49 protein-coding genes and 2 rRNA genes are annotated in these 57,671 nt (G+C 49.7%); 28 read left to right on the top strand and 23 right to left on the bottom strand.

The genetic code is table 11. The features are described from left to right. Nucleotides 1-140: 140 nt before the first annotated feature. Entirely contained in the window at nucleotides 141-1,427 is a 1,287-nt protein-coding gene (locus J7619_RS28315; protein WP_291207222.1) for a hypothetical protein, read from the top strand. A 60-nt stretch (nucleotides 1,428-1,487) separates the two neighbouring features. On the opposite strand, the gene J7619_RS28310 is transcribed toward J7619_RS28315, so the two are convergent. The 7 genes from J7619_RS28310 to J7619_RS28280 form a co-directional block, all read right to left on the bottom strand. Then, entirely contained in the window at nucleotides 1,488-2,330 is an 843-nt protein-coding gene (locus tag J7619_RS28310; RefSeq protein ID WP_291207219.1) for a glycerophosphodiester phosphodiesterase family protein, read from the bottom strand. Between the two features lie 21 nt (nucleotides 2,331-2,351). After that, the gene (locus J7619_RS28305; RefSeq protein ID WP_291207216.1) at nucleotides 2,352-4,130 is read right to left on the bottom strand and encodes a metallophosphoesterase family protein; all 1,779 of its coding nucleotides are present in this window, start codon (nucleotides 4,128-4,130) and stop codon (nucleotides 2,352-2,354) included. A gap of 48 nt (nucleotides 4,131-4,178) precedes the next feature. Beyond that, nucleotides 4,179-5,528: a PhoPQ-activated pathogenicity-related family protein gene (locus J7619_RS28300; RefSeq protein ID WP_291207213.1), complete on the bottom strand. Its 1,350-nt coding sequence runs from the start codon at nucleotides 5,526-5,528 to the stop codon at nucleotides 4,179-4,181. Nucleotides 5,529-5,558: 30 nt separating this feature from the next. After that, a complete protein-coding gene (locus tag J7619_RS28295) occupies nucleotides 5,559-6,848 on the bottom strand; it encodes a hypothetical protein (RefSeq protein ID WP_291207210.1) in 1,290 nt (429 codons plus the stop codon). 94 nt (nucleotides 6,849-6,942) lie between these two features. Beyond that, nucleotides 6,943-8,586 (bottom strand): SusD/RagB family nutrient-binding outer membrane lipoprotein, encoded by a 1,644-nt coding sequence (locus tag J7619_RS28290; protein ID WP_291207208.1) that lies wholly within the window; start codon nucleotides 8,584-8,586, stop codon nucleotides 6,943-6,945. Between the two features lie 37 nt (nucleotides 8,587-8,623). Continuing rightward, on the bottom strand, nucleotides 8,624-12,016 hold the full coding sequence (locus J7619_RS28285; protein WP_291207205.1) for a SusC/RagA family TonB-linked outer membrane protein: 3,393 nt from the start codon (nucleotides 12,014-12,016) through the stop codon (nucleotides 8,624-8,626). A 296-nt stretch (nucleotides 12,017-12,312) separates the two neighbouring features. After that, nucleotides 12,313-12,510, bottom strand: coding sequence for a hypothetical protein (locus J7619_RS28280; RefSeq protein ID WP_291207202.1), 198 nt, complete (start codon nucleotides 12,508-12,510; stop codon nucleotides 12,313-12,315). A 248-nt stretch (nucleotides 12,511-12,758) separates the two neighbouring features. Here J7619_RS28280 and J7619_RS28275 point away from each other — a divergent pair, with 248 nt between their 5' ends. The 4 genes from J7619_RS28275 to rfbD all read left to right on the top strand — a co-directional run bounded on the left by J7619_RS28275 (nucleotide 12,759) and on the right by rfbD (nucleotide 16,513). Continuing rightward, nucleotides 12,759-14,183, top strand: coding sequence for a BamA/TamA family outer membrane protein (locus J7619_RS28275; RefSeq protein WP_291207200.1), 1,425 nt, complete (start codon nucleotides 12,759-12,761; stop codon nucleotides 14,181-14,183). A gap of 116 nt (nucleotides 14,184-14,299) precedes the next feature. Beyond that, nucleotides 14,300-14,896 carry a hypothetical protein gene (locus tag J7619_RS28270; RefSeq protein ID WP_291207197.1) on the top strand — a complete coding sequence of 199 codons (597 nt, stop codon included), beginning with the start codon at nucleotides 14,300-14,302 and terminating at the stop codon, nucleotides 14,894-14,896. 5 nt (nucleotides 14,897-14,901) lie between these two features. Continuing rightward, on the top strand, nucleotides 14,902-15,609 hold the full coding sequence (locus J7619_RS28265; protein WP_291207194.1) for a peptidylprolyl isomerase: 708 nt from the start codon (nucleotides 14,902-14,904) through the stop codon (nucleotides 15,607-15,609). Between the two features lies 1 nt (nucleotide 15,610). Beyond that, nucleotides 15,611-16,513, top strand: coding sequence for a dTDP-4-dehydrorhamnose reductase (rfbD, locus tag J7619_RS28260; RefSeq protein WP_291207191.1), 903 nt, complete (start codon nucleotides 15,611-15,613; stop codon nucleotides 16,511-16,513). 83 nt (nucleotides 16,514-16,596) lie between these two features. Here the strand turns inward: rfbD and J7619_RS28255 are convergent, their stop codons facing one another. The 5 genes from J7619_RS28255 to J7619_RS28235 form a co-directional block, all read right to left on the bottom strand. Beyond that, entirely contained in the window at nucleotides 16,597-17,142 is a 546-nt protein-coding gene (locus tag J7619_RS28255) for a Uma2 family endonuclease (RefSeq protein ID WP_291207189.1), read from the bottom strand. 184 nt (nucleotides 17,143-17,326) lie between these two features. Then, nucleotides 17,327-18,976, bottom strand: a complete 1,650-nt coding sequence (gene glgP, locus J7619_RS28250; RefSeq protein WP_291207187.1) for an alpha-glucan family phosphorylase — start codon at nucleotides 18,974-18,976, stop codon at nucleotides 17,327-17,329. 85 nt (nucleotides 18,977-19,061) lie between these two features. Continuing rightward, entirely contained in the window at nucleotides 19,062-19,757 is a 696-nt protein-coding gene (locus J7619_RS28245; protein WP_291207185.1) for a hypothetical protein, read from the bottom strand. Between the two features lie 95 nt (nucleotides 19,758-19,852). After that, complete coding sequence (locus J7619_RS28240) at nucleotides 19,853-20,422, bottom strand: hypothetical protein (RefSeq protein ID WP_291207183.1); 570 nt, start codon at nucleotides 20,420-20,422, stop codon at nucleotides 19,853-19,855. 201 nt (nucleotides 20,423-20,623) lie between these two features. Next, nucleotides 20,624-21,388: a DUF1080 domain-containing protein gene (locus J7619_RS28235; RefSeq protein WP_291207180.1), complete on the bottom strand. Its 765-nt coding sequence runs from the start codon at nucleotides 21,386-21,388 to the stop codon at nucleotides 20,624-20,626. A 193-nt stretch (nucleotides 21,389-21,581) separates the two neighbouring features. Here J7619_RS28235 and J7619_RS28230 point away from each other — a divergent pair, with 193 nt between their 5' ends. The 3 genes from J7619_RS28230 to J7619_RS28220 all read left to right on the top strand — a co-directional run bounded on the left by J7619_RS28230 (nucleotide 21,582) and on the right by J7619_RS28220 (nucleotide 28,165). Next, nucleotides 21,582-23,429: a family 16 glycoside hydrolase gene (locus J7619_RS28230; protein WP_291207177.1), complete on the top strand. Its 1,848-nt coding sequence runs from the start codon at nucleotides 21,582-21,584 to the stop codon at nucleotides 23,427-23,429. A 28-nt stretch (nucleotides 23,430-23,457) separates the two neighbouring features. After that, on the top strand, nucleotides 23,458-25,401 hold the full coding sequence (locus J7619_RS28225) for a c-type cytochrome (protein WP_291207174.1): 1,944 nt from the start codon (nucleotides 23,458-23,460) through the stop codon (nucleotides 25,399-25,401). A 199-nt stretch (nucleotides 25,402-25,600) separates the two neighbouring features. Further along, on the top strand, nucleotides 25,601-28,165 hold the full coding sequence (locus J7619_RS28220; protein WP_291207172.1) for a hybrid sensor histidine kinase/response regulator: 2,565 nt from the start codon (nucleotides 25,601-25,603) through the stop codon (nucleotides 28,163-28,165). Here J7619_RS28220 and J7619_RS28215 read toward each other — a convergent pair. Together J7619_RS28215 and J7619_RS28210 are read right to left on the bottom strand one after the other, a co-directional pair. Next, nucleotides 28,153-29,526 carry a sigma-54 dependent transcriptional regulator gene (locus J7619_RS28215; RefSeq protein WP_291207169.1) on the bottom strand — a complete coding sequence of 458 codons (1,374 nt, stop codon included), beginning with the start codon at nucleotides 29,524-29,526 and terminating at the stop codon, nucleotides 28,153-28,155. The two genes, J7619_RS28220 and J7619_RS28215, sit on opposite strands and share 13 nt — an antisense overlap. 140 nt (nucleotides 29,527-29,666) lie before the next feature. Beyond that, on the bottom strand, nucleotides 29,667-29,969 hold the full coding sequence (locus J7619_RS28210; RefSeq protein ID WP_291207166.1) for a hypothetical protein: 303 nt from the start codon (nucleotides 29,967-29,969) through the stop codon (nucleotides 29,667-29,669). A gap of 600 nt (nucleotides 29,970-30,569) precedes the next feature. On the opposite strand from J7619_RS28210, the gene J7619_RS28205 reads away from it, so the two are divergent. The 13 genes from J7619_RS28205 to cysM all read left to right on the top strand — a co-directional run bounded on the left by J7619_RS28205 (nucleotide 30,570) and on the right by cysM (nucleotide 43,695). After that, nucleotides 30,570-31,295 carry a ferritin-like domain-containing protein gene (locus J7619_RS28205; protein ID WP_291207163.1) on the top strand — a complete coding sequence of 242 codons (726 nt, stop codon included), beginning with the start codon at nucleotides 30,570-30,572 and terminating at the stop codon, nucleotides 31,293-31,295. A gap of 27 nt (nucleotides 31,296-31,322) precedes the next feature. Continuing rightward, a complete protein-coding gene (locus J7619_RS28200; protein WP_291207160.1) occupies nucleotides 31,323-32,114 on the top strand; it encodes a ferritin-like domain-containing protein in 792 nt (263 codons plus the stop codon). A 224-nt stretch (nucleotides 32,115-32,338) separates the two neighbouring features. After that, complete coding sequence (locus J7619_RS28195; RefSeq protein WP_291207157.1) at nucleotides 32,339-33,571, top strand: sulfite oxidase; 1,233 nt, start codon at nucleotides 32,339-32,341, stop codon at nucleotides 33,569-33,571. 35 nt (nucleotides 33,572-33,606) lie between these two features. After that, the gene (locus J7619_RS28190) at nucleotides 33,607-33,999 is read left to right on the top strand and encodes a hypothetical protein (protein ID WP_291207154.1); all 393 of its coding nucleotides are present in this window, start codon (nucleotides 33,607-33,609) and stop codon (nucleotides 33,997-33,999) included. Between the two features lie 48 nt (nucleotides 34,000-34,047). Then, on the top strand, nucleotides 34,048-34,617 hold the full coding sequence (locus J7619_RS28185; RefSeq protein WP_291207151.1) for a thermonuclease family protein: 570 nt from the start codon (nucleotides 34,048-34,050) through the stop codon (nucleotides 34,615-34,617). A 6-nt stretch (nucleotides 34,618-34,623) separates the two neighbouring features. Beyond that, nucleotides 34,624-35,316 (top strand): hypothetical protein, encoded by a 693-nt coding sequence (locus tag J7619_RS28180; protein WP_291207148.1) that lies wholly within the window; start codon nucleotides 34,624-34,626, stop codon nucleotides 35,314-35,316. Nucleotides 35,317-35,413: 97 nt separating this feature from the next. After that, the gene (locus J7619_RS28175) at nucleotides 35,414-36,658 is read left to right on the top strand and encodes a hypothetical protein (protein WP_291207145.1); all 1,245 of its coding nucleotides are present in this window, start codon (nucleotides 35,414-35,416) and stop codon (nucleotides 36,656-36,658) included. 80 nt (nucleotides 36,659-36,738) lie between these two features. After that, entirely contained in the window at nucleotides 36,739-38,130 is a 1,392-nt protein-coding gene (locus J7619_RS28170; protein WP_291207142.1) for a hypothetical protein, read from the top strand. 32 nt (nucleotides 38,131-38,162) lie between these two features. Continuing rightward, complete coding sequence (locus tag J7619_RS28165; RefSeq protein WP_291207139.1) at nucleotides 38,163-38,672, top strand: GNAT family N-acetyltransferase; 510 nt, start codon at nucleotides 38,163-38,165, stop codon at nucleotides 38,670-38,672. Nucleotides 38,673-38,806: 134 nt separating this feature from the next. Further along, complete coding sequence (locus J7619_RS28160; protein ID WP_291207136.1) at nucleotides 38,807-40,525, top strand: AMP-binding protein; 1,719 nt, start codon at nucleotides 38,807-38,809, stop codon at nucleotides 40,523-40,525. 67 nt (nucleotides 40,526-40,592) lie between these two features. Beyond that, nucleotides 40,593-41,324 (top strand): alpha/beta fold hydrolase, encoded by a 732-nt coding sequence (locus tag J7619_RS28155; RefSeq protein ID WP_291207133.1) that lies wholly within the window; start codon nucleotides 40,593-40,595, stop codon nucleotides 41,322-41,324. A gap of 85 nt (nucleotides 41,325-41,409) precedes the next feature. Further along, nucleotides 41,410-42,621, top strand: coding sequence for a S9 family peptidase (locus J7619_RS28150; RefSeq protein ID WP_291207130.1), 1,212 nt, complete (start codon nucleotides 41,410-41,412; stop codon nucleotides 42,619-42,621). 201 nt (nucleotides 42,622-42,822) lie between these two features. After that, nucleotides 42,823-43,695, top strand: coding sequence for a cysteine synthase CysM (gene cysM, locus J7619_RS28145; RefSeq protein ID WP_291207127.1), 873 nt, complete (start codon nucleotides 42,823-42,825; stop codon nucleotides 43,693-43,695). Between the two features lie 90 nt (nucleotides 43,696-43,785). Here the strand turns inward: cysM and J7619_RS28140 are convergent, their stop codons facing one another. Next, on the bottom strand, nucleotides 43,786-44,205 hold the full coding sequence (locus J7619_RS28140; protein WP_291207124.1) for a cytochrome B: 420 nt from the start codon (nucleotides 44,203-44,205) through the stop codon (nucleotides 43,786-43,788). Nucleotides 44,206-44,273: 68 nt separating this feature from the next. Here J7619_RS28140 and J7619_RS28135 point away from each other — a divergent pair, with 68 nt between their 5' ends. The 3 genes from J7619_RS28135 to J7619_RS28125 all read left to right on the top strand — a co-directional run bounded on the left by J7619_RS28135 (nucleotide 44,274) and on the right by J7619_RS28125 (nucleotide 45,696). Further along, on the top strand, nucleotides 44,274-44,576 hold the full coding sequence (locus J7619_RS28135; protein ID WP_291207120.1) for a DUF4286 family protein: 303 nt from the start codon (nucleotides 44,274-44,276) through the stop codon (nucleotides 44,574-44,576). A gap of 230 nt (nucleotides 44,577-44,806) precedes the next feature. Then, nucleotides 44,807-45,184 (top strand): ribosome hibernation-promoting factor, HPF/YfiA family, encoded by a 378-nt coding sequence (hpf, locus tag J7619_RS28130; RefSeq protein WP_090374549.1) that lies wholly within the window; start codon nucleotides 44,807-44,809, stop codon nucleotides 45,182-45,184. 98 nt (nucleotides 45,185-45,282) lie between these two features. Further along, on the top strand, nucleotides 45,283-45,696 hold the full coding sequence (locus J7619_RS28125; protein ID WP_291207115.1) for a MaoC family dehydratase: 414 nt from the start codon (nucleotides 45,283-45,285) through the stop codon (nucleotides 45,694-45,696). Nucleotides 45,697-45,756: 60 nt separating this feature from the next. On the opposite strand, the gene J7619_RS28120 is transcribed toward J7619_RS28125, so the two are convergent. Continuing rightward, entirely contained in the window at nucleotides 45,757-45,936 is a 180-nt protein-coding gene (locus J7619_RS28120) for a histone H1 (RefSeq protein WP_291207112.1), read from the bottom strand. A 260-nt stretch (nucleotides 45,937-46,196) separates the two neighbouring features. Further along, complete coding sequence (locus J7619_RS28115; protein ID WP_291207109.1) at nucleotides 46,197-47,468, bottom strand: aminotransferase class I/II-fold pyridoxal phosphate-dependent enzyme; 1,272 nt, start codon at nucleotides 47,466-47,468, stop codon at nucleotides 46,197-46,199. 176 nt (nucleotides 47,469-47,644) lie between these two features. On the opposite strand from J7619_RS28115, the gene accC reads away from it, so the two are divergent. The 3 genes from accC to J7619_RS28100 all read left to right on the top strand — a co-directional run bounded on the left by accC (nucleotide 47,645) and on the right by J7619_RS28100 (nucleotide 51,233). Continuing rightward, the gene (gene accC / locus J7619_RS28110; RefSeq protein WP_291207106.1) at nucleotides 47,645-49,150 is read left to right on the top strand and encodes an acetyl-CoA carboxylase biotin carboxylase subunit; all 1,506 of its coding nucleotides are present in this window, start codon (nucleotides 47,645-47,647) and stop codon (nucleotides 49,148-49,150) included. Between the two features lie 265 nt (nucleotides 49,151-49,415). Beyond that, nucleotides 49,416-50,465: a tRNA preQ1(34) S-adenosylmethionine ribosyltransferase-isomerase QueA gene (gene queA / locus J7619_RS28105; RefSeq protein WP_223399810.1), complete on the top strand. Its 1,050-nt coding sequence runs from the start codon at nucleotides 49,416-49,418 to the stop codon at nucleotides 50,463-50,465. Between the two features lie 87 nt (nucleotides 50,466-50,552). Then, entirely contained in the window at nucleotides 50,553-51,233 is a 681-nt protein-coding gene (locus J7619_RS28100; protein ID WP_291207100.1) for a 2-C-methyl-D-erythritol 4-phosphate cytidylyltransferase, read from the top strand. Here J7619_RS28100 and J7619_RS28095 read toward each other — a convergent pair. From J7619_RS28095 to J7619_RS28080, 4 genes are all read right to left on the bottom strand, one after another. Further along, entirely contained in the window at nucleotides 51,217-52,524 is a 1,308-nt protein-coding gene (locus tag J7619_RS28095) for a hypothetical protein (RefSeq protein ID WP_291207098.1), read from the bottom strand. The genes J7619_RS28100 and J7619_RS28095 overlap by 17 nt on opposite strands. A gap of 3 nt (nucleotides 52,525-52,527) precedes the next feature. Continuing rightward, nucleotides 52,528-53,670, bottom strand: a complete 1,143-nt coding sequence (locus tag J7619_RS28090) for an acyltransferase family protein (RefSeq protein ID WP_291207095.1) — start codon at nucleotides 53,668-53,670, stop codon at nucleotides 52,528-52,530. 65 nt (nucleotides 53,671-53,735) lie between these two features. Then, complete coding sequence (locus J7619_RS28085) at nucleotides 53,736-54,509, bottom strand: glucosamine-6-phosphate deaminase (RefSeq protein ID WP_291207092.1); 774 nt, start codon at nucleotides 54,507-54,509, stop codon at nucleotides 53,736-53,738. Between the two features lie 6 nt (nucleotides 54,510-54,515). Further along, nucleotides 54,516-55,919: a Gfo/Idh/MocA family protein gene (locus J7619_RS28080; protein ID WP_291207089.1), complete on the bottom strand. Its 1,404-nt coding sequence runs from the start codon at nucleotides 55,917-55,919 to the stop codon at nucleotides 54,516-54,518. A gap of 151 nt (nucleotides 55,920-56,070) precedes the next feature. Between J7619_RS28080 and J7619_RS28075 the strand changes: the two genes are divergently transcribed. Then, nucleotides 56,071-57,105 carry a LacI family DNA-binding transcriptional regulator gene (locus J7619_RS28075; RefSeq protein ID WP_291207086.1) on the top strand — a complete coding sequence of 345 codons (1,035 nt, stop codon included), beginning with the start codon at nucleotides 56,071-56,073 and terminating at the stop codon, nucleotides 57,103-57,105. A 61-nt stretch (nucleotides 57,106-57,166) separates the two neighbouring features. Here J7619_RS28075 and rrf read toward each other — a convergent pair. Both rrf and J7619_RS28065 read right to left on the bottom strand, forming a co-directional pair. Further along, nucleotides 57,167-57,278 (bottom strand): 5S ribosomal RNA (rrf, locus tag J7619_RS28070). A gap of 293 nt (nucleotides 57,279-57,571) precedes the next feature. Next, nucleotides 57,572-57,671: ribosomal RNA gene (locus J7619_RS28065) — 23S ribosomal RNA — on the bottom strand; the annotation flags it as partial.

The raw sequence follows: 57,671 nt of genomic DNA, 5'->3' as shown, positions 1-57,671 counted from the left end.
AAATGTGTCGTGCCAGTTTTTACCGGGAATACTATACCAAAAGCGAATCGGGCTATTTCCTCCTGATCCAGGAGCGGGTTATAGTCTTTTTGGGCGTCAATCCAGTATTTATCCCACAAACCCTTAGTCGCATTCCGTTCATGAATAACAGACAATTACTTTATGCCCTGCTTGTTGCGGGGATTTCACTGGGCACCGCCTGGGCCATCCGCGGCCAGTTTGGGCACGAACAAGGCGCCGCATGGGCTGGCGGCATCGTCGGATTGAGCATTGTTCTCATCGCCAAAAGAAAAGATTGGTATGCCAAAGCATTTCAATTGGCACTGGCGTCGGCCGCTGGCTGGGGCATCGGGGGTATTATCAGCTACGGTAAAGTGGTCGGCTTTGCACGTGGGCTCGAATTCGGGAATGTTTACTATGGATTCCTCATGCTCGGGATTATCGGCGGGCTGTTCGGCCTCATCGGTGGCGGGTTATTCGGGCTTACGCTTGCGTCCTCCCGTGAGAAACCCGTGCAATGGCCTCAGCTAATCACTGAAATGACTGCCGGCGCTATCCTGTTCTATTATCTGCTGATCGAACAACTCGGCTGGCTCATGACCCCTCCGCGCTCGGAAGCATGGGCGGCGTGCTTCGGCATGACTGTGGCGTTGTTCTGGTATATGATCCGCCACAAACAGCATTCAGCCATGAGGCTGGCCGTTTTCGCCGGGCTGGGCGGTGGATTCGGATTCGCATTCGGCAACTTTCTGCAAGTACTGGGAAGTGCTTCCGGCATTCACTTCAATTTCTGGAATGTAATGGAATATTCGATCGGCTTTTTCGGCGGGGCGGGAATGGCATACGGTACGTTTACGTCCGAATGGGAAACCACCGATACGCAGGCATCCCGCTGGCATGTGCTCGCACCGATCGTCATCCTGACACTCGTCATTCCATTCCTCGTCTGGGATCAATCGTTTAGAACGGAGAGATTGGTTGAAACGATCCGGAGTTTCGATCCGCTTGCCGATGCTGCCGGCATTACCACTTATGTCCAATGGCTAGCGTTATTGCTCGTTCTCGCTTTTGCAATCTATACAGTATTCAAATACTATATTCAGATAAAAACGCCGTTCTGGGAGCTCCAATACGAAGACGTTCAGCGATTCTTCTTTTTGAACCTCGGCCTGTACACGATTTACAGCATCCTTATCACCTGCGCATTCATGAGCCTGTACCGCATCGAGCAATACCTTTACATCTTGAACGTAGCTGTTCTGGGCCTTCTCGTCAAAAAAACACAGGTATCTTTCTCTAACCGCGGACTGAACATCAGCCGCTGGGCGGTCAACTTTATATTCATCGTAGCCATTTTTGCCATTCTCACGGCCGTTGCCATCAGCACACACGGCGAGTTGAATGGGGCCAACAGGCGATTTGAATAGGTTTTACCCGAGATCATCAAAAAAGCCATTCCAAATACAACGGAATGGCTTTTTTGATGATTAGCGATGCAGGCCCAGTTCCCGCAATCCGCGGATGACCTTCTCCGGCTCGTCGGTTTGGATGATGTTGGCGCCTTGGCTGGTGAGACTTTTCAGCGTTTCGCTGGTGTTTCCTTTCCTGATTTCTACGTCCGGCTCACCCAATGCATTGATCCAAACCCTGGCGCCTTTGTCCCTGATCAGACTGGTTACGTCGGGCGTGTAGAAATCCGAATCGATGTGAATTACTTCCGGTTTGAAGCGGGTTAATGCCGAATCAGCCATTGCCTTCGACTCGGCCCGTGGCATGAGCATGAACTTTTTAGAAGCCGCATCCACCTTGGAGAGAATTTCATAGTCACTATCGAAGAAGAACACGAAATCCTCGCCACCGACTTTTTTCACCACTTCGATTACTTTGTCGATTCGATCGGTTTTAAGATCCAGATCGACCAGAATGCGGCCTTTCGCTATGCGTAGTGCCTCTTCCAGCGTCGGAATCGTTTCTTCCGTGATTTTGCCATTGGAACGAAGCCGCAGCTTCCGCAGCTCTTCGAAGGTTTGTGTTTCAAGATCGCCCTTGCCGGTTGTGGTACGGTCAACTTTGCCGTCGTGCATGAGCATCGGAATACCATCCTTGCTCACCTTCACATCAATTTCTATAATATCAACGCCCAATCGGATTGCGTCTCTGATCGCGGGCAACGAATTTTCAGGTTTTTCATGATGCACCGCCCGGTGCGACGCTACCAGCACGTTTTTAGAAGTCGGGTTCAAAAACTCCTTCCTGATCGGCCCAACTTGCGCGTGGGTTTTAAAAACAACAGAAAATAATAGAATAGCGGGTAATGTAATGCGGGTCATTATAATTGAAATTGTTGAATACTACTTCGTAATCGTCAGCTCGTCCTTTAACTCACCCTCCGGATTGTAACACTTATAATGCAGCGTGTTCCCCTTGATCGACACATGCTGATAAAGCGGACCGTCTTTGTACCTCACCACGGCATAATCCTCCTTCGGCCAACGTTCCTGCTTGCCGGGAATGCTGATAGACATCAGGTAAATGGTACCCTTCGCCGGAGTCGCCATTTCTTTGTCATTAAACATCGGCTTCGTGCGCAGGTAGTAATGCATATGCCCGCTCATGACCATGTCCACGTGGTATTTGTCAAAAAGCGTACACCATTCCCGCTTGATCTCGTCATAAGGTTCTTCAAAATTGTAGGGCGGGAAATGGAACATCGCAAACTTCCATTTCGCTTTCGAGTTCCGGAGCTGATTTTCAACCCAGGCGGTCTGCTGTGGTACCGAAAGCGTAGCATCGATCATCAGGAACAATGCGTCCTGGTAATTGAAAGCATAAGTCATTTCCGTAGGCTGACCGGCAGGACCGTTTTCCGGTAAACTGAACATCTCCTTGTACATCCATGCGCCAAGGCCGTCCTGGCTATCGTGGTTACCGGGGACGGGCATCAGCGGCCGCGTGCTGAACGTCGGGCCGGCATGCGCCCAGAGCTGGTCCCAGTCATCGCGGTGCAGGCCGGTTGTTACCAGGTCACCGGCAATGGAGAAAAATGCCGTTTCAGGATGTCGTTTAATGGATTTTTGCGCCATATCGCCCCAGATAGGCGAATAGTGCGTGTCGCCGAACCAGATGAATGAAAAATCTTTCACACGGTCGGAGGCAGTCTGGAAAGATGCAGGCACCGACCATTGCGATTGCCCGGTACCGATCGAATAATGGTACAAAGAACCGGGACTTAGCCCTTTGAGCTGCGCCGTAAACCGGTTCACAAACCGGTCGTTCTGCAACAGCCTGTCTTCCATGTTAAATGCCGAAGCATCGGTAAAAAGCGTATCGGTAGTCCCGGGTTTCCAGTACTTCACTTTGCTCCGAAGCACTTTGGGACTTGTCCGGTATTGGATGTTCGCCGTGGTGACAGGATCACCGCTCCACGTCATTACTACCTGATCGGGCTTTTCAGACGAGGGTGTGGAGGTTCTCCGGAATGCATTCACCAGATGCGCCTCTCGTGCGCGGCCCCGAACGGTCGTGAAGAGCGTCTGCCCTTTCAGTTCATCGGGGACTTCGGTCAATACGAGGCCATCCCAGTCGTGATAGGTAAACGCCCCTTTCTGCATCGTAGCTAATGCATATTGCGCTGGTACTACATTGGAAACCGTGAGCTTTTCTGCTTTATCAAGTGGCGCCACACTGATAAAATACACCGGCCGGTCTTTATCAAAACCATTGATACCAAGCCCTATTTGCCCTTTTTCAAAATCCTTTTGCCAGACTTCGTAGGTGTACTCGTCGTTTTTGACGAGCATTTGCGTTTTCTTAAAACCACTCTTTTGCAGCCAGAACGGTGGCACGGCCTGCGCGGTGTTCCGCATCAGCGACACTCTCACCGGCACATTCACCTCGAAATTCCAGAAACGCGTCGCCAGCGTTTCCTTGTCGCGGTCGCTGAGTATGCTCAGGATATAGCTATCCGAAATCGTATCGAGTTGCGCAGGCGTGAGGGTTTCGTAAAACCGGGTCACGGTGCGGTCGATCACCTCCTTCACCGTCCGCTCGGGCTGTTCTCCGGCTAGCACGAAAGACATCCAAACCGGGCATAGCAATGCCCACCAGCGCAATCTTTTGTTTTTGATCATGGCTATTTCAAGTTTCCCGTCGGGTATAGATACACCTATTTCAGGGATTTACAGAACCGACTTATTATCCGTCAAAAACACCCTTGTACTCTCCGTGTACATGTCGCCTTGTGGCGTTTTGTATTTCAAATCCACATAAAATGCCCGGAAACCACTGGCCGGTAACTCGGCGGTTACCTTCACATTGGATTTCTGGCTGATTTTCAAACTTTGGGCAGTCCAGGTATCGTTCCGCAAATCCTGGTCCGGCGAGTTTGCCGACCACAGGATCACGTCCACCAACGCATCCGGCGTGGTCTTAATGTCCAGGTTTACCTTCCGGTTGGCAACCGACTGGCTCCATTTGCATTCCGTATAAGGCCGTTTGTTAATTGTTGCGCCGAAGAACGCGCTCAAAGCTTCCATCGCCTGCTTGCCATCGCCCAGGTCATGGCCCGCGTTGGGCACATAATGCAGCATATTTTTACCGGGAATCTTGTCGAGATAGTTTTTGATGTTATCCACCACCCAATACTCGTCATTCGTTCCCATGAAGATCATCTTCGGCATGGTCAGTTTGGCGCGATACGAATAGGGATCGATCATGGCCGTTATGGCCTGCCCGTCGGGCGAGCCGGTCGACTGCGGAATACCCAGTTTCACGTAGTCCTCAATCTGAACGCTGTAATCGCCCCATGATTTGATCTGATAATCAAGGCTTACCGGCATATTCAGCACATCGATCACCATCGGTGCGATCGCCTCCACGCGTTTGTCGCTCGCACCCGTGAGCCAGGTCGTCCATCCACGTTTCGAAGCACCCGTTACCACGAAACTATTAACCGTATGTTTCAATTGTTGCTGCGAAAACTGCTGCACTGCATCCATGGCTTTCACTGCGCTTTTAACCATCGGAAAGAGCAACGGCCAGGTATAGTCCTTGTCCTTTTTGAAGTTGTGCAATGTATAGGAAATCAACGCATCCTCGGTAAGGTCTCCGAAAAATGGCTGGTTAGGCGTCTGCTTCAACAGCGCCACAATGGCCTGGTTGGTGGTAGCCACCGCACCGAGCGACCCGTACATTTTTTCATCCTTTTTGCTGTTCCAATTAGGCAGCTCGTTCGCATTGGAACCGCCCGTGATAAAGAGCAGCGCATCGTCGTGCCGGTTTTCTTTGGGAACGATCAGCGTCAGCTGGTGCGTCCAGGTAAACTCCCGCCATTTTTGAGAGGTCAGCAGGATCTGGTAAAATGTCAGATCGTCGCGTTTGAATGTCTCCTTCAACTCCCATTTGAAGGTTTTGTCGCCATTGCCGAGGTAGCTCTCCAATGCGTTTTCCGGGGTTACTTTTTGGGCGTTCGCAAAAACGATCGCTACGAGGGTCAGCAATATGGACCTAACGGCTATTTTCAAAAACATGGTCACTCCTGTTTGGGGTTAAAATTCGGTTTACTTGCCCGGCACAGGCGCAGTCTGCGTCGGCGTGGGGCTGTCTTTTACTAATTTCAATGCCTGCTCGATATAAATCTCTCCGGTCATTTCACCCAGGCTTGTCCGGCTTACATAGTCGTACCGTTTAAAGCTGTTGAAATCGACCTTCGTGAGCATATAACCGAAAGCGTCATTCGTCAATCCGAAAAGGAACGGCTGTTTGGTGTTCATATGCCTTTTGACATAGTAGCCAATGTTGGGCAATGCCTCGCCGGGAACTGTGAGTACCTGAGCCGTACCGATATTGAGCAGGTTGAGCTGCGTCACAATGCGGTTATCACCGGCCATTTCATTTTTAACAGGGGATTTTTGAAGGATAAAACGCATGATCTCCGAATCCACCGGAAAGTCAATCCTGCGGGAAACGCAATAAACGTCAGGGTTTTCCTGTACCGCCGCATCTTTCACAATTCGCATCGCCTCATCGGCCAGCAGCTCGCCTATCCTTTTACATTCATTCCAGTCGTTGGCTTCCTTTCCGTTTTCGATACGGTTATCGGCGGTTACCATTCCACCTTGCGCACCGTTCATAAAAATGGCGGTCCCTCCGCCCTGCGCCTCGATGCGATCGTAGAGCGGCCCGCAAAGGTCCGGGCTCAGAATGCCCCTCCCCGATCCGATCACTTCCGGATGGATTGCATAATTCACGAGGGTAGCAATGGGTTTGCCCTTGTTAGCTCCCGAAGTGGCTACCGCCTGGATCACCCCGCAACGGGGATCGTAGAGTTGGTCGGCGTAATAATTATACGCGATCTTGCCTTTGGCATCGGCTACCGCGATCTTCAATGAGGCATCTTCCAGTTTTCCGACCGCTTCGTTCACAGCATCGGCGATCTGCTGCACACAACGGTCGAGATAGGCCATATCGGCGAACGACTCCCCTTTTTCATTGGGGAAACCGTAAGCATCGGGCCCGCTATGCGTGTGTGTGGCGCCTATGAGCACATTCTCGGGCGTGATGCCTTTGATCAGCTTTCGCGACTTATTACCCAATGCAGCCGGCCAACCCAGGTTATCCACATTCACAATAGCAATCCTGACCGCTCCCTTTTCCATAACAAATGCTCGCGCATACAGGTCGCCATTCTTCTGCGTCGCTTTCTTGGGCGTACCGATACCTCCTGAAACAGGCAAAAGCGGATCGGGCGTTATCACCCGCACAGCCGCAGCGGCCCTGAAATGTTGCCCTAGTGTTATTTGGCTTACACACAGGCATAAAATGCAAATGAGAATGGCCCTGGCTTTCATTTTTGGAAGGGGTTTTACCTATTAAAACTAAACCGGAACTGAGGGATGGCCCCGACAGTCCCGGTTTTAAATACTCACCTTAAAACAAATATGACTACCACGGCTTACCGGTTCCCTGGATAAGCCATTGTTTAGACCACGGGCTGTTGCCGTTGTCGGCCTGCGAATAGCTGGTAATTTCCAGCTTGCTCACCGCAGCTTCTGCATTCGTTTTATTGATGCGCAATTCATCCTGCATGTAATAGAAGCGTACAGGCAACACCTCCCGTTTGGCGGCCGGGCCGGCTTTCAACGCGGGCAGGCCGGTGCGGCGGAAGTCAAACCAGGCTTCGGTAGCGGCAGTCCAGCTAGCGATCCATTTCTGCTCAATAATCTGTTTCAATGTATTATCGAAAGCCACGCCCGGTGTGGCAATGTAAGCATCATACTTATCGCCTACCGTCCAGGTTGCCATGGATGCTTTCACTCCTGCCTCGTAACGGTCTTTCGCCACACCGGCAGCCCAGCCTTTCAATGCGGCCTCGGCGAGGATGAAGTTTACTTCCGCAGCCGAAATGAGCCGTGCACGCAACAATGGGCCTTTTGCAGCTTTGTAAATGTTGTTCAGGAATGATACGTGCGGGTTGAACGACGTTTGCCCGGGTGTTGGATTCAGGTTATAAGCCGATGGCAATGCCGAAACACTTGGCGGTAAACCCACATATTCCGGATCGGTGTCAATTTGCGTTTTACCTACCTTGTCCGGCGAAAGAATCCGCTTGCCGTCCACGATCTTGTCCGTTCCGACGGGCGCTGTCGGGTCTACCACGAGCGGAACCTCCACTTTGTTGGCCCAGATACCGAGGCGCGGATCTTTCAGCGTCTGCAATCTTTCCACCAGTGTGGCACACATTTTAATGCGGCGGTAGTTGCTTCCGCTCGCATCGCTTACGGTGTTGGCCGGCCACGAATCCGCTTCACTGTTTCCGGGAAAGCCCATGGTAGCATCGTCGGCATTGGAAGTGATGATCGGATAATTGGCCGCATTGGCCACGATTTTCTCGATACCTGCTTTGGCAATGTCAGGTTGTTTGGCCGAAATCCGCATATAATAGCGGAGCAAAAGCGAATTGGCCATCTTGCGCCATTTAGCAGGGTCCCCGCCGTAAAAGACATCTACGTTGTCGACGATACCCACATATTCGGCTTTCGGTTTGGAAAGCAGCGTATTGGCTTTTTCGAGGTCGGCAATAATCCCGGCATATATCTTGTCCTGGCTGTCGAACGACGGTAGAATGTCCGCCGTTGTACCAGCCTCGCCTTTCAATGCGGTGGTGTAAGGCGCGTCGCCCCACAGGTCGGTAATCAGTCCGAACATGAACGACTTCATGACCAGCGACACGCCCTGATGGAACTCGAAATTTGTTTCCACTGAGCGTTTATATACGAGGTCGTTGTTGCGCAGCACATCGTAATAGCCATTCCAGCTTTGGTCGCCACCCCAGTCGTAATCGTTATGCCCGCTCGACCATGCGTCTTTCTGGGTGTGCTGTACCACGCCGGCAATGTCCTGATAACCCAGGTTTACATACAACTTGGCGGCCTCCGTCAATACCGTTGGCAGCACCAGGTTCGGGTTTACCGACTCGGGCGTAACGCCGTTCGGGTTTTCATTGAGCTCCGTCAGGTCCTTACAAGAGAAGACCATGCATGCCAGCAGCAGCGGTATGATGACGAACTTGTTATGAAGTTTTTTCATGAGTTTATTTAAATTAAATAGACTAGATGACTCTTTATCAGAAAGTTAAACCAATCTTGAAACCGATCGGCATCACCCATGGCGTCACATTGTAACGCTCGATACCCTGCTTGAACTGGGTACCCGCCTGCGCTCCCGATTCTTGCTGGAACGCCTGCTCAGGATCGATACCAATTTTAGCCTTCGTCCAAAGAATGATATTGCGGCTGTAAATGGAGACATTGGCATTTTGCAAACCCAAACGTTTCACAAAAGTGGCCGGCAGGTCATAACCTAATGATACCTCACGCAGCTTGATAAACGAAGCATCGAATGTAGCGGCGCGTGTGAAATCCCACGGATAGTTGTCGCCGTACGGGATGTATTTCGTGCCCGGTCCGCCGAGGTTTTCGGTGTAACCAGTGATTTCTCCGGCCTCATTGTATTGCGCAATCACACCAGGGTTGAACACCGCGTAATCGTAAGTATTGCCGCCATATTCAAACGGGAAGCCGCCGTATTCCTTGGTAGGGCCACCGACAATGTTAAATTTATTACCTTGAATAACCACCTTGTTATTGTCAATCAGATAATTACGCAGCTGATCTCCCGTCATACCGTTCGGATTGATCAGATTGTCGAGGAACCGTTGCGATTTCAGGTCCGATTCGCCGTAGCGGTAGGTTTGCGATACAAAATCGCCGCCGTGGCGCCAGTCGAACGACATATTAAGGGTGAAACCTTTGTAAGACAGCGAGGTCTGCAGGCCCATGATAAAGTCGGGGTTAAAGTTGCCGATCTTGTTGCGGGTTTTGGTTGCCGCAACCGATTGCCAGGAACCGTTTTCATCCAGAATAGGATAACCATAATACTGCGAGTTCTTATCCTTTACGGTCACGATTTCGGCGTCATAAATATCCCCGATCTTGTCACCCACGTACGTCCACGCGCCACCTTTCGCGTCGGTCCAGAGTGTGTAGGAATCGAGCCCTGCCACCAGCGACTTGATCGTCGTCCGGTTTCGCGACCAGTTGGCATTAATGTCCCAGCGCCAGCCGTTTTTGTCGATCGGTGTTCCGCCCAATGTCAGTTCCAGCCCTTTGCTGACGAGCAAGCCCGCATTGATATTCATGGTTGTGGAACCACTTGCGCCGGAGATTTTGGTCGGAATGATCTGGTTACGGTTTTCAACCTGGTAGTAGGTAGCGGCCAGTCGGACGCGGTTATGATAAAGGTTCAGGTCGAGACCGTATTCGTAAGAAGTAGCGATCTCCGGTTTCAGGTCAGGAAGCAGGATTTGTCCGGGCTTGGATAGACGGGTAATGCCATCCCAGGCGCCTGCATTGCTCAAAGTAGCGAGCAAGCTGTATGGGTTGGTATCGTTACCTACCTGTGCCCAGCCGCCTCTCAGTTTGAACAAACTGATCTGGTTGGCCATCGGGAACATTTCGTTCAGCAATACGCTCAAAGACGCAGATGGATAGAAGTACGAGCGATTGGCCTTAGGCAAGGTACTCGACCAGTCGTTGCGCGCAGTCAAGTCCAGGTAAACCATATCTTTGAAACCGAGGTTCATCAAACCATAAGCACTGAATACCGCTTTCTCGTACAAATAGTTGCCGTAATTGAGGTTAGCCGGGGCGATATTTCCTAAGGTGTAAAGTCCCGGAATAACCAGGCCGGTACCATTCTTGCTGGCCGAAGTCAGGTCGGTATTTTTCTGATAACGCGTGTTCCCCCCGCCGGAAACCGACACACTCAATGCATTGATATCACGTTTGTAGGTCAGGAGGAAGTCGGCATTACGCTCGAACCGAGACAGGTTAATTACCCCGAAACCTCCACGACTATCATTGGTATAGCTGTTTCCAATCTTGGTCTGGCGTTCTTCCCGGTAGGTATCGAGTGCGTAGCGTCCCATTAAACTCAAATGCGGTGTGATCTGCCAGTCGGCCTTCACGTTTCCGAAAACCCTGTCACGGACGAAGCTGTTGTTGACCTCATAGGCCAGGAACCACGGGTTGTTATAAGCACCAGGGCCTTGCGACAATTGCTGCAATCCTTCCTGGCCCGGCACCCAGTAATTGCGCAGGTCTCGGATATCGATGTGCGGCGATACGGCGTAAGCCCATTGCAAGGGATTGGTTCCGCGGTTGGTCGCGGGCCGGTTATTTGAATTGTTGCGGCTCAAATCGATGTTCGTGCTTACCGTCAGTTTCTTGCTTAACCGTACCGTGGAATTCACGCTGAGTGAGTTGCGGAACAAATCGGAGTTCGGGATGATACCACGGTTCGACATGTTTGAATACGATAACCGGTAAGTAACCAAATCGTTACTGTTGGAAAGTGATACCCCGTTGGTTGTCGTGATGCCCGTACGCACGAAGTTCTTCACATTATCAGGGTGTGAAATCAGCTCGGTCGGGATAGGCTTGCCGTTGGCATCTTTCGGGCTGTTCCATTGTATCGCCTTGTAGCCTTTGTCCAGTTCAGGTCCCACGCCACCGGCAGAACCTTCGTCTATTTGCAGCACACCGCCCGGATAAGGGTTATTGTCGGGCGTAAAAGGAAGGATACCTGTTGCAAATTTGTGGTGCATGTTCAGGTATCTGTAAGGTTTGTCAAAAACGGTGCTGGAATTGACCGAAACCGTCATTTTCTTGGCTTTACTGCCACTTTTTGTGGTGATGAGCACCACCCCGTGGCCAGCACGCGATCCGTAGAGTGCCGCGGCGTTGGGGCCTTTCAGGATTGAGACGCTTTCCACGTCATCTGGGTTGATGCTCGAAATCGCATTGCCGTAGTCGACCTTGTTGTCCTTACCTACTTCACTGATGTTGTTCAGGGTGTTGGCGATAGGCACACCATCCACTACAAAAAGCGGCTGGTTGTCGTTGCTCAGTGAGGTAGCGCCGCGAATGATCATGCTCACCGACGAACCCGTTCCGCCTGTGGAGCTGATCGTCACCCCCGGAACCTTGCCCGAAAGGGAGTTCAGGACGTTCTCCTGTGCCACCCGGCTGATATCCTTGCCCTGGACTTCCGCAACCGCATACCCGAGCGAGCGCTTCTCGCGCGAGAGGCCCAATGCAGTAACAACGGTTTCCCCCAGGGTTTCCACACCTTCTGCCAGATCGACGTTGATAACCGATTGATTTCCCACAACAATCTCCTGGGTTTCATGCCCGATGTAGGAAAATACCAGAACGGCTTTGGAAGGGTCAGCAACATTGATCGAGTAGTTACCGGTAGCATCCGTAGAGGTACCGACCTGGCTCCCTTTCACTACGATACTGACGCCAGGGAGCGCCGCGCCGTCTATTTTTGAAGTAACTTTTCCCTTGACCGTCTTATCGAGATTTCTCGCCGCGAATGTCGGACTAAAGAGCAAAACGGCCACGAAAATGCTGAGGAGCAACCTTCGCAGGCTAGCAGTAGAATTTGGATCCATAGTTTTTGTGTTTAAGGTGACGGGTACTGTTCATGATACTGATAAATAGAGCTTTATGTTAAAAAAATGGAACACGACAGACTTATATAATCCGTGTCAGCGGTATTAATAACATGGTATCAGGTGAGCAGGAGATCACCTTCCGCGAGGGTTGCTCACGGACGAAAACTGCTTGAAATCCTGCTCACATTACTAGGGATGGTGTCGTTTGGGCTATTCTAACGGATCTGACTTTTTTAATTTCTGAACAAACTATTGATAGAGGAGAGTGAGTATTTGTAAAATCTGTAATCTGCTTATGATTCCTTCGGCCCGGCCTCGCCGTTCGGCCGGTTTTCCTTCAACAAACGGTTGAAATAAATTTCGAGGGCGTCGGAATACGTTTTACCTCCTTCGTCATCGGAAATCCCTGCGAGCACCTCCGCCAGTTCCTCCTCGGATATCTTATTGCTGATAAGCTTGTTAATCAAAATTTCAGCCCGGGAGAATGACATGGTGTTAGTTAGTTTTGGTATGTGACAAGGATACTTGCAAAGCTTCCTAACAGACTATTGCCATAGCGCGGTTTTTTCTCCCCGCACATCTTCTTTTTTGCGAAGTCCGGCAAAAAACAGAAAGCCACCGAAAGCCCTGATTTCCGTCAACAGATTGTTACCATTCTTCATGAACCCCTATTTTTGTTAAAATTTTATCATATTAACAGAAAGTATCGTTTCTATACCGAAACTCGGAACCGTGAAGAATGAACCCTAAGAAGTGCTGTCAGGAGATTTACTTTCTGCTTTTTACCCTGCTCTTTTCCCATTTCGCCTCCGGCCAGACGGTCGTTGCCGATAGTTCCGGCCACGTAGTTGTGGGCGACATTACGGTGGAAGGGAACCATCGCACCCGTACGGGCATCATCATGCGCGAAATAGCGATCCAAAGGGGCGATTCGCTTACGACCGAAGCGCTACGCGAAAAACTCGAAATTGACCGCAGGAAGGTGATTAACACCAACCTGTTCATTACCGTCGACCTGCTGACAAAACCTAATCCCGACTCGGTTCATACCGATATCCGCATTGTGGTGAAGGAACGCTGGTATTTTATCGTACTCCCGGTTTTCCAGCTTGCCGACCGGAATTTCAATGAATGGTGGTACGAACGCAAGCGGGATCTTTCCAGAACGACTTACGGCGTATACCTCAGCTACGGTAACGTGACGGGCCGGGCCGATAAACTCCGTTTTCTGGCCGAGTTCGGCTTCATCCCCAAGTTCGAACTTGCCTATACGTTGCCTTATATCGATAAAGCGCAAAAGACGGGGATTACCATTGGAACTTCGTATTCTATCAATAAAAATACCGCATTCAGAACCTGGCGTGACAAGCTCCAATACCTGAGCAGCGAGGAAATCAACCGGGAACGGTTCTATACCTATGTGAGCCTGACGCGACGGAACAAGTACTACACGTTCCATTCGGTGGACCTCCGGTGGAGCTACCTGACAATCTCCGACACAATTGCGAAGCTTAACCCCAACTACCTCCTGAATGGGGACAAACGGCAACGTTATTTCCAATTGACCTACACATACAGCTACGACAGGCGCGACAATGCGCAGTATGCATTGCAAGGCCAGACAGCCGGGTTGCAGATTTCCAAAACCGGGCTCTTGCCTTCCGATGACGTCAATACACTGTATCTCTACGGTTCTTACCGCAAATTCATCCCGCTTGGTAAGAAATGGTTTTTTAACACCAATGTGCGGGGACGGATATCGTTTCCGAAGCGCCAGCCTTACACCCAGACCGTGGGCCTGGGCTACCGCAACGACCTCGTGCGCGGGTATGAGCTGTACGTGATCGACGGGCAGGATTACGCATTGATCAAGAATGAGCTGAAATACAGGCTCTTCTCAATACAAAAGCATTTTTCATTTATACCCGTAAGGCAGTTCAATACCATTCCCCTTGCGGCGTATATCAATACTTTTGCCGATGCCGGCTATGTCAAAAACAGCTATCCGGAGTTCAGTAATACCAAATTGGGCAATTCGACGCTGTACGGTGCCGGGGCAGGACTGGACGTGGTGACATTCTATAATATCGTCGCGCGCTTCAACGTAACGTTGAACGGTTTGGGCGAACGCCGGTTCTTTTTTAACCTTGCAAGAGAGTTTTAACCGGATTTCGGGAAGTAGTAAATATGTATAAATTGCAATTGACAGGCAATCGAACTAGTTACAAGGCACGATAATTTCTCAACTTTATTTAACCGCATGACACAACCTCTACGATTATGAATATGCTGAAAAACGGAATCGCATTGCTCGCGATAGCATTACTCGCTTCGGCCTGCGACACTAAAACAAACGAAAAAACCGAGGCGGCGGCAGACTCGGTAACCCTGCACGAACCTGCTCCCGCTGACCTGAACAGTGACCAGTCGGCACTGTTGAAAACAATCCTCGGCCCAGCCGAACAAAATCCGGCCGGTGTAGTTCTGAGGGGCATTGCTTTCGGTGATGCCATTGCCAAAGTGAAAGCCACCGAAACATTCGAGATGTTTGAAGAAACACCGGACCACCTGGGATATACCTCGGAAACGGCTCAGCTGGAAACGATCGACGTGCAGTATTTTCTGACACCGGAAAAAAAAGTGAATAAAATCACGATCGACGTTTACCTGAACAGTCCGGAAGCCACCAAACAGCTCTGGAATGCCAGTAAACAATATTTTAGTGAGGCCTATTCCGCCCCGAAAGAAGAAACCAAAAAGATCACCTGGAATAACAAGACGATCCGGGTGGACATGGAAGATGTATCGGAAGGGAAAGATTATGGCTTGAAATTTCAATTCTTCCCGGCCGATAAAAACGTTCTGGCCGCCAAATAACACCTATGAAAAACAAAAGATCGATTCTCCTGGGCGCGTTGTGCCTCCTTGCATTGAATGTTTGTGCGCAAAAGTCTTCTAAAAAAGACGAGGTAGTTACCATCGCTACCAACAAGGGTACGATGCGCTTCATTCTTTTCGACGAAACGCCGAAGCACAAGGCCAACTTCATCAAGCTCGCCAAGGACAAATTCTACAACGGACTCCTTTTCCACCGCGTCATCGATGATTTCATGATCCAGGGTGGTGATCCCAATTCCCGCAATGCGAAGCCCGACGAAATGCTGGGACGCGGTGACAACGGGTACAAGGTTCCCGCGGAGTTCAATGGAAAGCTGTTTCACCAAAAGGGCGCATTGGCAGCCGCACGCGACAATAACCCCGAAAAAGAATCCAGCGGATGCCAGTTTTATATTGTGGAAGGCCGGAAATGGAGCAAGGCCGACCTTGAAAAACAATCGGCACGCGCCGCCCGCAAGCTGACGGACGCCCAAAAGAAAGTATATGAAACCATTGGCGGCACTCCACACCTGGACGGCGCATATACCGTTTTCGGACAGCTGATCGACGGCATGGATGTAATAGATAAGATCGCTTCGGTAGACAAAGATGAGCGCGACCGCCCCGAGAAGGACATTTCGATGAAAGTGTCTGTCAAAAAGATGAAAAAGAAGAAGATTACCCGCAAATACGGCTGGAAATACGAAGCTTAAATTGGAAAAGAAGAAAATCCTGATCACCGGCTCCAACGGGTTGCTGGGTCAAAAACTGGTGGAGTTGCTGGTTTCAAAAGCACACATTGAAACGGTTGCCACAGCCCTGGGCGAAAACCGGTTGCCATTCACCAAGGGCTACCGCTATGTTGAAATGGACATTACCAACCCGGAAGCGGTTGATCAGGTGCTGGATGCCGAGCGTCCCAACGTAATTATCCACACCGCTGCGATGACGAACGTGGACCAATGCGAAGCGGAGAAGGATGCCTGTTGGAAACTGAATGTCACCGCAACTGAAACACTGGTTGCAGCCTGTGCCAGGTACCAGATTTTCCTCGAACACGTCTCCACCGACTTTATTTTCGACGGCACTTCGGGGCCATACCGGGAAGAAGACATCCCGAATCCGATCAGTTTTTATGGATGGAGCAAGTACGCGGCTGAAAAGGCCGTCAAATCCTCCGACATCGAGTGGGCCATTGCGCGTACCGTGCTCGTGTACGGGATCGCGCACGATATGAGCCGTAGCAACATCATACTTTGGGTAAAGAAGTCATTGGAGGAAGGCAAGGCCATCAAAGTGGTAACCGACCAGTTCCGCACGCCTACGCTGGCCGAAGACCTGGCATTGGGCTGCTTCCTCATCGCGGACCAGGAAGCGAAAGGCATTTACCACATTTCCGGCAAAGATTTCCTGACACCCTATCAAATGGCGCTGGCCGTCGCCGACTATTTCGGGCTGGACGCTTCGCTGATCTCTCCTACCGACGCGTCGACTTTCACACAGCCTGCTCGCAGACCGCCGCGTACAGGTTTCAATCTAACAAAATCAAGAAATGTACTGGGCTACGAACCGCATTCGTTTCGGGAAGGGATTGAGATTTTGGCCGGGCAGATTTAGATTTTTAATGCCACGAATGTTCACGAAAATTGTATTCGTGAACATTCGTGGCATTCGTGGCATTCGTGGCATTCGTGGCATTTTCATTTTTCTATTTCAGCCAGATTCAATACAAAACCAGGAAAAAGTGGTGCCCCTGAAAGTTGAATATCAAGACTTGAATATTCGACAATAGCCCGTTCGGGTTCATAAACATATACTTTCTTCCCGTACCGGTCTATCAACCACGCAAGACGACAGCCATTTGCCAAATACTCCTGCATTTTGTTTTGCAGGTAAATAAGGCTATCGGATTTCGAACGTATTTCAATTACAAAATCGGGACAAAATGGAGCGAATCGCTCTTGTTCCTCTCTTGATAGCGCATCCCATTTCTCGCGGTTTACCCATGCAACGTCCGGTGAACGAACGGCACCATTGGGAAGTGTAAAGCCAGCTGATGGCCCGAATACTTTCCCGGGGATTTTATTTTCCCGCAACCATGAACTGAAAATACCAAGAATGTCGGCATTGAAACTATCTGAAAAACTTCCGGCAGGAGACATAAGTATAATGTTGCCTTCGCTGTCCCGTTCAAAGCTGAGCGTATCGTTCATCTGGCAAAAACGAAAAAACTCGTCCTCGCTCATGATATCCCCAACAATGAATGTAACAGGCGTGTCCATAACTTAACGATGTCTTGGAAGTCTTTCAATAATGTAAATCAAATATAACCATTTCGCCGCGAAGGCCGCATGGCAACCGACAGCCAATTTTCATGGGATAGACCTATAAGGACTAACTGCCGGTCGCTGCTTTCTTGCGGGGTCTATTTTAATTATACAGCAACTCATAGTACTCCCTCGCCATCCGGTCGGAATTGAACGGTTGGGAAACCTCATTCATGCTGTTCAAAATCATCTTTTGCCACTTTTTCGGCGCATTATAGTACGCAGGAATTACCTTCTGTTCCAAAGTGTCCATCAGGTTATCGCAATCCTGCTTATTAATGTCCTCTCCCTGGGCTACCGGCAACAGAAACGCATTATGCCCGTCCTTCGCAAATTCACAGATCCAGCCATCAAAAGTGGATAGGTTCAACGCGGCGTTCATTGCTGCCGTCATACCGCTGGTACCGGAGGCCTCCCGCGTCACGACGGGCGTGTTGAGCCAGACATCGGCGCCGTCTTTGAGCAACTTGGACAATGCCAGCTCATAGCCGGTCAGAACGGCCATATTGGGGAACAAATGGCTTAAATAGAAGAGATGGTTAAAAGTCGCAATCGCTCCTTCATCTTTTGGATAAGGTTTCCCCGCCCATATCACCTGCACCGGCTGCTTCGTATTCTCCATGATCTTTTTGAACCTTTCCAGATTCCAGACCAGCATATCCGGCCGTTTGTAGGCTGCAAACCGCCGCGCCCACACGATCGTAAGCACATCAGGGTCGAACAATTTCCCGCTCTGGTCGGCCACCGTCTTGAACAATGTCCTTTTCAATTCCTTCTTACGCGCAACGATCGCATCGATATCCTTTCCGAGCCTTGCCTTTTCCAATACCGGGTCGACCCAGTAAGTATTGTTCTGCGCATTAGTAATGTGGCCGATCGGCGCGATTTTGGGATGTGATTTCCACATTTTCCGCGATACTTCCCCATGCAATTTCGAAACGCCGTTCGCTTTGTGGCTCAGGCGCAATGCGGCCAATGAGTGGTTGAACACGCCATCCCCTATGCCGCTGATCTTCCGAACCGTTTCGAGGTCGACACCGGAGAAAAAACCCAGCTGATCCAGAAAATGAATATCGTGTTTCTCATTCCCCGCCTCTTCCGGCGTATGCGTCGTAAAAACGACCCGTTTCTGGACCTCAGCGGCTTTTTTATACTTTTTGTACAAATGAAAAAGAGCTGAAACCGCGTGTGCTTCGTTCAAATGATATACTTCCGGCTCGTATTGCAGGGCTTCGAGCAGCCGAGCGCCCCCGATACCCAGCACCATGCATTGCGCTACTTTATAGGTGACATCAGAATCGTACAACGAATAGCTGATGGCCCTCGTCGACTCGTCGTTGCCGTCGGTGTCGGTCGTAAGCAGGAATAATGGCGCCGAGCCGAATGTTTCCGGGTCGAGGTAATAGGCCGCAACCCAAACATTTTTCCCCATCATGGGTATCTGAAAACGGATTTGGGTATCCACCAGATACGAGTACATTTTCTCTGTAAACTCCGGCTCCATACTGCCGTCTTTCTTGCGGCCCTGGTCATAGTAGCCATATTTCCACAGCATTCCAATGCCGATCAGGTTCTGTTTGAGCGCATATACGCTACGCATATGCGAGCCCGCGAGGAAGCCCAGGCCCCCTGAGTAAATTTTTAAAGCCTGATCGACAGCGAATTCCATCGAAAAATAGGCAACCGATTTTTTGTATTGATTATCCGTCGCAAACGGGTGACGGTAAGGAAGAGCAAAAGTTTGTTGTGACATCGGAAGCGATTTTGGTAAAACAAATGCATTGCATAAAAAACCCGGCCTATCGAAAAGGGCCGGGTCCAATTATTTTTTCAGGAGCTTATTTGCCGAAGAGCCGCGCCCAGAATCCCTTCGCTTTTGTTTTCGTCTCGACGACCCTTTCCGAGGCCTCCTCCTTTAACCCCGCTATTTCCTCCGTCGCTTTCGCTTTCAGTTCGGCAGCCTTGGTCTGCGCTTCGGCCAGTTTCTCGGAAGCGGCCTCCTTCGCATCTGCAAACGCCTCGGTGGCGTCTTCCTTAATGTCCTCATACTTGTCTGCTGCGGCCACCTTAATATCCTCGAACTTCTCCGCGGCCACCTCCTTAATGTCTTCAAACTTATCTGTTGCAGCCTCTTTCAGATCTTCAAATTTCTCTGCTGCTGCTTCCGTCAGGCTGGCGAGTTTCGCTGCAAAGCCGGATTGCACTTCCTCCGCTTTTTCCACAACCTCCTCTTTTACAGCCTCTGCCTTAGCCGCAGCCTCCTCTTTCACTTCTTCCACTGCCTCCCCGGCAGCCGCTGCTTTGGTTTCCGCCTGCGCTTTCAGGTCGTCGATCGTTTCGTAAACTTCGGTCTTAATGCCATCCGCGGCTTCCTCCGCCTTCGTTTCCACGGCCGCTGTCGCCTCATTTTTCACTTCCTGCACGTCTTCCACAATTGCATCTTTGGCATCGGCGGCAGTGGTTTTGAGTTCTTCAACTTTATCTTCCAGTGATTTTTTTGCATCTTCTGGTGTAGGTTCGGTATTCTCGGCCATGGGAAATGAGGTTTTAAAGTAAGAACAGTTGATACGATGAATGCGTAAGCTACAAAGGAGTTATCAAGGTTGCAAGCAATGCACGCAGCTTTATGCTAGGTTAACCTTCTAACCATCAAATTTTTAACCAACTCATAAAACGGCTCCGGCAGCAAGGTACGCCAGTTATTGAGATGTAAAGTACCACCGAAATTGATATAATAATCGAGCCGGTACTTCTTCCATTGCTCTTCCACATGCTCGCGGAAATTGATGGCGGCAATCCAGCCGTCCTCCACGTCGTCGAACCATTCTGCATAATAGTCGTCGTCATTGCCTCCGTGGAAATCCAGCACATTTTCGCCCATCAATATAAACTGGTTGATACCCTGGTTCACAAGCGGATCAATAACCTGCCTTTTAAAAAACATGATGTCGTTATGCAGCGCATCGTTCCATTCCCCGAACATTTCGATGATCACAAAGCGCTTATTGTAATCTGCAAACAGGATCTTAACATATAGCGTCTCCGACCCGATATCATCCCACAACGGGTGGATATAGTAGCCGTAGATCGCATTTTCGTAATAATCCAGGTTATAAGTGCGGCCAAAAAAGGGCGAACGCTCATCGTGGCTGGCCACATAATGCTTCTCCCAATTATAATAAGGCTCTAATTCCTGCATAGCAACGATTTTGGAGTGACATTGAAAACGAATATAAATGAAAACAGAAAAGCCTTAACTGATGTTACCAATCATTTAAGGCTTAAAATTAATGCCGGGGAATTTCGGCCAACGTGGCGATCAAATAAGCCAGCGGATTATGAATGGAAACGGGCTGCCTCAAATGAAGCAGCCCGTTTCGGTATCATATGTTTCACAATTTTACAACTCGCGGATCCAGATATTACGGAAGCTGGTCGTGTTGTTGTGGTCCTGCAATTTGATAGGGCCCTTTCCGTGCGGCTCGATCGTCGGCTGGCCGATGTAAGGGGTCGTTCCCTGGATCATGGTGTGGTTTTGCACCAATACACCATTGTGGATCACGGTAATGTATGGCGGATGCGTCATATGGCCGTCTTTGTTGAAATGCGGCTGAGTGTAGATCACATCGTAGGTCTGCCACTCGCCCGGGCCTACTGCTGCATTTACCAATGGCATGGTTTGCTTGTAGATCGAACCCGCCTGACCGTTGGAATAGGTCGGGTTGTTATAGCTGTCGAGGACCTGCAATTCGTAGACTCCTTGCATGAAAATACCGCTGTTACCACGGCCTTGTCCATTTCCGTCCACTTTCGCGGGGGTTCTCCACTCGATGTGCAGCTGGTAATCGCCGAATGTCTGTTTGGTTTGAATGTCGCCTGATTTAGGAGCAACGGTCATTGCGCCGTCGGCTACTGTCCATGGGGCAGCTGATTTACCGTCTTTTCCTGAAACCCACTGATCGAGGTTCTTACCATCGAACAGGACGATCGCATCGGACGGGGCTGTGAAGCCTGAAACCGCCGAAGAACCTTTACCGGGCGTTACCACACGGGGAACGGGATTCCACAATTCGCTGGACTCAGGAGTTTGCTTCGCAGGCTGCAATTGCGCGTGTGCGGCAAAGGCAGCAGCCATGCTGAACGCGGTAAGCATCAATTTTTTCATTTGAAAGGTAACAGTTTTAGTCTAAAAAGTCTTTGAAATAGTATCAAAACACAACATTAAGGAAAAAGCAACAACAAAAAGGATTCTCATCTATAGAAATGTAATTTTCCCGATTCTTATCACGTAATTTGCAGGGCTAAAGGCATTCGTAGCCTGGATTGCTAATCTAAAACCGACTAAGCTTACTGCAAGTATGTCTAAAACCAACCGTTCACTTTTTCAATTAATCGCCTCTGGGGTAGCGGCATTCGCCATGCACACCGCCTGCGCCCAGCAGCCCATTCCTCTCAACGACCTCAGTGCTTTCACGACCAAATCCAGTGACTGGAAGATCGTCGGCAATGCATCGGCCGACCTCACCAAGGAAAACGCGCTGGTTACCAGCCCGGGTAAAGGTGTGCTCGCTTGCCTCCACGAAAAAGGCAAGTACGGCAGCGACTATGAACTGATTTCCAACTTCAAACACGGCGATCTCGACATTGAACTGGATTTCATGATGAGCAAAGGTTCCAACTCGGGAATCTACCTCCAAGGTAACTATGAAGTACAGCTTTTCGATAGCTGGGGTAAAAAAGGCGCTAAATACAACGACTGCGGTGGTATTTACGAGCGCTGGAACGACTCCAAGCCCGAAGGCGAAAAAGGCTACGAAGGATATGCACCGCGTTTCAACGTGGCGAAAGCGCCGGGTTTGTGGCAGCATATCAAAATCTCTTACCAGGCTCCCCGTTTCGACGCCAGCGGCAAGAAAATCGCCAATGCGGTATTCCTTTCAGTGGTGTTGAATGGCATTACGATCCACGAAAACGTGGAAGTAAGCGGTCCTACCCGCGGTTCACTCACAGCTGAGGACGTGCCAATGGGCCCGATCCGCATCCAGGGCGACCACGGTTCACTGGCGATCCGCAATATTGTCGTTAACAATTTTGACAAAAAACCTGCGACCCTTTCCGAGCTGACTTACAAAACCTATTATGGCGGTTTGTCGGAAACAGAAGACCTTGCAAAACTTACGCCTGCTGAAACCGGCAAATCGGAATCGCTCAACTGGGAGATTCTGAAAGAGAACAACAACTACTCTTTCGTTTACAACGGCCGTTTCAATGCAGCCAGCGAAGGCGAATACACTTTCCGTTTGCAAGCTTCGGGTAATGCCTACCTGAAAATCGACGGCAAAGATGTAATCAAGCCGGAGTGGAAACCGAACAACGAATTCCGTGTAGCCAATGTAAACCTCACAGCCGGCGACCACAAGCTCGAATTTTTCAATAACAAAAGAGATGGTTGGATGCGCCCCGTACTGGGCCTTTGGGTAAGCGGACCCGGTTTCCGTGAAATCGCGCTGCATTCGAAAAGCTCGGCTATGGGCGGCGGTTCTACCGACCCGATCCTGATCCAGGCATCAACCACTACCATTACCCGCTCTTTCATGGATTTCCGCAAGGACGAAAAAGCGAAAAGAACCCGCGTAGTTCACGCAGTTTCGGTAGGTAGCCCCACAAGCCTGCATTATACTTACGACCTCGACAAAGGTGCGGTCCTGCAAGTTTGGCGTGGCGAATTCCTCGATGCTACCCCTATGTGGCACGATCGCGGCGACGGGTCTTCACGCCCCCGCGGCAGCGTGACGTTGCTGGGCGACGACATGTTCCTGGGCAAATCAGGTAAATCTAAATGGGAGGCGGACACAACCGGCAGCGGATACCGTCCAAAAGGTTACGTATTGGACGACTCGGATGTACCTACGTTCCAGTACCAGGCATTCGGATCATCGATCACCGATTACGTTTCCGTCGTAAACAACCAGTATTTCGAGCGCATTGTAAAGGTGAATAACCCTGCAAAAGATCTCGTAGCACGCCTCGCAGATGGTGCTTCCATTGAAAAAATCTCGGAAGGACTTTACGCTGTAGACGACAAATCGTATTACATCCAGCTGGCCGACAAAAAATTGAAACCAGAAATCAGAGGAGCAGCAGGGCAGCAGGAACTCATCGTACCTGTTACCAATGGCGAAGTGAAGTACTCGATCCTGTTCTGATTTTAACCTTATTATTCCTGATTTGACAATGAAAAAACTTGCTCATATAGCATTTGCTCTTTTGGCCTCCCTGTCTACGCTGAAAGCGCAGGAGTCCCCGAAAGAAGAAGATTTTTACAAGATCGTTACCCCACCGATCCCGGAAGGCATTATCCTCGAAGTGGGTGGTTTGACGACCATGCCAAACGGCTCACTGGCGATTTCGACGCGCCGTGGTGAAGTTTGGATCGTGGATAACCCTACCAGCCGCGTACCTTACTTCCGGAAGTTCGCGACCGGTTTGCACGAAATCCTGGGTCTGGCTTACAAAGAAGGTGCATTGTACTGCGCACAACGCGGCGAATTGACCAAGCTCGTTGATAAAAACGGCGACGGCAAGGCTGATGTTTATGAAACCGTTTACGCATGGCCATTGTCAGGTCACTACCACGAATACTCGTTCGGTCCTAAACTGGCTCCGGACGGCAGCTTCTTCGTGAGTGGTAACGTAGCGTTCGGTGACGAAGAGTGGTGGAGAGGCGAAAGCCGCGTACCAGGCCGTGGCTGGATCTTCCACATTACCAACGACGGCAAATACGAACCATGGGCAACCGGCGTGCGCTCTCCTGCGGGTATCAGTATGCTGAACGGCGAGCTGTTCTACACTGATAACCAAGGCGACTGGATGGGTACCGGAGGTATTTTCCAGGTTAAAAAAGGCGGCTTTATGGGCCACCCGGCAGGTTTGAAATGGGCTGGATTGCCTAACTCACCTGTGAAACTGACTGAAAAGCAATTCTTCGCGGAGCGCGACAACCGCCAGCACCGCAACGAGCAGGGCCGTGCGATCAAGCCTGAAAATACATTGGGAGAAGAACCACAGTTCTTGTACCAACTGAAACAAAAATATGACATGGTGCAGCTTCCCGCTGTATGGTTGCCTTACGGTGTACACGGTGTGTCTACCGCTGAATTGATCCTCGACGATACCAAAGGAAACTTCGGACCATTTACCGGTCAGGTTTTTGTGGGTGACCAGGGACAAAGCAATATCATGCGTATCGTCCTCGAAAAAGTAAAAGGAGAATATCAGGGCGCCAGCATCGGTTTCCGCAGCGGATTCCAGTCAGGTGTATTGCGTATGGCATTCGACAAAGACGGATCGATGTTCGTGGGCGAAACCAACCGTGGCTGGGGATCGGCAGGCGATGCCAACCAGGGCTTGCAGCGCCTGGTTTGGAACGGCAAAATGCCTTTCGAAATGTATACCGTGAAAGCGCAGCCGGACGGTTTTGAGATCGAATTCACGATGCCGGTTGACCGTAAATCGGCGGAAGACCTGGATTCTTACAAAGTGAGCAGCTACCTCTACAAGCACTACCCTGTTTACGGCAGCCCGCAGATCAACCTGGAAGATGTAAAAATCGCTGGTGTGAAAGTATCCGACGACAACAAGAAAGTACGTATCGTACTCGAAGGAATGCGTCAATATTATGTACACAAAATTTCGCTGGACGGCGTTCGCTCGGCTTCAAACAGCTGGTCGCTCGTACACCCGGATGCGTATTACACGCTGAACAACATCCCCGACGGCGAAAGATTGAAAGTATCAGACCTGAAAACTACCCGCTCGGGTAAAGCACAGGCATCTGTTTCGGCTGAACCGGCGAAAGAACACGTTTCTCCGGACGGCAAAGGCAAAGCTACTCCCGCAAAAGCCGGAGCAGCAAAAGCCCCAACCTGGGAAGAAGTGAAGCCATTGCTCGCCAAAAACACTTGCCTTGCATGCCACGCCCCTGATAAAAAGGTAGTAGGACCTTCTTACGCCGACGTTGCAAAACGCAAATACAGCAACGAGAAGATCGTAGAACTGATTTACGCGCCGAAGCCTGAAAACTGGCCTGATTACGCCACGCCGATGGCGCCAATGCCTCAGGTTTCCAAGGCAGACGCTGCTAAAATCGCGGCTTGGATCAATTCACTTGCGAAATAATTGTAATACACCCGGCCCCGCCGGAATTATAGTCCAAAAGGCTGCTTTCAGATCGGAAGCAGCCTTTTTAGTTGAAGATCAGCGCATTCAGAAACCATTTTAATGCATTATCTTCACATAACGAACCAGACTAATGCAGTACAAATCGCACGTTTTACGGTTGAAAATGCGTTAGTTGTTATTGAATGTGTCCAAAACTATGTTTACTCTGCGTGGCCCGTCTTTCTTGAAATCGGTAAAAGGAAAAGTCGTTTTGGGCTTTTTCATTGCCTCCCTCGCCCTGGCTGCATCCTGGGTAACCAGCAAACTGGCATTCGATAATATGCTCACCACGCTGGATACGCTCTCCACCCCGGATGACAAGATGCGGCTGGTGAATAAGATATTCCAGGATATTCTCACACTCGATCACCTTCAGAACGAACGGAAACTGAAAGGAGAAGAGCTCAATGACGAGGTACTTGCCCAATCGGTAGAGTTGATTGCTACACTCGACACCCTCAGCAACATGAGCCTGGAAGACGAAATGCAGATCATCCGGATCGATTCAATGAAGAAGATCCTTAAAGAACGAGAGAAAATATATGGTGACTACGTAAAAGTCCGCTCCAAACTCGTAAGTAATAAAGCGCTGGAAGACGAGGTAAAATCAATTTCCGGGCTGATTACGACCAAGACAGTCAAACCCGACAGTACGGTAGTCAAGACTGAAAAACGGACCACTACCACCACTGTTTACACCGAAGTACCCGATACCAGCCAGAAAGCCAGTACTAAAAAAGGTTTCCTGAGCAGGGTATTCCGCGGAAATAAAAAGAACCAGGTGTCGGCAAAAGGGCCAACGAAGCTGGTGCAGAAACAGGAGGTAAATGTCCAGGTCGACACGATTCGCGTCGCTAAAAAAGATAGCACGATCGAAAAAGTAGGTGAGGCTGTCCATGCCATCGAGAAATCGCAGAAAAAACGGGCAGTAACGTTTGTAGACCGCGAGCAGGAGCTCGCAACAGCGGGTAACTCACTGGTCAAACAACTGCTGGGTGTGATGCAGGACGTTCAGCGGGATGTAATGAAGGATTCCAATACCAAGAATGCCCTGGCAAAAGGTATGGTGGAAGGAAGTGTCGACCGCCTCGAATGGATTATGCTGGGCTTTCTTTTCCTGACGGCGGTAATGGCCTATTTCATTTTTACCGACATTACCAAAAGCAACGACTACCGTCAGCAACTCGAAGAAGCCAAAGAAGAAGCCGAATACCACAGCATGGCCAAACAGCGGTTCCTGGCTAATATGAGCCATGAAATCCGCACCCCCCTGCAATCGATCATCGGCTATGCCGAAGCATTGAAAAACGAGGAGAAACCACGGAAACAAGACCTGGAAACATTGCATTCGGCCTCAGAACATTTGCTGTACCTTGTTAACGAGGTGCTCGATTACAGCCGCATTATTTCTGACCGGTTTACATTCGAGGACAGGGTGTTTTCCATCAACCCCCTCCTGAACGAGGTAATACAGGTGCTCAGGCCGAATGCGATATCCAAGGGTTTGGTATTGCGGCTCGAAAATGCCCTGAAACCAAATTTGTACCTGCATGGAGATCCTTTCCGATTGCGGCAGGTTCTGTACAATTTGCTGACTAATGCTATAAAATTCACCGAGAACGGCGAGGTTGTCCTCAAAGTGGCGGGTCACGAAAGCGGTAATCTCGCCAAAATCGAATTCCAGATCTCGGATACGGGTATCGGCTTGTCGAAAGAGCAGACCGAACGCATTTTTAACCAGTTCGAGCAGGCCGACCCTTCCATCCAGCGCCGATATGGCGGAACGGGGCTCGGTCTCAGCATTGTGAAGGCATTGGTAGAAGGGATGTCGGGCAGCATCCATGTCACCAGTAAACCGGGAGAAGGCACGACTTTTTTTGTCACCACCAGTATGAAAAAGGCAGACACACTGGAATTGGCAGAAGAAACGCCGGAACGAAGCTATCGGATCAATGGCAAAGTCTGGCTGGTGGATGACGACGCCTTTATTCTCAAATGGTGTTCTTCGGTACTCGAAATGAATGGCATTCAGCATGCAGCATTTTCCTCGGCTGAGGAGGTACTGAGCCGGCCGTGGAATGATCAGGTGAAGTTCGTGCTCACGGACATGCGTATGTCGGGCATGAACGGGGCGGAGCTCGTGAAGCGCCTGCGCAAATCGGCGCCGGAGGATGTCAAGTTCTTTGTCCTCACGGCACAGGCTTTGCCCGAGGAACGGAAAAAGCTAATCAGCATGGGCTTCGATGGTTACCTGATGAAGCCATTCCATTCAAGGGACCTGCTGGAACTGCTGGAATCGTCCTCGGCACCGGAAACAGACGTTCTGGCCACAGTACCAGCCGAAATCAAGCAGAATGATGATCACACCGCTCATAACCTGGATTTTGACTTCTCCATGCTTACCGAAATGACTTTCGGCGACGAAAGCCTGTTGCGCGAAATCCTCGACCAGTTTGTAAAAGATTCCCGCGCCGACATCGACTCGCTCCGGCAGCATATTGCCGCCAACGAGCCTGATCATGCTCAAGAACTGATGCACCGTATGGCCGGCCGCACCGGGCAGATCGGTGCCCGTGATTTGTCGGCGAGATTCAGGAATCTGGAAATCGCCTTGCGCGAAAACGCAGCAGAAGTGTCGGAAAAAGAAATGACGCAGGTCGTCAACGACGCTGCGTCAGTAATTGAGCAAGTGGAGGAAAAAGCACTTTCCTACTCGATATGATATTTTTCGATCTTGTAATACAAAGTCTTGCGGTCGATGTTCAGTAACTTGGCCGCTTTACTTTTGTTATAGCGCACTTCCTGCAACACCTTTTCGATCATTTCCTTCTCGTGCGTTTCCTGTAATGCCTTCAGGTCGGAACCCGGTGCAGGTTTCTGCTGGTCTTCCATAGCCGTGATCATTTCCGACGGTAACGCACTGAGCGTCGCCACCTCTTCTTTGGACAAAAGCACCAGGCGCTTGATCACATTATTCAGCTCGCGCAGGTTACCCGGCCAGTCGTATTTCTGGAAAACATCCATGACCTCTTTTGAAAGTTCTCTCACATTGCGTTCGAGCTCGTCATTGGCCTTATCTACAAAATGCTGTACAAAAATCGGCAGGTCCTCGCCACGCTTACGCAATGCAGGCACTTCTATTTTGAATTCATTCAACCGGTGGTAAAGGTCTTCACGGAAATCCCCGGCAGCTGCGCTGGAAATAAGGTCTTCGTTTGTCGCTGCAATGAGGCGCACATCCACTTTTACCTGCTGGGTACTGCCAATCGGAACGATAATCCGCTCCTGCAATGCCCGGAGCAATTTGATCTGCACGTCGTAACTCAGGTTACCGATCTCATCCAGAAATAGCGTGCCGCCATCCGCTGCTTCGAACTGGCCTATCTTGTCCTGCAATGCACCGGTGAATGCGCCTTTTTTATGCCCGAAAAGCTCACTGGCCGCCAGGTCTTTCGATAACGAACCGCAGTCGATCGCTACAAATGGGCCATCGGCGCGCTTGCTGAGGCGGTGAATCGACTTCGCCACGTGCTCCTTACCGGTACCGCTCTCGCCCTGGATAATTACCGACATATCGGTTGGTGCCACCAGGCGCACATATTCGAAAAGTTGTTTGGCAACCTTGCTTTTGCCTTCGATATAGTCGAGCGATTGTTTCTCCGCTTTCGAATTACTTTTCGCTTTCGGCGCAGTCTTCACGCTCGTCACCTCTCCCTTATTCAGCGCTTCCCGGAGTACCATAAGCAATTCTTCCGGATTAACCGGTTTTGTAATGTAGTCGAAAGCCCCGATTTGCATGGCGGTAACCGCGGTCCTCACATCATGAAAACTGGTCATGATAAATGCCGGGGTGCGGTTGCCCTCGCTTCTGAGCGTTTTGAGAAAATCTACGGAGTTACCATCCGGCAGACGGTAATCGAGCATCAGCACTTCAAACGGGCCATCGGGATTGTTCTTCCCGAGCGCTTCCCTCGCCTCTTTTATGTTTGTACAAACTTTTACCTGATGACCATGCTTGCCGAGAAAATTGGTGAGCAACTTTGAAAATGTAGAATCGTCTTCAACGAGGAGCAGATGAGCCATGGGTGATACTATTTCTAAGAAAAATAAATACTATTAAACGAGTGGGTATTATGTAAAAGTACAAAAAACAAACACCAAAAAGCCGGAGAAGTCTCCGGCTTTTCATTATGAGCCTGTCAGACGCCGGGAACGGCCTTTTACTAGTCGACCTTCTTCCCGTACTTGTCCAGATTAAGTGTAGATGTTTCTTCTGCTCGTTTGATATTTACTTCGTAATACTGTGAATTGTCGTCCCGTGTGACCAGGTAAGCACTGCTTACCTTCCATTCTGCATAGGAGCCGGACAAGGTACTTTTTACAGCTTCCGGAAGATCCTCCGGCCGCACTGCAACCTTGCTATGTTCGGCAATAACGGCCACGTCTGCCGGAGATTGCGTGGATGCGTCAACATCCGGGGTAACTGCTGCTAGGAAGAGGGCGAGTACTATCGGGGTTATTCGCATGATGGATCGGGCATTTAATTTTTAATATAAACTGAAAGAGATATTCGTGCCAATGAAAATATGCTACAAAAAAAGTTGATAATCAGATATTAACCAATTTTAATTCACAACTGTGTAACCGGGCGGGACGGGAGCAGCACCTCAGGTTGTGGAATTTCGCATCAGTTATGTGAAATTTAGTAACCACTTTGTCCATATACCCGTATGTTATTACCTAAACTAAAAAAAATTCAAATTTTTTTAACCAATATTGTTTAGTTAGGAACATATTCCATTATATTTGCGTAGAAATTGTTTATCTGTAAAAAGTAGCACAACTACTACACACCACCAGAGACTTAACGCTATACATTCATATATTGAATTATATCTCAGGCATTATTTACTCAACGTTATTTAAGAATACCATCGGTTAGTCTGAAAGCATCGAGAGTCCCCATCCGGGACTCTTTTTGCGTTTTAAAGCCCTGCCCATTTTCTCTTTACTCCTTCTTCCCCTGTCTCCTTTTTTCCAATACCTGATCTAAAGCAATCCAGCCCGCGTAGGTCTGTCAAAACTCTTTCGACACACGGAGAGTAGCTCAATAACCTTTTATTGCTATGAACAAACACACAAAGACGAAGAACAGCCACGGCAGGGAGGGAAAGGAAATCACCACGATTGTCAACAGGCGTCTCTTTTTGCGCTCGGCCGGACTGGCCACATCATTGGGAACGATAGTGATCGCCGCGGGATGTAATGACGATGATGAAGATCCGATGATTCCCGGCACAGGCGACACTGTTGACCTGGGATCAGGTGACATGGGTGTACTCAACTATGCATACGCTCTGGAACAACTCGAAGCTGCGTTTTACACACAAGTGATGCAGACACCTTACAACGGTATTACCGACGCTGAGAAAGCCATCCTCACCGACATCCGCGACCATGAGATCGTTCACCGCGAATTCTTTAAAGCCGCGTTGGGCGACAAAGCAATCAAAGGGCTTACTCCTAACTTCTCTGCCATCGACTTCACTAAAAGGGAGGCAGTCCTTGGCGCGGCCAAATTATTCGAAGACACCGGCGTCGCCGCATACAACGGTGCCGGAAAATTGATTAAAGATCCGAATTACCTTTTGCTTGCTGGAAAGATCGTTTCCGTGGAAGCTCGTCACGCAGCCGTTATCCGTGACCTGATTAATCCGAAATCCGCTGATTTTGCCGGTGATGACATCATCGACGCCAACGGAATGGACAGGGCCATCGCGCCGGCCGACATTCTTGCGGCTGTTAAGGGTTACGTAAAGGACACCCTCACCGGTACCAGCGTAGGCAAGTAATCATTCACACTAACAGGATCAGACACAATGGATATTTTCAAAATCATAGATCAATTTCAGCAAATTGACGGCGACGCCGTCGGGAGACTGGAATACGCCTCACGCCGCCACTTTATGCACAAAGCAGGAAGCAAGCTGGCCTCAGCGGCGATCCCTACCGCATTTGCAGCAATCGTCAACAAGGCTTTTGCGCAGTCGGCCGCTGCTGTGGATGTGCTCAATTACGCACTGACGCTCGAATACCTCGAAGACGAGTTCTACAAAGCGGGTAACGCAGCTGCGAACCTCATTCCGGCATCTGATAAAGCCATTTTCACGCAAATCGGTAAGCACGAAACGCAACACGTAGCGTTCCTGGTGAAAGCATTGGGAAGCAAAGCCATTGCGAAACCTACCTTCGATTTCCAGTATGGTGGCGCATTCAGCGATGTATTTACCAATTACAAAACATTCGTAACTGTTTCCAGCGCGCTCGAAGATACGGGTGTACGCGCATACAAGGGCCAGGCCGGCGTATTGATAGCCGATCCGCAGATACTCGAATACGCGTTGCAGGTACATTCGATAGAAGCTCGCCACGCGGCAGTGGCTAGACGGCTTGCTGCGACATTGCTGGGTAATACCGCGATGAAAGGCTGGATCACAGGCAAGGAAGGTGCCGTAGCAGCCATCTACGCCGGTGAAGATAATATGACGCAGGGAGGTGTAAATCTCAAAGGGCTTGCATCCAAGAGCGACGCCGCCATTACCGAGGCCTTCGATGAGCCGTTGACCAAAGAAGCAGTGCTCGCAATTGCGGGACCATTCATCAAAAAATAATTTACCGATTAACGTAAACTTTCCCTGTTGGGCATATACATGCACTTTTCAATGAGCGATGCTCAAAGTGCCGCGCTACACACTATTATGAATCAGGAGGTTACCATCACAGGCAACCTCTTTTTTATTAAGAAATGGCCCAAATTGGCCCGAAATAATGGTTTAAGCCGTCCGGTTTATGTAAATTTGGAAATAATGTTTTACAAGTTTTCCTGAACCAGTTGATGAATTCCGAATTAAACAGAAGAGATTTTCTCAGAAAAGGAAGCCTCACAGCATTGGCTACTGCAATGGGCAGCCAGATCGTTTTTGCAAACCGGATGCCAGCAGGGTACCGTCCCATTTTCCTGGATGAGAAGGATGCGTTGAAAGGTAAAAGTGCGGAAATGATCGTACAGGGCGACAAACCCTGGAACGTGGAAACCCCGGTGCATTTGCTCGACGACCGCGTGACACCCGTTGAGAACATGTTCATCCGCAACAACGGTCTTGTGCCTGAGAAAATAGATGTTGCCAACTGGACGCTGACGATCGACGGGGAGTCGGTGAAAGCGCCTAAAACTTACACATTGGCCGACCTTAAAAAGAAATTCAAGCAATACTCCTATCAATTGGTGCTGGAATGCGGCGGAAACGGCCGCTCGGGCTATCAGCCGCAGGCGTCTGGTAACCAGTGGGGCCAGGGTGCGGTGCATTGCGCGCAATGGACCGGCGTGCGGCTGAAAGACATTCTGAACGATGTAGGCATCAAAAGCGATGCCGTATATATAGGTTACCACGGCAAGGACCTTCACCTGAGCCGCGATCCTAAAAAAGAATCCATATCGCGCGGTGTGCCCATTGCAAAAGCCATGGAGGACGAGACACTCATTGCGTGGCAAATGAATGGAAAGGACATTCCTGAGTTCCATGGCTACCCGCTCCGACTCGTAATCGGCGGCTGGCCTGCTTCCGTTTCGGGGAAATGGCTGAGCGGCATTTCGGTGCGGAACAAAGTACACGACGGTCCCAAAATGGAAGGCCATAGCTACAAACTGCCCCGCAACCCGGTAGCACCGGGAACCGATATTCCGGCAACCGACGAATATTACAAAATCATCGAATCCATGCCGGTGAAATCATTGATCACGTATCCCAAAACAGGTGCGATGATCGACCCGGGGAAAGAGCTCGCACTACGCGGCCACGCGTGGGCGGGAGACCATTCCGTTAAGAAGGTAGAGGTTTCGATCGATTTCGGGGCTACCTGGAAAGAATGTAAACTCGAAGCACCGGTGAACCGGCTGGCGTGGCAACATTGGAACACTCATATCAAATTTCCGACCAACGGATACTACGAAGTATGGGTGAAAGCCACCGACGAAACGGGCGTGGCGCAACCCATGCTGGCACCTGCCTGGAACCCGGGCGGGTATCTGAACAATGCTTGCGAAAGAATCGCCGTCAAAGTTGGGTAATGTACCACAATGCTTTCGGGCAAATACGATAGTTTATGAAAATCCTTTTGATTGCCATGCTCGGTGCAGGTATTGTTTTTCAAACCTTGCCCGAAATGCCGGCCAAATATACCAATACCGATACGGCACTCGCCGATACCACCAAAAAAGACCCGGAAACGGGCCTTATCGTCGATGAAAACCTGTATATGGTGAAAGCGCAATGTACCAATTGCCATTCCACCAAGCTGATCATCGCCAACCGCTTTACGCGCGACGGCTGGAAGCAAAAAATCCGCTGGATGCAGGCCAACCACAACCTCTGGGAGCTTGGCGACGCTGAAAAACCGGTTCTCGATTATCTGGAAAAAAATTATTCGCCAACTGCCTCAGTGGCAAGGCGGGCGCCATTGAAAGACATCAAGTGGTACAAACTGGATCAAAACTGATCGGAAACAATACCTATCTTTGACTTTCAAACTTTATGAATATTCCGCGTGCCTGATTTCCGTTTCCTGATTTCCCGATTTGCATTTTCCAGCCTGCTGTTCCTTGTTCTCACTAGTGCTCCGACCATGCTCGCCTCGTGCGCGCTGACCTCGGAAGAAAACCGGCAATTCAGCAATAACAATGATTTACCCAATCCGCTCAAAGCCGAAGTGATCGGCATCCAGGATGGTGACACGATCGAGCTGAAATACATTTATTCAGGGAAAAAGTCAGGACGCAGGATGGGCAAAAATGTGCGGATACGTTTTCTGCATATCAACTGCCCGGAGCGTAATATGCCTTTTTATAACAATGCGAAGCAGTTTACAAGTGAGAAATGCTTCCGGAAGGTGGTTAGTATCCGCCACAAAGGCGAGTTTGATAAATACGGCCGCCTGCTGGGTGAGGTAGTACTGCCCGACGGTAAAGTTTTGAACAAGGAATTAGTCAAAAAAGGACTGGCCGTGCATTTCAAAAAGTATTCGCACGATCAGGAATATGCCAAACTTGAAATAGCTGCTAACAAGCAGAAAATAGGCATCTGGACTCAGCCCGGAATGGAACTGGGACATTTGTAATAACACATGGAACATTCACCGGTAGCACTTTTTCAGATCCTTTACCAGCATGAAACTTTGTTTCAACTGGAAGATCGCGCGCTGCCCGAACGCCCGGCATCTGCCACGGTTGCGGCACAACCCGAGCCACCCGTACCTGAGCCCGCGAACATACAAGCGCCCGTATCCACATTACCTGCGACGCCGGCCGTACAACCACCCAGCTCGTCGCAACCAACAACGCCAGCGGTACCAACCAATGCACCTGCATTGCCTCAAACACCGGCAGTGACGGCCCCACCGCCTGTAAATGTGCCTGCTCCGGCGCCCGCCACTGCATTCCCCGCATTGAAACACAAAGTACTTGTCCTCACCGACGAGCCGAAACAGCGGGAAATGCTGATGTCGGAAGCCTTGTTCCTCGATAATATCCTCAAAGCCGTCGGCCATTCGTTGGAAACCAGCGATGTCGTGAATTTCAGTTTCATGCCCGGGCAGGACGCGCGTACGGTACTTTCGGGTAAAAAGACCAACTTCTTTATTTCATTCGGCGTACCGCTGATCAAGCTCCATCTCGACCTGTTGCTCGTACCTTATACGCCTAAAAATCTGGAAGGTATCTGGTTCCTGCTCGTCGATCCACTGGTGGTGATCGAAGCCGACCGGAATCTTAAGAAAAAACTCTGGCAAGCGTTACAGAAGATGTTTGAAATGTCCTAATTCCCAGTCGCTTACCTTTTTTAATAGCCGGTCATCACAATATAATAGTGAATTTGTTTGTTTTCATGGATAATCGCAGGCTAACCCATGAAAAACTATGGCCAAACTGACTGAATTAATTGCCGGCTGGTTTCGTCCGAGAGAGTCCGACGAAAACGAATTTTATGATGATGAGCCTGTTCAGGCGAACGACACCCCTACCCAATCAGTGGAACAAAATCCGATCACTCAGACACCCGTTGCCGGCACCCGGCAACCATTAACAGCTGCTGTGCCACAGTATCAAGCTCCCGCGCCTCCGCCGGTAGCACCTCAGCCGGTAGCACCTCAGCAAGCAGTGCCGCAGATGCAAGCACCTTTACCCGCTGCACCGCAACCGGCACTCCCGCAATGGCAACCCGAAGCACAGGAACTTCCGAAAGTGGAAGTACCGATCCCATACTGGCTCGAAGATGAAGACACATTGCGCGATGAAGGCGTGCTTTTCGGTCTTTCGGAATCTGACCCGCATGAGAAAACCGACATTATCCATAAATACTTCTCGAACCTGGCCGCCTCGCATCTTGCCAGCATCGAGGAGCATAACGAGCGCATTCAGGAGCTGAACCTTTTCATAGGCCAGAAACAAAACCGCATCGACGAGTTGCAGGAGCGACTGAAAACTCCGGGCGCGCGAGCGGAAGGCGAGCATCACCTCCCGCGCACGCTCATAGGCATTACGCTATGCGCAGCCATGTGCGTGGGGAACTTCTTCCTGATTCGAGAGTCGCTGAAACCGGCATTTGCTGACAATTCATGGATCGCGCTGGGTGTGTTCCTGGCCGGGATGTTCAGCTTGTTCGGCCGCATTTCGCTTTTCCATGATACGGATTCGAAAGTGACGTGGAAATCGCTGCTGGAAGAAATAGGATTACCATTCGCGGCCGCATTGTTTGTTTTTGCGAATGTGATTACCTTCCAAACCTGGTGGCAGGCATTTGCGCTGTTCGTGTTTGTATTCTTCCTCTTCCTTTTTGCGGGAAAACTGCTGCTCAGCAACATTACCGTGCTGCGCAACGACCTCCAGGTTTGGTTAAATATTCGTCGCGACCGCCAGGATTTTGTTGAAAATAACTACAACTGGGAGTCCGAATGCCAGACGTTGCAGGAAGAAATCGACGACCTGCGTGTGAAGAAGTGGCAAGTACTCCGCGAACAGAGCCACGCCGAGACCGAACGCGACCGCCTTTTTGCCAAGCGAGACATGCTTATCAAGCTTTTTGAAAGCGAATTTTACCTTGCACGCCGGATGAAAAACGAGCTGACTACCCGGCAGCTTAACCTGATTCAGAAGGGCAAATAGTGGCAGAAATATGATCAGGAAATGCGCCGATGGCGCGATTTTTTATCCTAACTCACATTCGATCAACCCAAATAAAGGTCATGAACGAGCAAAATCTGAATGAAAACGGAGATTACCAACACGGCTACACGCGTGGAATGGAAGGTATCGACCGTGAAGTATATGAGAATTATTTGTCGAGCAATGTAAACCACGACTGGATCCAGGACCGGCTCAACGAAAAGCGGCAGGAACTCACGGAAACCAGGTCACGGAACCAGCAAGCGCTGACAGAGCATAAAGCCGTGTATGGCAGATTGCAGAATGAGGTAATGGGCCTCAACAATGCAGCCACACAAATGAAGGATATGGAGCGCTCGATCAACGAAATCGACGCGCAAACCGAGGAGCTGAAAGAGAAACGCACCGCAAAAGCACCTTCCTATTCGCTGATCGCCGGTTTGATCTTTCTCGCGGCAGGTATTTCGTTTATCGCCGGTGACCTGATCATCTCGCACGAGATCGTCGCCTATGCATTGAATATCCGGAACACGAACGAAGCCTGGGCATTTGCGATCGGTTTGGCGATGCTCTCGGTGCTGCTGAAACCGGCTTACGACCGTCTGGTAGAAGAGCCGTACCACAAGGATGAATCGCCGAAAGCGAAATCGCGGTACGCAGGTTTCAAACTGGTCCTTTCCATTTTCGCGATCGTGACGCTGATTGTGCTCGGTTGGTTCCGTTATGAGGCCTACCGCACCGACAAGCTGAAAGAAGCGATCAATAAATCGGTGAAAAACCTGCAATTGAATGCGGTGGACCCATTGACCGGCGCGCCGGTGGATAGCCCCGCATTGACCAAGAAAATCGAGCAGGCACTTCAAAACTCCGATCAACTGAATCTTGATCTTGTAAACAGCCCGTGGGCATTGCTGTCGTTCGTATTGAGCGGCGTACTGTTCGCGATCGCGGGCGCGGTGTCACTGGGTATGGCCCTGCCGGTATTGCAAGGCTTCTGGTACCGCTGGTTGCAGGTCGACCCTAAATTGTGGCGTCTGCGCAGGAGAAGAAAGCGGATTCTGAAACAAATGGAACCGTTGCAGCAGACCGTAACGCAGCATATGACCCAGAAAACCGTTCTGGAAAACGAAATCGAGCTGTTGCCTAAACTGGAAGAACTGAAAGCGGAGGAAGCGAAGATCAGGGCCGAAATAGAAGCGCTGGAAAACGAACGCAAACAGGCATTGACCGACAGCCGCATTCAGTCGTTCGGCGACGGTTATGCGCACGGACAGGTAACCCGCGACGTGATGAACGAAGAGGAATACGACGCCTGGCGTAACAGCCATCTGACGGTATCAAACCTCGCATTACGGGCCAAATCCAATGCTTCCGCCGACCGCGCCGTGCCACGTACGCGCAGCACGGGAATGCGCCCGCACCAGGCCATCCGCAAGGCAATTACCGACCGCTTTGACGAAAACAATTCATAGTTTCTTAAATTGGGGGGCTCATTTCCTTTATTATGATTCTGACCCCCCATTTAAGAATTATCTCCTGCGACGATACGCTTTATGACGCCATCCGCATGGGGAACAATACATTAGCCCGCGTTATGGGCGTAAACGTCCCTAAAAAGTGGACGGATTTTCGCGATACTTTCACCCCATCTTATCACCGCTGGAAAGCCCACCCGCCGTTGCGCGACTGGTGGGTTTACCTCATTATACACGTTCCCGACAATATGCTGATCGGCTCCTGTGGCTACAAAGGTGAGCCCGACCCGAATGGCATGGTGGAAATCGGGTATGAAATCATTCCGTCGTATCGGGAGAAAGGGCTAGGCACCGAAACCGCCAAAGGTTTGATGGACCACGCATTCCAGCACGCGTCCGTACGTAAGGTAATCGCGCACACGCTGGCAGAGGAGAATGTATCCGGGCACATTCTGGAAAAGTTGGGTTTTGCCCAGACCGAGGATGTCAACGACCCCGACGAAGGGCTGCTCTGGCGTTGGGAAATTAGCCGCCGGTAATCGTAATGTCTGCGATTTAACACAAATTCGCAGGTTTTTAAGGTCAAAAATAAATTGTATTGGTTCGATATTTTTTTGGCTTAATTGATTACCTTAATTCACAAATAGTCATTCTTACCCTTTGCTCTGAAATTATGGTCTCGATCTCGAAGGATACCTATCCATGGCTTAAAAACTATCCGGAGGGCATCCCCTATGAAATAAATCCGGATGCGTATTCGTCCCTGCTCGAACTGATGGAATCGAGTTTCCGGGAACATGCCGGTAAGGCTGCTTTTACCAATATGGATAAAAAGCTCACTTTCGGGCAATTGGATGAACTTTCGCAGAATTTCGCGGCGTATCTTCAGAGTGTCGGCCTGAAACAAGGTGACCGCATTGCCTTGCAAATGCCCAATCTGCTGCAATATCCGGTGGTGATGATGGGCTCGTTGCGCGCAGGTCTCACGATTGTGAATACGAACCCACTGTATACGCCGCGCGAAATGCAGCACCAGTTCAAGGATTCGGGGGCAAAGGCTATTGTGATACTCGCCAATTTCGCGGTTAACCTCGAAAAAGTCATTGTCAATACGAATATCGAACATGTGATCATTACCGAAATCGGCGATATGCTCGGCTTCCCTAAAAAGCTGATTGTGAATGCGGTGGTGAAATATGTGAAGAAAATGGTACCAGCCTACCACCTTAAAAACACGGTGACACTAGCCCATGCGTTATCGGTCGGTTCAGGGATCACTTATCAGAAACCCAATGTTTCGGGCCTCGATCTCGCATTTATCCAATATACCGGCGGCACTACGGGCGTGTCCAAAGGCGCCATGCTTACGCACAGGAACCTGATCGCCAATGTAGAGGGGATTAACGAATGGCTGATGTCCAAAATGCGGAACTCCGAAACGACCGGACAGCTGACACTCATTGCCGCATTGCCGCTGTACCACGTGTTCGCGATGACGATCAACGGATTGTGCGGTATCAAATGGGGCGCATTGAATGTGCTGATCACGAATCCGAAAGATATTCCCGCATTCATCAAGGAATTAAAGAAAAACACATTCCATATCTTCCCGGGTTTGAATACCCTTTTTAATGGTTTGTTAAACAATTCGGAATTCGCTTCGGTCGACTTCTCGAACCTTAAAATCACGATCGCGGGCGGAATGGCGCTGCAAAAAATCGTCGCAGAGCGTTGGGAAAAAGCTACCGGCTGCCCGCTGGTGGAAGGCTATGGACTTTCCGAAACCTCCCCGGTACTCTCGGTGAACCCGCTGAATGGCAAACACAAGCAAGGTACCATCGGGCTTCCATTTCCAAGTACAGAAATGCGCATTCTTGGCGAGGACGACAAGTGGCTACCCATCGGCGAGCGAGGCGAAATCTGCGCCAAAGGGCCGCAAATCATGCTAGGTTATTACAACCGCCCCGACGAAACCGCCAAAGTGATCCTGGAAGACGAAAGCGGTCGCTGGTTCAGAACCGGAGACATCGGGATCGAGGACCCTGACGGCTTCTTCAAGATTGTGGACCGCAAAAAGGATATGATCCTCGTTTCGGGCTTCAATGTTTATCCCAATGAAATAGAAGATGTGGTAGCCCAATGCCCCGGCGTTGCGGAAGTGGCCTGCGTGGGTATTCCGGATGAGAAATCGGGAGAAATGGTAAAGATTTTTGTAGTCAAAAAAGATCCGGAACTGACTGAGGAAAAGGTGAAAGCATTTTGCAAAGAGAACCTCACCGGCTACAAGTGCCCGCGTCAGATCGAGTTCCGGAAAGAGCTCCCCAAAACCAACGTTGGCAAGATCCTCCGCCGAGCGCTGCGCGAGGAAGAAATGGCGAAAGTTAGCCATTAGGGCCGCAAACGGGAGAAGGTTTAGTATATTTAGGCAAACAAGTTCTCAACCTTGAATGCAAATCTATATGAATCTACACCGGAAAACTTTGGTATTACTACATGGTCATGGCATAGATGACACGATTTGGGACAGCCTCGACGCTGCAATCAATGACACTTATACCGTAGTAAGACCGAACATTTCGCTCTTCACTTCTTGCCAGACGGTGGAGGAATATGCCGACGAACTGCATCGATTCCTGACCAACGCCAACATTCAGAAATGTACGCTCATCGGCCATTCGATGGGTGGTTATATTTCCCTGGCATTTGCTGAAAAATACGTGGATATGCTCGAAGGCTTCGGGCTTTTCCATTCCACCGCTTACGCCGATGATGATGCGAAAAAGCATCAGCGCGGCCAGATGATCGACCTGCTGCGGACCTACGGCACCGAGTCGTTCGTCAAAAGCACCGCCGCGAATCTTTTCGGCGACCGTTATAAAGAGCTTTATCCCGAGCGCATCAAGGAACATATCGCGTATTTCGGCAAACTGCCTGCCGAAGCGCTGATTGCCGGCATTACAGCCATGCGCAACCGCCCTGATCGTACTGCCGTACTGGCTAGTCTGCCATTTCCTGTGTTGTTTATTATTGGAATGCAGGACAAACTGATCCCCTTCGAGAGCGTCATCGAGCTCGCCGAATTCCCGAAAAAGAGCTATCCGTTAATCTTCGCCGAAGCTGGTCACATGGGCATGGTGGAACGTCCGGATGCCACCGCCAGGATGATCAATTGGTACATGAGTAAAATTTAACGGAAGAAAAAAGGAGAATTCATCATCAAAAACAGGCCATTATGCGTTACCACTGATATACTAATGGCCTGTTTATCTTTTAGCTATGCAAAAATCTACCACCTCTGTCCTGCTGCGTAAATTTTCCTTTCTGCTTCTTTGGAGCCTGCTGATCCTCAATTCCTGTAAGGATGATGACACCAAGCTGGTACCGCCTACCGAAGAGAATGTCTATTTAAAGGAGAGTACTTCCATTGTCTCGCTCAACAAGGAGCAGATTATTCAGAAGGCAGGTTCGTTGTCGGCTTTTGTATCGGCTTATGTCAAGAATGATGTCAAGGTTTATAAGATCACCTATAAAACTAAAAATACGGACGGTGCCGAAATTACTGCTTCCGGTGCACTGATCATCCCGGTAGTGACAGGTCCGGCATCGATGATCAGCGTACAGCACGGTACCATCACCGATCCCGACCAGGCCCCGTCTCTTTTTAAGGATGGGTCGGAGGGTTCTTCCTTTGGTTCGCTCTTCGGTTCTATGGGCTATATTATCGCCTATCCCGATTACATCGGTTATGGGGCCTCCGACAATCTCCCGCACCCGTACGAGCACCGCGCAAGCCTGGCTTCCGCGTCCCTGGACATGTTACGGGCGACAAAAGAATTCCTCCGGGGGCAAACAGAGGTCAAATGGGACGAAAAACTGTACGTCGCAGGATATTCGGAAGGCGGATATGCGACCATGTCCCTCCAACGGAAGATTGAAGAAGAAGCCTCGTCCGAATTTAACCTGCGGGCATCCAGCTGCGGGGCTGGTGCATATGATAAGACCGCATTTATGAAGCACATTATCAACGATAAAACAGACGGCATTGCAGGGTACAATTCACTTTATCTCTGGGTTTTGCTGACGTACGACAACATTTATAAGCTCAACAAGCCCGCCCCATATTATTTCACAGACAAGTATGCTTCCAAAGTTGCCGCATCCGGAAGAAATGTGTCCATCGCAGAGAGCTTCCACCTGGCATTGAACGACTCATTCAAAAAAGCACTCAACGACGGGACAGACAAGGGTTTTATCGACGCCATTGCGGATAATGACGTTTACAAATTCAAACCCAAAACCCCGACCCAACTCTACCACGGAACCAAAGACCCGCTCGTTTTTTATTTCAATTCGGAAAATGCGTACAATGCCATGCTGAAACTGGGCGCTACTAATGTGACATTGATCCCCGTTGAAGGCGGAACGCACAGTAGCTCTATTTTGCCGTTCCTGCTGGGTACCCAGGCATTTTTTGCCCAAACCCTGTAAATAATGTGATATATTTGCATCCCATTAGTTTCATAGGGTAAATATGCTTTTTACTGCCAAGTTTTCTACATTTTCTCCCGAGCGGGCATTCTTTCGACCCGTTCGATGTTGTTGATTTACACTTGCTCACGGAGACCGCATGTTCGATAACTCTGGATACACGTACCTATTTCGAATCACACAACATCACGAATTTTCACCATGTCATCATTACTGGATCTGGTAGGCAATACACCCCTGGTTGAATTACGAAGAGTTAATCCCAATTCCAACGTCCGCATATTCGGCAAGCTCGAAGGCAACAATCCCGGCGGCAGCGTGAAAGACCGCGCGGCATACAGCATGATCAAAGGCGCGCTTGAACGCGGCGAAGTGAAACCCGGTATGAAGCTCGTGGAAGCTACCAGCGGCAACACCGGCATAGCGCTGGCCATGATCGCCCGGCTTTTCGATCTTGAAATAGAACTGCTGATGCCGCAAAGCTCCACCCGCGAGCGCGTGCTCACGATGGAAGCATTCGGCGCCAAGGTGATCCTCACCGAAACCATGGAAAGCGCCCGCGACCTGGCCGAAGAAAAGGCCGCAGCCGGCGATTATTTCATGCTCAACCAGTTTGCGAACCCCGACAACTGGAAAGCGCACTACCGCACCACAGGCCCTGAAATTTACCGGGATACCGACCAGCAGATCACCCATTTCGTATCATCGATGGGCACTACCGGTACCATTATGGGGGTTTCGCGCTATTTGAAAGAACAGAAGAGCAATATCCAGATCGTAGGCTGCCAGCCCAACGACGGTTCGAGTATCCCCGGCATCCGCAAATGGCCGGTAGAATATCTTCCCAAAATATTTGAAAAGGAGCGTGTAGACCGTGTGATCGAAGTATCACAGGAGGATGCCACACTTACCACCCGGCGACTTGCCAACGAAGAGGCTATTTTTGCCGGAATGAGTAGCGGAGGCGCCGCATGGGCCGCCATAGAGCTGGCGAAGGAATTGAATGAAGGCGTGATCGTCTTCATCATCTGCGACCGCGGCGACCGGTATTTGTCGAGCGAGTTGTTTGGGTAGAACTTCGGCTATCAGCTATCAGACTTCGGCAGTCGGCTTTCGGCATTCAACTAAAAAAGCCGATAGCCGAAAGCCGATTGCCGAAGTCCCTTAAAACCATCCTGATCCCAGATTACGGAACGGCCAGGGAATAGCGACAAGGATGATGATCAACGCCAAAGCATAGAAGTACAGTACCGTCCGGTGCTTGTCGGCGCCGGAGAGTTTCTTCGACCGCACTCTTCCCACCGTAATGAGCACGATGGCGATCAGCATCATAAACACGTGTTCTATCGAATAAAAACGAAATACTTTCTCGCTGATCAGATCGAAGTTAACTTTGGGGCTCATGAAATACAGCACCAGTCCGATCAACAACTGGGTGTGGGTAGCGATGAGGGTAAAGAGGTACAGCTTGCTGTCGCCCTGGCTGCCCTTTTGCCAGTTGGAGTATGCCGTGAAAATAGCTGCGATCAAAAGTCCTAACACCACATAACGGAGGCCCGAATGGGCGTGTAGAAGAATATTCATGATAATACTGGTTACGGTGAATAAGTATATGCATGCAAATGTAACTCGCAAACATAAATTTTTATAAAATGATCGTCTATAACATCACAGTCAATATCAGCTATCAGGCCGAAAATGATTGGCTGCATTATATGAAATCGGTGTACATCCCGGAAATCAACGCTACGGAATTGCCGCTGGAATGCAAGCTGCTGCGGCTCCTGACCGAGATTGAGAACGAAGGGTCGACCTACACTACTCAGTTTACGTTCAGGACGATGGAGGATTTTCTGGCTTATCAAACCCACTATCAACCTGCCATGCAGGAACGTCACCATGAGCTTTTCAATGGGCAATATGTTTCTTTCAGGACACTTTTAGAAGAGGCCTGAGGCTCTTGAAGCTGTTTTTTTGCACAAATAAATGTCCCTTAAAAACCACGGTTATTACTTGACATTAACTTAATATTTCCTTTTATTTAATCTACCGTTAAGGCAGATTCAACCAGGAGATCAGCCCGGATATTACGCGTTTTTGTAACTATCCGAAGATGAATAAACCTCCGGTCCGAAAATCTGGAAAGCGGTTGGAAATATGTTTTACTTTAAAATGATGTGTGCTTATGAGACTGCAGATGCAAGCAATTCACTTTGATGCCGATCCCAAATTGCTGACTTTCATTCAGCAAAAGTTGGATAAACTGGATACGTTCTATGACCGGATCACCAGTGGAGAGGTATTCCTTAAGCTCGACAGGAATGATAATACCAAGTTGCATACCAAACTCCTTGAAGTGAAGCTCTACGTGCCCGGCGGGACGATGTTTGTGAGGGAGCAAGGGACAACCTTTGAAGAAGCAACCGATTTGGCAATAGATACCCTGAAAATGCAGGTTAAAAAATTCAAAAATAAAAGGAACAATGCCAGGGCCCCCAAAAGCCTTGACGGACTATCCGAAGACAACGGAGTAGTCGTGCTGGCCGAGGACATAGAAGAATAGGCCAGTTTTAACTTCACACAAGAAGCCGCCTACCGCCAGGCGGCTTTTTGCGTTTTAGGTGTATTTTTGAAATTCCATTCCCAATAAATGACCCATTTATGCAAATAGAACCAGTTGTCGATTCGACGTTCGACCATCTTTTCAAATTCACACAGGAGCAAGTGCAGGCATTCGCTGAACTGACCGGCGATAACAACCCCGTTCACCTCGACGCCGAATATGCTGCTACCACGCAATTCAAGAAACCGATTATTCACGGAATGCTGGGCATTACGGTTTTCACGAAAGTACTGGGCACCCAGTTCCCCGGTTTCGGCTCTATCTACCTGAAACAAACTGTGGAGTTCCTGCGCCCGATGTACGTCGAAACGGAGTATCGCGCCGTTTTCAAAATCGTCTCCATTAACCCGGCTAAACATATTGCCGAAATCTCCACCGAGATTTACGACGCTACGACCAAAAAGATTGCCGTCCGCGGGATTGCCACGATGGTAAACGAGGAAAAATTCTGAAAAAGGAAAAGCCCCGGCGATCATCGTCGGGGCTTTTAAAATCTTCCGTGTGCTAGCTGATTATTCGCCTGCGTTCTTTTTGTTCTGAACTTCTGCGCGAATATCCTGAGCCAACGTCTTCAGGTCCTGCATGCCTTTACGTACACGAGTTCCGGCAGCCTGGTTGCCTTTGTTATAGAACTTATCGAAATCGCCTTCCAGTGAAAGAATCAAATCTTTTACTTCATCGAATCTTGCCATGTTTTCTTTGTTTTTTAGTTTTAAAAAATGCCTCTCACACGCTAAAAACGCATGTTTTGACCGAAATTTAGTAATTAAAACCATTTAAGCAACCCAAAAAACAAAAAAAAACACTTCTAAAATACAATTAAATACCAGAGCCGATATAAAACTCTCAATAACAATCAGTTACGTCTATCAAGTTTTATTGCCCGATAGTAAATAAAAAAGAGGGCTTTTTGAAAAAAAGCCCTCTACATGCAAAAAAAGCGGTTTTATAACTATTCCACGACTTCTTGTACCGCGTCGCTCTGGTAAACTCTGTTTTTGAGTTTCTCGGCGAGCGTCGTGAATGCGTTCAGCGTATATTCTACATCTTCGAGTGTATGAGAGGCTGTCGGGATGATCCGTAGCATGATCTGGCCCTTAGGTACCACAGGGTAAACAACGATCGAACAGAACACACCCATGTTCTCGCGCAGGTCGCGTACCATGCGGGTAACTTCGGGAACACCGCCCTCGCTGTGGAGGAACACCGGCGTTACCGGCGACTCGGTTTCTCCGATATTGAAACCGCGGCTACGCAAGCCATCCTGCATGGCCTTCACATTCTCCCAAAGCTTCTCACGCAATTCCGGCATTTGCTTGATCATTTCAAGACGCTTGCGGCAACCCTCTACATAAGGCATCGGAAGCGCCTTCGCGTAGGTTTGCGAGCGCATGTTGTATTTCAGGAACATGATGATCTCGGGATCATTCGACGCGATGAATGCGCCGATGGCCGCCATAGACTTCGCGAATGTAGAGAAGTACAGGTCGATTTCGTCCTGAACACCCAGCAACTCGCCTACTCCGGCACCGGTTTCACCCATTGTTCCAAAGCCGTGTGCATCGTCCACGAGCAAACGGAAGTTGTATTTCTTTTTCAGTTCGGCAATCGCTTTCAGATCGCCTACTTTGCCCGACATTCCGAAAACGCCTTCGGTAATCACCAACACGCCGCCGCCTTTCTCTTCCGCGAGTTTGGTAGCACGGATCAGGTTCTTTTCCAGGCTCACCATGTCGTTGTGGTTGAACTTGTAGTATTCACCCAGCTTGGCTTTATGCAGGCGGATACCGTCGATCAGACAGGCGTGCGATTCGGCGTCGTACACGATCACATCGCGGTGATCGCAAAGACATTCGATAGCAGACATCACCCCCTGGTAACCATAGTTGAGGAGGAATGCATCCGTTTTACCGACAAACTGCGCCAGTTCCTTTTCAAAAGTCTCATGCAGGGTAGAGTTCCCCGACATCATCCTTGCTCCCATCGGATATGCGAGGCCCCATTTGGCGGCAGCTTCGGCATCTGCTTTACGAACCTCCGGATGGTTCGCCAGGCCCAGGTAATTGTTGAGACTCCAGTTCAGCACTTCCCGTCCCATAAATCTCATGCGCGGCCCAAGCTCTCCTTCCAGCATCGGAAATGAAAAATAATGGTGGCTGTTCAGCATTTTGGCTGGCGTTCCGATCGGACCTGAGTTGTTGCGCAATTTCTCGAAAATATCCACTCTCTCTTTTTTTATGTGGGTAACTGATGATTTAAATGTTAGATAAATGCAAAAATAAAAAAATTACATTTAACTTAAAAAAGACCTTCGTCATTGCAACCTATGGTAAGTTAGTAAATTAATGGGAAGCATGCCTTTAATCGGCACGCTGTATTCCAAACCTTACCACCATTTTTATGCCCCAAATCCGAAAAATTCTAGTCGCCAACCGGGGCGAAATAGCTTTGAGAATCATGCGTACCGCGCGGGAAATGGGCATCGCAACGGTCGCGGTGTTTAGCGAAGCCGACCGAACCTCCCCCCATGTGCGCTATGCGGACGAGGCCGTTTGCATAGGCGCGGCGCCATCTTCGGAGTCGTATTTAAATATGGGTAAAATCCTGAAAGTCTGCGAAGAGCTGGCCGTCGATGCGATCCATCCCGGCTACGGGTTCCTTTCCGAAAATGCAGGTTTTGCGAAACGGGTGAAAGAGGCTGGACTAATTTTCATTGGCCCCTCGCCGGAATCCATCGAGATTATGGGCAGCAAACTGGCCGCCAAACATGCGGCTTCCAAATACAATATCCCTATGGTGCCCGGCACGCCGGACGCAATCCACGACCGCGACGAGGCCAAACACGTCGCCGACAGCATTGGCTATCCTATTCTCATCAAAGCGAGTGCCGGTGGTGGCGGAAAAGGTATGCGCGTCGTGGAAAGCGAAGCCGAATTCGACGAGCAAATGGACCGTGCTGTAAGTGAAGCACAGGCAGCATTTGGTGACGGTTCCGTTTTCATCGAAAAATACATTACATCGCCCAAGCACATCGAAATACAGGTACTGGGCGACCATCATGGACATATTATCCATCTTTTCGAAAGGGAATGCTCCATTCAACGGCGGCATCAGAAAGTGGTGGAAGAAGCACCGTCGATTTCCATTACCCCCGAAATCCGCGAGGAAATGGGAAGGTGCGCGGTGGATGTGGCGCGCTCCTGTAACTATTACGGCGCGGGGACGGTGGAGTTTATCATGGACGAAAACAGGAACTTCTACTTCCTCGAAATGAATACGCGCTTGCAGGTGGAGCATCCGGTGACGGAAATAATCACCGGCGTGGACCTGGTGAAAGAGATGATCAAAATTGCGGAAGGGCAGCCGCTCACTATTGCGCAGGAAGACTTGCAGATCCGCGGCCATGCCATTGAAATCAGGGTGTATGCCGAGGACGCGGCCAACCACTTCCTGCCCGACATCGGCACATTGCACACTTACGTGAAGCCCGACGGCAATGGCGTGCGTGTGGATGACGGCTTTGAACAAGGTATGGAAATCCCGATCTATTACGATCCGATGATCGCCAAACTCATTACATACGGCGAAGATCGCCAAACGGCGATTCGTAAAATGATCAGGGCGATCGACGAATACCAGATCAGCGGCGTACAGACCACGCTTTCGTTCTGCCGGTTCGTCATGCAGCATGAGGCATTTGTGAATGGAAGCTTCGACACCAATTTTGTCGGCCGCCATTTCCACCCGGATGTGTTAAGTACAAAAACCGATGACGAAGTCGCAGCCCTTGCGGCACTGGTGTCCGCATTGCTCAACGACGCCTCGCCGGAAAGCAAACCTGTTCAGAATGAGGAAGTGAATGAAATAGCTTCCAAATGGAAAGCCCGCCGCTTCACAGCACATTAAAACCGCCGCATTTCTTGAAATTTTTTAAAAAAATTCCTACTTTTGCGGTCTTATTTTAGATAAGGGCTGATTATACAAATTTTTTGGGCAATTTGAAACGCCTGCAAGTATTCCCGCTATCAAATTTTCTTTGAAAGGTGAGTGCTTATCTAGTTAATAATTGCTATAATTCAGTTGTAATAAGTGCCGGAATCCGCCAGAAATCGGGATTTATCCTTTTTCCTGACATTATCTACGACCAAAGAAATTCACAGAATATCCAGCTATGAAGCTATCCGAATTTAAGTTTGATCTTCCCCAGAGTTTAATCGCACTTCATCCTTCCGACCGCGGAGAGTCCCGCCTGATGGTCGTTCACCGGAAAACAGGAGAAATTGAACATAAAACATTCGCCGATGTGATCAATTATTTTGACGACGGCGATGTAATGGCTATCAACGACACGAAGGTATTTCCAGCACGCCTTTATGGCCAGAAGGAAAAAACCGGCGCGAAAATCGAAGTTTTCCTGTTGCGCGAATTGAACCGCGAAATGCGCCTTTGGGATGTTCTGGTTGATCCAGCACGTAAAATCCGTGTAGGTAACAAGCTGTATTTCGGCGACAGCGACCTGGTAGCCGAAGTGATCGACAACACCACTTCCCGCGGCCGTACGATCCGTTTCCTTTACGACGGCGACAACGACGCCTTCATGAAGCTGGTAGACGAGCTGGGCGAAACGCCGCTTCCCCCCGAAATTATTTCCCGCCGGAAAGTGGAAAGCGCCGACCGCGAGCGTTTTCAAACCATTTTTGCAGAGCACGTAGGTGCCGTAGCCGCTCCGACCGCGGGTATGCACTTCACTAAGGCGATCATGAAGCGCCTTGAAATCAAAGGTGTGAGCTTCGCCCCTGTTACTTTGCACGTAGGACTGGGTACATTCCGTACCGTGGACGTGGAAGATTTGACCAAACACAAAACTGACTCGGAAAACTACCGCATTACACAAGGCACCGCCGACGTTGTGAACAAGGCAATTGATGGTAAAAAACGCATTTGCGCGGTAGGTACCACTTCGCTGCGGGCGATCGAATCGTCGGTATCGGCGAGTGGCCATTTGAAGCCGGTAGAAGGCTGGACAGACAAATTCGTGTTCCCCCCTTACGATTTCAAGATCGCCAATGCATTGCTATCTAATTTCCAGTTGCCGGAGTCGATCCTTTTGATGGCCGCATGTGCCTTCGGAGGCTTTGACCTGGTCATGAAAGCTTACGACATCGCTATCAAGGAGAAATACAAATTCTTCACCTACGGCGATGCGATGCTGATCATTTAATATACAACCCCAAAATCCATTGGTCATTTATGATCAGCGACGCACGTCCTGAGCCGTAAATGACCATTTTTTATTAGCCTGAATCCAATGCAAGAATACGTCATCATCGTTGCCGGCGGAAGTGGAAGCCGCATGAAAAGCGATATCCCGAAACAGTTTCTCTCAGTCAACGGCCTGCCTGTGCTCATGCATACGATCCGCGCATTTGCAGATTATTCGAAAAACCTGCGCATTATCGTCGTGCTACCATCGGAGCAATTTGGTTTTTGGGAAGAATTGTGCAGAAATCACAGTTTCGCAATCCCCCATCAGCTGGTAGCGGGTGGCCAGACGCGTTTTCATTCTGTAAAAAACGGGTTGAACTGCATTGTTGAGAAAGAGGAGTTCCTCGTGGCTGTTCATGACGGGGTAAGGCCGGTAATTTCCCGAGAAATCATTGCCGACAGTTTCAAAAACGCCGCTTCACACGGCGCCGCAGTGGTAAGCGTACCTCTGAAAGACTCCATTCGGATTGTGGGCCAGAACGAAGGTAATAAAGCGATGGACCGCACGCTTTTCCGACTGATCCAAACGCCGCAAACTTTCAGATCATCGTGGATGCGGGCCGCATTCACGGCCGATTACCACGAGTCGTTCACGGATTGTGCGAGCGTGCTCGAAGCCTGGGGTTACCATATCCAGCTCATCGACGGCGCTTACGAGAACATTAAAATAACGACTCCCGAAGACCTTCGCTGGGCGGAAATTTACCTCAAAGCCACTTCCTGAACCATTCGAAAGCTTCTTTCTGCATGTCGGCGTCGAACTTGTGCGGGCCGTCGTAAAAGCTTGCCCTATACTTGTCCGAAGCGCCTGCTTTTTTGAAAACTTCCGTTAAAATAGCGTCCGCTTGCTTCATTTCGGGGAGTGTGTACAGCTGGTCCTGGTTATTGTTTAAAACCAATGTGGGTAACGGAGCCCGCAAGCCAAGGATTTCGGGAAAATCCAGGTATTTAGGCAGTAGCGGCGTGTAGGTCATCCAGGTATGGTTGAATGATTTGTTTAACACCAGATCTTTCCAGGTCGTCATAAAACCGACGCAAACGGCACATTTAATGCGCGGATCGAGGCCAGCCAGGTATACGGTGCGCAACCCACCGCCGGAAAGCCCACCACAACCCAGGCGGTTAGCATCTACTTCTTTCCGGGCTGCCAGAATATCGAGCGCGACCTGATCTTCCATGAGAAAAACACCCGGCCAGGTAGTCCCTGCTGAAAACAACGATTTGGACATCACGTGCTCATGCTCCGAGGACCAGGCATTATAAGTCCGAATGTTCTCCGATTTCTCAGGATCAGCATCCGATTTGCCTTCGGTACTCACCGCACCCCAATTCAACCCTATTGTATCTTCATAGTAAACCCTGCGGCTACCAAATGCATAAGTATCGTGCACCAGTACCACGTGGCCTTGTTTTGCTATTTCATTCGCCCAGGCTCTGCCACCGTAGTCCGATTCCTGGTGTTCCTTCAATATCGGATGCTGGTCGTCGGAAGTTTTGACGATCTTTCTTAACCCGAAATACTTCATTCCCGCATGATCGTGCAACCCCAGAATACCCGGTAATGGCTTGGTTATACCCGCAGGTTTGAGCAATACCGCTTCGGTAGGCCTTCCATAAGGTAGTTGCCATGAAAGTTCTTCTATTTCCAGCCCGTCGTAGGTATATTTCTTCCTGACAGTCACTTTGGGCAAAGCCGATTTTGCAGGGGCAGACACCAACTCTTTTGTTTTTTCCAAAGCGTCCTGCCGCCAGGCGTCAATATTGTTCCATTTTGTATTTCTAAATGAAAGAGAGGGCTGCGCCGGAAGCAGTGAGGCTGCCCAGGGACCATAAGCGCCAATCAGGCTTTTTTCAGATGCCATAGGAAAGGAATAAGTATTGTCTGCATTAAAAACAGGGGTCGCGGCGGTTACCGATGCCCCACCCGCCATCGACAACGCCACCGTACCGGCGGTGTTTTTTAAAAATAATCTTCTTGATATTTCGCCAGTACGGTCGACGTCGGTGGTTTTCATAAACTAGACTTTGACAAATATTTTTTGACGATACAAAAAGTACAGGAACAGCCAAACCAGAACAAACCCGCCCAGTGTGTTGTAAACCTCATGCCAATTTTCAGGCGCATGTTTGTAAATGCCTGCAAATAACAACCGCGACGATTCATTAAAATTCACAAATCGGACAGCCAGGTAAATGACCAGCGAATTCAGACCGATCACACGGAAAAAAAATGCCCATTTATAGTAACCTTTCACATCGATAATCCAGTAAAACAGTGCCAGCATCGCAAAGGCCATTCCGGAGGTAAGCATGATAAATGAGCTAGACCAGAGGTGCTTATTGACCGGAAACACAAAATTCCAGGCTAATCCGATTACAATTCCGGCCAAAGCGTACGTGAGGAGCTTCCAGACTTGTACACCCGCATTGTTTTCTCTCAAAAGCACATCACCGGCCACAGTACCGAAAATAGTGAGGCATATTGCCGGAAACTGGGTAAGAAGCGCCAGTTCATCATACGTGCCCTGCTTCAATATGCCGGGCATAAAATGACGGTCGATCCAGCCAACCAGATTACCTTCGAATGTGAGATCACCACGGCCGAAGCCCGGAACCGGCACCAATATCACGACTAAATAGTAAGCGACGAGAATTCCGGCTCCTATATATAATCGCTGGTTTGTACCGAATTTCATATACAAAATGGCCGCAATGAACGTCGCGAGCCCGATTCGCCCCAGCACGCTCCCGTAGCGTATATGCGCGGGATCGAAAATATCCATCGGCGCATTCTTGTCAAGAATACCTAACACGATCAGGATCAGCATTCGCTTGAATACTTTATTCCGGATCACCGACGGCGGAATACCCTTCGCCAAACCGCCTGTGACGCTGAATGCCAGTGAAGTTCCGGCAAGGAACAAAAACAGTGGGAAGATGAAATCGTAAAAAGTAAATCCATTCCAGGCAGGATGCTCGAACTGCGCCGCAACGGCGTCGATAAATGGGATACCCGTCTTTCCGCCCAGCGTGGCAATAAACTGCCCGCCGCCTGCAATCATCAGCATATCGAACCCGCGTAATGCGTCAATTGAGGCCAGCCTACCCGGCGCGAGGGGTTGCCTGACTTCCTTTTGAGCGGCAATAGAAGGTGCTTCCATAGGTTTAGGATAACTGTTTGGAATAGAAGTTACTGTACTACTGCTTTTACCCGTATTAAGGCCTACTATTGAGGCATTTCACTATTTCCGTCTGCCGCTTCGATGGCCGTCAGCAAGCTCGCGGATTCCCTGTCCAGGAAAAAGGCACACTGCGGATGAAGTTGCAAAATACTCGCGGGAAATGCGTTGCTAACCTCGTTTTCCAGGCTATTTTTTACGGCTACCGCTTTCCTTTCATCAGGAACCGAGCAGATAATGTACGTCGACTTCATGATCTGCCGCACCGACATGCTGATCGCCTGCAATGGCACTTCGTCCAGCGATCCAAACCACCCCTCGCCCATTTGCTGGCGGCGGCATGGCTCGTCGAGATTTACTACCAGGTACGGCGATTCCGTGTCAAAATCAGCTGGTGGATCGTTGAAGGCCAAATGCCCGTTCTCACCGATGCCCACCAATGCCACGTCTATGGGATGTTCACCGATACTTTGAGCCAGATATTCCAGCTCCTTTTTAAGATCTCCCTCCCCGTTGATCAGGTACGAAGCACGCAGTGACGGCACTTTTGACAAGAAACGCTCGGTCAGGTATTTCCGAAAGCTGGCCGGATGCGTCACCGGCAGACCGATGTATTCGTCCAAATGAAACATCGTAACTTTCGACCAATCGATATCCTTCTCCTCAATCAACTGATTCAGAGTTTCGAACTGGCTTGTTCCGGTAGCCAGGATCACATTCGCAATGCCCTTCCTGGTAATGGTGTCCCTGATAATCATCGCAGCGTAAGCTCCGGCACTTTGCCCCAACTCTTCCTTTGTCTCTGAAATAATAACTTTCATACTCTTTTATGATTTTACTTCCGTGTTACCACCCGCTTTCAATGCGATGTCGACGGGTTTGTTTTTCTTCCATGAACCATTGGTAAAGTCAGGAATATCGATTGAGTTGGATCTGTTTGCCACCGACCATTCGCTCAATGGAATGATCACACTCCACGACGCCGCGTCATATACGTCCTGATCTAACGGAAGACCGTTCCGCAAGCAATCAATGAGTCTCCAGTCCATCAGGAAATCCATCCCGCCATGGCCGCCTACCTTTTTGGCCAATTCACCCACACGTTTCACAATTTCCGGCTGGTATTGCTGTTCAAGGGCTTTGAATTCGTCCGGCTTGATCCATTCGTGTCCGTGAGAAATGCGACCGGAAGTTCCGTCTTCGGGTAGTGGATATTTCTGTGCAGCGCCTTTGGTACCGCTGATCAGGTGCAGACGTGAATAGGGCCGGGGAGAAGACACGTCGTGTTGCAGCATGATGGTTTTTCCCTTATGGGTTTTAATGGTACTGGTATTCATATTCCCGCGGTATGACTTCCCTCCGAATTGCTTGAAATCCGGATCTTTCGCCGCCAGTTCGTTGGCTTTCGCTTGCAGCATATAGTCATTACTGCTCATCGAAACCATGTAATCCATTTTGTCGCCGCGGTTGATGTCCAGTATTTGCGCAATCGGTCCGAGTCCGTGCATCGGGTACAAGTTCCCGTTGCGCTGGTTCTCTTTCAAGCGCCAGAGTTCGAAACGCTTGTCTTTTTGGAAAAGTGATTCGAAAATATCGTGGATATAAGCACCTTCCACGTGCACGATTTCACCGAAATAGCCTTGCCGGGCCATGTTTAAAGTGAGTAGTTCAAAAAAATCGTAGCAGCAGTTTTCCAGCATCATACAATGCTTTCTAGTCCGCTCGGATGTTTCAACGAGCTTCCAGCAATCTTCCACCGTGAGAGCCGCCGGAATCTCCGTCGCGACATGCTTGCCGTGCTCCATGGCGTACAATGCCATAGGCGTGTGCAAGCTCCACGGAGTGCAAATGTAAATCAGGTCAATGTCGTCCCGCTCGCACATTTTTTTCCAGGCATCCGCGGAGCCTGAATAAGCATCTGTTGAATGTCCGGCATCCGTCAGGAATTTTTTGGCATTATTTGCTTTCTCAGGCACGATATCCGCAACGCCTTTCACCTGCACGCTCGCAAGGTGCACAATGCGCTTGATAGCGCCGCCGCCACGATTACCCATACCGATGTAGCCTATACGCACGACATCCATTTTCGGTGCGGCATACCCGCTCATGTTAAAGAGCTGCTTTTTGTCCGTTGGAATAACAATCTCAGGCTCTCTGATGACTTTTGCATTCGCGCCCGTCATTCCGAGCGTGCCCAAACCGGCTATTTTCAAAAATTCCCGCTTTTTCATTTGTTTTGAGTAAGAGTACAATCCAAAAAAACGTTTGCAATCGTACAATTTTACAATGTTTTATAGCGGCATTCCAGATATTTACTTTAAATAGTAGCGAGAACGTTATCGAAACCAGAATTTCGTCCCAAGCCATGAACCGGTCAGTTCAATGACAAAAAGATTAACTACGATTAAAGACATTGCCAAAGCATTGGGCATATCGGTGGCAACTGTCTCGCGCGCAATGAGGGATACGTACGATGTGAGTGCAGAGACAAGGAAACTCGTGCTCGATACCGCTGCAAAGATGAACTACCGGCCCAACTTCAATGCCACTGGGTTGGTTAAAAGCGGAACGCATAAAATCGCCGTAATTATCCCGGCAATTACCAACTACTATTTCTCTACCGTCATCACCGGCATCCAGGAATATGCGTTAGAACAGAATTATCAGGTGATGCTTTACCTCACCAACGACTCTGCCTACTGGGAAACCAAGGTTGTCCGGGAGCTTTCCCTGAGTAGTGTCGATGGATTATTAGCTTGCATTACGTACGAAACCACGGATTTCAGCCACTTTGAAGAATTGGTTGAAGCGGATATGCCATTGGTATTCTTTGATCGCGTACCCGAATCCGTCAAAACGTCGGTAGTGGTACAGGACGATTACACTGGTGCATGTATGGCCACCGAGCATTTAATTGCCCAGGGATATTCAAAAATCGCGCACCTGGCTGGCCCTCCTGGCCTTAATCTTACGCAGCAAAGGCTTCGCGGCTATCTCGATACGTTGAAAAAGCATCGTCTCGAATCTTATGGGGTTATCCACTCGGGATTCAGTGACGAAAACGGGCGGCAGGATATAAACACATTATTCAATGGTGCTTCGAGGCCCGACGCGATCTTCTCCGTGAATGATCGCAAGGCATTCGGTGTAGTCTTGTGGTTGCGGGAGCATGGCATTCTGGTAGGCGAAGAAGTAGGCGTAATAGGTTTTACCAATGATCCTACTTCAAAAATCATTTCCCCTTCGCTCTCCACCATTGCTGAGCCTGCTTATCAGATCGGCCGCAAAAGTTGTGAAGTGCTGATCAGGCATATTCAAAAGCAAAGCTATCCTATTCAGCAGATTTCATTGCTTACCGAGCTTATTGTGCGTGAATCGACGCAGAGGAAGGCTGTTGGGAAAGGGGCAGATACTTAAAATGCAGTGCCCCCCAAACGCAAAAAAGCATCTCACTTGGAGATGCTTTTGCTTTTAATAATTGTGGCGGCTACCTACTTTACCAGGTTTGAACCAAGTATCATCGGCGGATCCGGGCTTAACTTCTCTGTTCGGGATGGGAAGAGGTGAACACCAGACCAATAGCCACCAACAAGATTGTAGTTGGTTTATTTGTTCGCTATGGAAAGAATTGAAGTCGAACGCGACTCCGAACCAGACCAATAGCCACCAACAAGATTGTAGTTGGTTTATTTGTTCGCTATGGGAAGAATTGAAGTCGAACGCGACTCCGAACCAGACCAATAGCCACCAACAAGCTCTTTGAGTTCGAGTTTAGAGTCCAGGAGTTTAAAGTTTATGAGTAAGCTACTCTGGACTTTAAACTAATGAACTTTGAACTTCTTTCATGTCATATTGGAAGTAGAAGAGATGAAGATAAAGATTAAATGTGCAAGCTGTTGGGTAATTAGTACTGCTCAGCTGAGTGTATTTCGACACGTATACCTGCAGCCTATCAACGTCGTAGTCTACAACGACCCTTATGT

The sequence above is a fragment of the Dyadobacter sp. genome, assembly GCF_017744695.1.
Taxonomy (GTDB): domain Bacteria; phylum Bacteroidota; class Bacteroidia; order Cytophagales; family Spirosomataceae; genus Dyadobacter.
This window is presented reverse-complemented; position numbering and strand designations above follow the sequence as displayed.

What these genes read in the sequence shown, in the direction of transcription:
- J7619_RS28315 (WP_291207222.1), top strand. Translation starts at nt 141, where the DNA reads ATGAATAACAGACAATTACTTTATGCCCTGCTTGTTGCGGGGATTTCA.
- J7619_RS28310 (WP_291207219.1), bottom strand. Translation starts at nt 2,330, where the DNA reads ATGACCCGCATTACATTACCCGCTATTCTATTATTTTCTGTTGTTTTT.
- J7619_RS28305 (WP_291207216.1), bottom strand. Translation starts at nt 4,130, where the DNA reads ATGATCAAAAACAAAAGATTGCGCTGGTGGGCATTGCTATGCCCGGTT.
- J7619_RS28300 (WP_291207213.1), bottom strand. Translation starts at nt 5,528, where the DNA reads ATGTTTTTGAAAATAGCCGTTAGGTCCATATTGCTGACCCTCGTAGCG.
- J7619_RS28295 (WP_291207210.1), bottom strand. Translation starts at nt 6,848, where the DNA reads ATGAAAGCCAGGGCCATTCTCATTTGCATTTTATGCCTGTGTGTAAGC.
- J7619_RS28290 (WP_291207208.1), bottom strand. Translation starts at nt 8,586, where the DNA reads ATGAAAAAACTTCATAACAAGTTCGTCATCATACCGCTGCTGCTGGCA.
- J7619_RS28285 (WP_291207205.1), bottom strand. Translation starts at nt 12,016, where the DNA reads ATGGATCCAAATTCTACTGCTAGCCTGCGAAGGTTGCTCCTCAGCATT.
- J7619_RS28280 (WP_291207202.1), bottom strand. Translation starts at nt 12,510, where the DNA reads ATGTCATTCTCCCGGGCTGAAATTTTGATTAACAAGCTTATCAGCAAT.
- J7619_RS28275 (WP_291207200.1), top strand. Translation starts at nt 12,759, where the DNA reads ATGAACCCTAAGAAGTGCTGTCAGGAGATTTACTTTCTGCTTTTTACC.
- J7619_RS28270 (WP_291207197.1), top strand. Translation starts at nt 14,300, where the DNA reads ATGAATATGCTGAAAAACGGAATCGCATTGCTCGCGATAGCATTACTC.
- J7619_RS28265 (WP_291207194.1), top strand. Translation starts at nt 14,902, where the DNA reads ATGAAAAACAAAAGATCGATTCTCCTGGGCGCGTTGTGCCTCCTTGCA.
- J7619_RS28255 (WP_291207189.1), bottom strand. Translation starts at nt 17,142, where the DNA reads ATGAGCGAGGACGAGTTTTTTCGTTTTTGCCAGATGAACGATACGCTC.
- glgP (WP_291207187.1), bottom strand. Translation starts at nt 18,976, where the DNA reads ATGTCACAACAAACTTTTGCTCTTCCTTACCGTCACCCGTTTGCGACG.
- J7619_RS28245 (WP_291207185.1), bottom strand. Translation starts at nt 19,757, where the DNA reads ATGGCCGAGAATACCGAACCTACACCAGAAGATGCAAAAAAATCACTG.
- J7619_RS28240 (WP_291207183.1), bottom strand. Translation starts at nt 20,422, where the DNA reads ATGCAGGAATTAGAGCCTTATTATAATTGGGAGAAGCATTATGTGGCC.
- J7619_RS28235 (WP_291207180.1), bottom strand. Translation starts at nt 21,388, where the DNA reads ATGAAAAAATTGATGCTTACCGCGTTCAGCATGGCTGCTGCCTTTGCC.
- J7619_RS28230 (WP_291207177.1), top strand. Translation starts at nt 21,582, where the DNA reads ATGTCTAAAACCAACCGTTCACTTTTTCAATTAATCGCCTCTGGGGTA.
- J7619_RS28225 (WP_291207174.1), top strand. Translation starts at nt 23,458, where the DNA reads ATGAAAAAACTTGCTCATATAGCATTTGCTCTTTTGGCCTCCCTGTCT.
- J7619_RS28220 (WP_291207172.1), top strand. Translation starts at nt 25,601, where the DNA reads ATGTTTACTCTGCGTGGCCCGTCTTTCTTGAAATCGGTAAAAGGAAAA.
- J7619_RS28215 (WP_291207169.1), bottom strand. Translation starts at nt 29,526, where the DNA reads ATGGCTCATCTGCTCCTCGTTGAAGACGATTCTACATTTTCAAAGTTG.
- J7619_RS28210 (WP_291207166.1), bottom strand. Translation starts at nt 29,969, where the DNA reads ATGCGAATAACCCCGATAGTACTCGCCCTCTTCCTAGCAGCAGTTACC.
- J7619_RS28205 (WP_291207163.1), top strand. Translation starts at nt 30,570, where the DNA reads ATGAACAAACACACAAAGACGAAGAACAGCCACGGCAGGGAGGGAAAG.
- J7619_RS28200 (WP_291207160.1), top strand. Translation starts at nt 31,323, where the DNA reads ATGGATATTTTCAAAATCATAGATCAATTTCAGCAAATTGACGGCGAC.
- J7619_RS28195 (WP_291207157.1), top strand. Translation starts at nt 32,339, where the DNA reads ATGAATTCCGAATTAAACAGAAGAGATTTTCTCAGAAAAGGAAGCCTC.
- J7619_RS28190 (WP_291207154.1), top strand. Translation starts at nt 33,607, where the DNA reads ATGAAAATCCTTTTGATTGCCATGCTCGGTGCAGGTATTGTTTTTCAA.
- J7619_RS28180 (WP_291207148.1), top strand. Translation starts at nt 34,624, where the DNA reads ATGGAACATTCACCGGTAGCACTTTTTCAGATCCTTTACCAGCATGAA.
- J7619_RS28175 (WP_291207145.1), top strand. Translation starts at nt 35,414, where the DNA reads ATGGCCAAACTGACTGAATTAATTGCCGGCTGGTTTCGTCCGAGAGAG.
- J7619_RS28170 (WP_291207142.1), top strand. Translation starts at nt 36,739, where the DNA reads ATGAACGAGCAAAATCTGAATGAAAACGGAGATTACCAACACGGCTAC.
- J7619_RS28165 (WP_291207139.1), top strand. Translation starts at nt 38,163, where the DNA reads ATGATTCTGACCCCCCATTTAAGAATTATCTCCTGCGACGATACGCTT.
- J7619_RS28160 (WP_291207136.1), top strand. Translation starts at nt 38,807, where the DNA reads ATGGTCTCGATCTCGAAGGATACCTATCCATGGCTTAAAAACTATCCG.
- J7619_RS28155 (WP_291207133.1), top strand. Translation starts at nt 40,593, where the DNA reads ATGAATCTACACCGGAAAACTTTGGTATTACTACATGGTCATGGCATA.
- J7619_RS28150 (WP_291207130.1), top strand. Translation starts at nt 41,410, where the DNA reads ATGCAAAAATCTACCACCTCTGTCCTGCTGCGTAAATTTTCCTTTCTG.
- cysM (WP_291207127.1), top strand. Translation starts at nt 42,823, where the DNA reads ATGTCATCATTACTGGATCTGGTAGGCAATACACCCCTGGTTGAATTA.
- J7619_RS28140 (WP_291207124.1), bottom strand. Translation starts at nt 44,205, where the DNA reads ATGAATATTCTTCTACACGCCCATTCGGGCCTCCGTTATGTGGTGTTA.
- J7619_RS28135 (WP_291207120.1), top strand. Translation starts at nt 44,274, where the DNA reads ATGATCGTCTATAACATCACAGTCAATATCAGCTATCAGGCCGAAAAT.
- hpf (WP_090374549.1), top strand. Translation starts at nt 44,807, where the DNA reads ATGAGACTGCAGATGCAAGCAATTCACTTTGATGCCGATCCCAAATTG.
- J7619_RS28125 (WP_291207115.1), top strand. Translation starts at nt 45,283, where the DNA reads ATGCAAATAGAACCAGTTGTCGATTCGACGTTCGACCATCTTTTCAAA.
- J7619_RS28120 (WP_291207112.1), bottom strand. Translation starts at nt 45,936, where the DNA reads ATGGCAAGATTCGATGAAGTAAAAGATTTGATTCTTTCACTGGAAGGC.
- accC (WP_291207106.1), top strand. Translation starts at nt 47,645, where the DNA reads ATGCCCCAAATCCGAAAAATTCTAGTCGCCAACCGGGGCGAAATAGCT.
- queA (WP_223399810.1), top strand. Translation starts at nt 49,416, where the DNA reads ATGAAGCTATCCGAATTTAAGTTTGATCTTCCCCAGAGTTTAATCGCA.
- J7619_RS28100 (WP_291207100.1), top strand. Translation starts at nt 50,553, where the DNA reads ATGCAAGAATACGTCATCATCGTTGCCGGCGGAAGTGGAAGCCGCATG.
- J7619_RS28095 (WP_291207098.1), bottom strand. Translation starts at nt 52,524, where the DNA reads ATGAAAACCACCGACGTCGACCGTACTGGCGAAATATCAAGAAGATTA.
- J7619_RS28090 (WP_291207095.1), bottom strand. Translation starts at nt 53,670, where the DNA reads ATGGAAGCACCTTCTATTGCCGCTCAAAAGGAAGTCAGGCAACCCCTC.
- J7619_RS28085 (WP_291207092.1), bottom strand. Translation starts at nt 54,509, where the DNA reads ATGAAAGTTATTATTTCAGAGACAAAGGAAGAGTTGGGGCAAAGTGCC.
- J7619_RS28080 (WP_291207089.1), bottom strand. Translation starts at nt 55,919, where the DNA reads ATGAAAAAGCGGGAATTTTTGAAAATAGCCGGTTTGGGCACGCTCGGA.
- J7619_RS28075 (WP_291207086.1), top strand. Translation starts at nt 56,071, where the DNA reads ATGACAAAAAGATTAACTACGATTAAAGACATTGCCAAAGCATTGGGC.